Annotated in this window: 78 protein-coding genes and 3 tRNA genes; 73 read left to right on the top strand and 8 right to left on the bottom strand. The window is 33.4% G+C overall.

Annotated features, from left to right (window positions below; translation table 11 throughout):
- Positions 1-4: 4 nt before the first annotated feature.
- From DW114_RS02715 to rseP, 4 genes are read left to right on the top strand one after another with little or no spacing between them, the layout of a single operon-like run.
- Entirely contained in the window at positions 5-709 is a 705-nt protein-coding gene (locus DW114_RS02715) for an isoprenyl transferase (protein ID WP_117452175.1), read from the top strand.
- Position 710: 1 nt separating this feature from the next.
- On the top strand, positions 711-1,484 hold the full coding sequence (locus DW114_RS02710; RefSeq protein WP_117452173.1) for a phosphatidate cytidylyltransferase: 774 nt from the start codon (positions 711-713) through the stop codon (positions 1,482-1,484).
- On the top strand, positions 1,481-2,641 hold the full coding sequence (gene dxr, locus DW114_RS02705; protein ID WP_117452171.1) for a 1-deoxy-D-xylulose-5-phosphate reductoisomerase: 1,161 nt from the start codon (positions 1,481-1,483) through the stop codon (positions 2,639-2,641). The genes DW114_RS02710 and dxr overlap by 4 nt, the downstream gene beginning before the upstream one ends.
- On the top strand, positions 2,638-3,699 hold the full coding sequence (gene rseP, locus DW114_RS02700; protein WP_117452169.1) for an RIP metalloprotease RseP: 1,062 nt from the start codon (positions 2,638-2,640) through the stop codon (positions 3,697-3,699). The genes dxr and rseP overlap by 4 nt, the downstream gene beginning before the upstream one ends.
- Positions 3,700-3,725: 26 nt before the next feature.
- On the opposite strand, the gene DW114_RS02695 is transcribed toward rseP, so the two are convergent.
- Together DW114_RS02695 and rpsT are read right to left on the bottom strand one after the other, a co-directional pair.
- Complete coding sequence (locus DW114_RS02695; RefSeq protein WP_117452167.1) at positions 3,726-4,811, bottom strand: transglutaminase domain-containing protein; 1,086 nt, start codon at positions 4,809-4,811, stop codon at positions 3,726-3,728.
- A gap of 138 nt (positions 4,812-4,949) precedes the next feature.
- Positions 4,950-5,216 carry a 30S ribosomal protein S20 gene (rpsT, locus tag DW114_RS02690; protein ID WP_117452165.1) on the bottom strand — a complete coding sequence of 89 codons (267 nt, stop codon included), beginning with the start codon at positions 5,214-5,216 and terminating at the stop codon, positions 4,950-4,952.
- 105 nt (positions 5,217-5,321) lie between these two features.
- Here rpsT and gpr point away from each other — a divergent pair, with 105 nt between their 5' ends.
- The 8 genes from gpr to DW114_RS02650 all read left to right on the top strand — a co-directional run bounded on the left by gpr (position 5,322) and on the right by DW114_RS02650 (position 12,602).
- On the top strand, positions 5,322-6,197 hold the full coding sequence (gene gpr, locus DW114_RS02685) for a GPR endopeptidase (protein WP_117452163.1): 876 nt from the start codon (positions 5,322-5,324) through the stop codon (positions 6,195-6,197).
- Positions 6,198-6,280: 83 nt separating this feature from the next.
- Entirely contained in the window at positions 6,281-7,144 is an 864-nt protein-coding gene (spoIIP, locus tag DW114_RS02680; protein WP_117452161.1) for a stage II sporulation protein P, read from the top strand.
- Complete coding sequence (locus DW114_RS02675) at positions 7,144-7,440, top strand: hypothetical protein (protein ID WP_117452159.1); 297 nt, start codon at positions 7,144-7,146, stop codon at positions 7,438-7,440. Before spoIIP ends, DW114_RS02675 begins: the two co-directional genes overlap by 1 nt.
- 34 nt (positions 7,441-7,474) lie before the next feature.
- Positions 7,475-8,416, top strand: coding sequence for a methionyl-tRNA formyltransferase (gene fmt, locus DW114_RS02670; RefSeq protein WP_207732775.1), 942 nt, complete (start codon positions 7,475-7,477; stop codon positions 8,414-8,416).
- 213 nt (positions 8,417-8,629) lie between these two features.
- A complete protein-coding gene (lepA, locus tag DW114_RS02665; RefSeq protein ID WP_117452157.1) occupies positions 8,630-10,435 on the top strand; it encodes a translation elongation factor 4 in 1,806 nt (601 codons plus the stop codon).
- 144 nt (positions 10,436-10,579) lie between these two features.
- A complete protein-coding gene (locus tag DW114_RS02660; protein ID WP_158552164.1) occupies positions 10,580-11,287 on the top strand; it encodes a sporulation initiation factor Spo0A C-terminal domain-containing protein in 708 nt (235 codons plus the stop codon).
- An 8-nt stretch (positions 11,288-11,295) separates the two neighbouring features.
- Positions 11,296-12,396 (top strand): radical SAM family heme chaperone HemW, encoded by a 1,101-nt coding sequence (hemW, locus tag DW114_RS02655; RefSeq protein ID WP_117452152.1) that lies wholly within the window; start codon positions 11,296-11,298, stop codon positions 12,394-12,396.
- A 119-nt stretch (positions 12,397-12,515) separates the two neighbouring features.
- Positions 12,516-12,602, top strand: a tRNA-Leu gene (locus DW114_RS02650).
- A 74-nt stretch (positions 12,603-12,676) separates the two neighbouring features.
- On the opposite strand, the gene DW114_RS02645 is transcribed toward DW114_RS02650, so the two are convergent.
- The 4 genes from DW114_RS02645 to DW114_RS02630 all read right to left on the bottom strand — a co-directional run bounded on the left by DW114_RS02645 (position 12,677) and on the right by DW114_RS02630 (position 15,259).
- Positions 12,677-13,828 carry a site-specific integrase gene (locus DW114_RS02645; RefSeq protein ID WP_117452150.1) on the bottom strand — a complete coding sequence of 384 codons (1,152 nt, stop codon included), beginning with the start codon at positions 13,826-13,828 and terminating at the stop codon, positions 12,677-12,679.
- Positions 13,829-13,976: 148 nt separating this feature from the next.
- On the bottom strand, positions 13,977-14,438 hold the full coding sequence (locus tag DW114_RS02640; protein ID WP_117452148.1) for a hypothetical protein: 462 nt from the start codon (positions 14,436-14,438) through the stop codon (positions 13,977-13,979).
- Positions 14,439-14,493: 55 nt separating this feature from the next.
- Positions 14,494-14,820 (bottom strand): hypothetical protein, encoded by a 327-nt coding sequence (locus DW114_RS02635; RefSeq protein WP_117452146.1) that lies wholly within the window; start codon positions 14,818-14,820, stop codon positions 14,494-14,496.
- A 1-nt stretch (position 14,821) separates the two neighbouring features.
- A complete protein-coding gene (locus tag DW114_RS02630) occupies positions 14,822-15,259 on the bottom strand; it encodes a helix-turn-helix domain-containing protein (protein WP_117452144.1) in 438 nt (145 codons plus the stop codon).
- Positions 15,260-15,420: 161 nt separating this feature from the next.
- Between DW114_RS02630 and DW114_RS02625 the strand changes: the two genes are divergently transcribed.
- From DW114_RS02625 to DW114_RS02615, 3 genes are all read left to right on the top strand, one after another.
- Positions 15,421-15,651, top strand: a complete 231-nt coding sequence (locus DW114_RS02625) for a DUF739 family protein (RefSeq protein WP_117452142.1) — start codon at positions 15,421-15,423, stop codon at positions 15,649-15,651.
- Between the two features lie 19 nt (positions 15,652-15,670).
- A complete protein-coding gene (locus DW114_RS02620; protein WP_117452140.1) occupies positions 15,671-15,853 on the top strand; it encodes a helix-turn-helix domain-containing protein in 183 nt (60 codons plus the stop codon).
- Between the two features lie 437 nt (positions 15,854-16,290).
- Complete coding sequence (locus tag DW114_RS02615) at positions 16,291-16,608, top strand: hypothetical protein (protein WP_117452138.1); 318 nt, start codon at positions 16,291-16,293, stop codon at positions 16,606-16,608.
- On the opposite strand, the gene DW114_RS02610 is transcribed toward DW114_RS02615, so the two are convergent.
- Positions 16,605-16,829, bottom strand: coding sequence for a hypothetical protein (locus tag DW114_RS02610; RefSeq protein ID WP_117452136.1), 225 nt, complete (start codon positions 16,827-16,829; stop codon positions 16,605-16,607). The two genes, DW114_RS02615 and DW114_RS02610, sit on opposite strands and share 4 nt — an antisense overlap.
- 75 nt (positions 16,830-16,904) lie before the next feature.
- On the opposite strand from DW114_RS02610, the gene DW114_RS02605 reads away from it, so the two are divergent.
- The 35 genes from DW114_RS02605 to DW114_RS02440 all read left to right on the top strand — a co-directional run bounded on the left by DW114_RS02605 (position 16,905) and on the right by DW114_RS02440 (position 33,282).
- Entirely contained in the window at positions 16,905-17,693 is a 789-nt protein-coding gene (locus tag DW114_RS02605; protein WP_117452134.1) for a phage antirepressor KilAC domain-containing protein, read from the top strand.
- Positions 17,686-17,976, top strand: coding sequence for a hypothetical protein (locus DW114_RS02600; RefSeq protein ID WP_117452132.1), 291 nt, complete (start codon positions 17,686-17,688; stop codon positions 17,974-17,976). The genes DW114_RS02605 and DW114_RS02600 overlap by 8 nt, the downstream gene beginning before the upstream one ends.
- Positions 17,977-18,027: 51 nt before the next feature.
- Positions 18,028-18,300: a hypothetical protein gene (locus DW114_RS02595; protein WP_117452130.1), complete on the top strand. Its 273-nt coding sequence runs from the start codon at positions 18,028-18,030 to the stop codon at positions 18,298-18,300.
- Between the two features lie 4 nt (positions 18,301-18,304).
- Positions 18,305-18,553, top strand: a complete 249-nt coding sequence (locus tag DW114_RS02590; protein ID WP_117452128.1) for a hypothetical protein — start codon at positions 18,305-18,307, stop codon at positions 18,551-18,553.
- A 117-nt stretch (positions 18,554-18,670) separates the two neighbouring features.
- A complete protein-coding gene (locus tag DW114_RS22150) occupies positions 18,671-18,835 on the top strand; it encodes a 3D domain-containing protein (protein WP_256437705.1) in 165 nt (54 codons plus the stop codon).
- A 25-nt stretch (positions 18,836-18,860) separates the two neighbouring features.
- Positions 18,861-19,376 (top strand): hypothetical protein, encoded by a 516-nt coding sequence (locus DW114_RS02580; protein ID WP_117452124.1) that lies wholly within the window; start codon positions 18,861-18,863, stop codon positions 19,374-19,376.
- Positions 19,369-19,614: a hypothetical protein gene (locus tag DW114_RS02575; RefSeq protein ID WP_117452122.1), complete on the top strand. Its 246-nt coding sequence runs from the start codon at positions 19,369-19,371 to the stop codon at positions 19,612-19,614. Before DW114_RS02580 ends, DW114_RS02575 begins: the two co-directional genes overlap by 8 nt.
- Complete coding sequence (locus DW114_RS02570) at positions 19,614-20,297, top strand: YqaJ viral recombinase family protein (protein ID WP_117452120.1); 684 nt, start codon at positions 19,614-19,616, stop codon at positions 20,295-20,297. The genes DW114_RS02575 and DW114_RS02570 overlap by 1 nt, the downstream gene beginning before the upstream one ends.
- Positions 20,298-20,306: 9 nt before the next feature.
- Positions 20,307-21,161: a DUF1351 domain-containing protein gene (locus DW114_RS02565; protein WP_117452118.1), complete on the top strand. Its 855-nt coding sequence runs from the start codon at positions 20,307-20,309 to the stop codon at positions 21,159-21,161.
- Entirely contained in the window at positions 21,161-21,724 is a 564-nt protein-coding gene (locus DW114_RS02560) for a hypothetical protein (RefSeq protein WP_117452116.1), read from the top strand. Before DW114_RS02565 ends, DW114_RS02560 begins: the two co-directional genes overlap by 1 nt.
- Positions 21,711-22,619, top strand: coding sequence for a recombinase RecT (locus DW114_RS02555; RefSeq protein ID WP_117452114.1), 909 nt, complete (start codon positions 21,711-21,713; stop codon positions 22,617-22,619). The genes DW114_RS02560 and DW114_RS02555 overlap by 14 nt, the downstream gene beginning before the upstream one ends.
- A gap of 9 nt (positions 22,620-22,628) precedes the next feature.
- Entirely contained in the window at positions 22,629-23,120 is a 492-nt protein-coding gene (locus tag DW114_RS02550) for a hypothetical protein (protein WP_117452112.1), read from the top strand.
- Positions 23,107-23,511 carry a hypothetical protein gene (locus tag DW114_RS02545; RefSeq protein ID WP_117452110.1) on the top strand — a complete coding sequence of 135 codons (405 nt, stop codon included), beginning with the start codon at positions 23,107-23,109 and terminating at the stop codon, positions 23,509-23,511. Before DW114_RS02550 ends, DW114_RS02545 begins: the two co-directional genes overlap by 14 nt.
- Before the next feature lie 14 nt (positions 23,512-23,525).
- Positions 23,526-24,278: a hypothetical protein gene (locus DW114_RS02540; protein WP_117452108.1), complete on the top strand. Its 753-nt coding sequence runs from the start codon at positions 23,526-23,528 to the stop codon at positions 24,276-24,278.
- Positions 24,275-24,697: a RusA family crossover junction endodeoxyribonuclease gene (locus DW114_RS02535; protein ID WP_187426206.1), complete on the top strand. Its 423-nt coding sequence runs from the start codon at positions 24,275-24,277 to the stop codon at positions 24,695-24,697. The genes DW114_RS02540 and DW114_RS02535 overlap by 4 nt, the downstream gene beginning before the upstream one ends.
- Complete coding sequence (locus tag DW114_RS02530) at positions 24,690-25,175, top strand: hypothetical protein (protein ID WP_117452106.1); 486 nt, start codon at positions 24,690-24,692, stop codon at positions 25,173-25,175. Before DW114_RS02535 ends, DW114_RS02530 begins: the two co-directional genes overlap by 8 nt.
- Position 25,176: 1 nt before the next feature.
- Entirely contained in the window at positions 25,177-25,410 is a 234-nt protein-coding gene (locus DW114_RS02525; protein ID WP_117452104.1) for a hypothetical protein, read from the top strand.
- Positions 25,411-25,413: 3 nt separating this feature from the next.
- Positions 25,414-26,199, top strand: coding sequence for a phage replication initiation protein (locus DW114_RS02520; protein ID WP_117452102.1), 786 nt, complete (start codon positions 25,414-25,416; stop codon positions 26,197-26,199).
- The gene (locus DW114_RS02515; RefSeq protein WP_117452100.1) at positions 26,196-26,738 is read left to right on the top strand and encodes a replicative helicase loader/inhibitor; all 543 of its coding nucleotides are present in this window, start codon (positions 26,196-26,198) and stop codon (positions 26,736-26,738) included. The genes DW114_RS02520 and DW114_RS02515 overlap by 4 nt, the downstream gene beginning before the upstream one ends.
- Positions 26,739-26,854: 116 nt before the next feature.
- The gene (locus DW114_RS02510) at positions 26,855-27,040 is read left to right on the top strand and encodes a hypothetical protein (RefSeq protein WP_117452098.1); all 186 of its coding nucleotides are present in this window, start codon (positions 26,855-26,857) and stop codon (positions 27,038-27,040) included.
- Positions 27,037-27,927 carry a hypothetical protein gene (locus DW114_RS21575; protein ID WP_117452096.1) on the top strand — a complete coding sequence of 297 codons (891 nt, stop codon included), beginning with the start codon at positions 27,037-27,039 and terminating at the stop codon, positions 27,925-27,927. The genes DW114_RS02510 and DW114_RS21575 overlap by 4 nt, the downstream gene beginning before the upstream one ends.
- Before the next feature lie 25 nt (positions 27,928-27,952).
- Positions 27,953-28,117 carry a hypothetical protein gene (locus DW114_RS21220; RefSeq protein WP_158552165.1) on the top strand — a complete coding sequence of 55 codons (165 nt, stop codon included), beginning with the start codon at positions 27,953-27,955 and terminating at the stop codon, positions 28,115-28,117.
- 2 nt (positions 28,118-28,119) lie between these two features.
- Entirely contained in the window at positions 28,120-28,464 is a 345-nt protein-coding gene (locus DW114_RS02500) for a hypothetical protein (RefSeq protein ID WP_117452094.1), read from the top strand.
- 11 nt (positions 28,465-28,475) lie between these two features.
- Positions 28,476-28,694 (top strand): hypothetical protein, encoded by a 219-nt coding sequence (locus DW114_RS02495; protein WP_117452092.1) that lies wholly within the window; start codon positions 28,476-28,478, stop codon positions 28,692-28,694.
- A complete protein-coding gene (locus DW114_RS02490) occupies positions 28,684-29,286 on the top strand; it encodes an adenylyltransferase/cytidyltransferase family protein (protein ID WP_117452090.1) in 603 nt (200 codons plus the stop codon). Before DW114_RS02495 ends, DW114_RS02490 begins: the two co-directional genes overlap by 11 nt.
- A 3-nt stretch (positions 29,287-29,289) precedes the next feature.
- Positions 29,290-29,592 (top strand): hypothetical protein, encoded by a 303-nt coding sequence (locus DW114_RS02485; RefSeq protein ID WP_117452088.1) that lies wholly within the window; start codon positions 29,290-29,292, stop codon positions 29,590-29,592.
- Positions 29,589-29,990, top strand: a complete 402-nt coding sequence (locus DW114_RS02480) for a single-stranded DNA-binding protein (protein ID WP_117452086.1) — start codon at positions 29,589-29,591, stop codon at positions 29,988-29,990. The genes DW114_RS02485 and DW114_RS02480 overlap by 4 nt, the downstream gene beginning before the upstream one ends.
- A gap of 17 nt (positions 29,991-30,007) precedes the next feature.
- Positions 30,008-30,313, top strand: a complete 306-nt coding sequence (locus DW114_RS02475) for a hypothetical protein (RefSeq protein WP_117452085.1) — start codon at positions 30,008-30,010, stop codon at positions 30,311-30,313.
- Between the two features lie 5 nt (positions 30,314-30,318).
- Positions 30,319-30,663, top strand: a complete 345-nt coding sequence (locus tag DW114_RS02470) for a zinc ribbon domain-containing protein (RefSeq protein ID WP_117452083.1) — start codon at positions 30,319-30,321, stop codon at positions 30,661-30,663.
- Entirely contained in the window at positions 30,656-30,907 is a 252-nt protein-coding gene (locus DW114_RS02465; RefSeq protein ID WP_117452081.1) for a hypothetical protein, read from the top strand. The genes DW114_RS02470 and DW114_RS02465 overlap by 8 nt, the downstream gene beginning before the upstream one ends.
- On the top strand, positions 30,900-31,301 hold the full coding sequence (locus DW114_RS02460) for a hypothetical protein (protein ID WP_117452079.1): 402 nt from the start codon (positions 30,900-30,902) through the stop codon (positions 31,299-31,301). The genes DW114_RS02465 and DW114_RS02460 overlap by 8 nt, the downstream gene beginning before the upstream one ends.
- 37 nt (positions 31,302-31,338) lie before the next feature.
- Complete coding sequence (locus tag DW114_RS02455; RefSeq protein WP_147322607.1) at positions 31,339-31,761, top strand: hypothetical protein; 423 nt, start codon at positions 31,339-31,341, stop codon at positions 31,759-31,761.
- On the top strand, positions 31,758-32,033 hold the full coding sequence (locus DW114_RS02450) for a hypothetical protein (RefSeq protein ID WP_117452075.1): 276 nt from the start codon (positions 31,758-31,760) through the stop codon (positions 32,031-32,033). Before DW114_RS02455 ends, DW114_RS02450 begins: the two co-directional genes overlap by 4 nt.
- Positions 32,002-32,574, top strand: coding sequence for a hypothetical protein (locus tag DW114_RS02445; protein WP_117452073.1), 573 nt, complete (start codon positions 32,002-32,004; stop codon positions 32,572-32,574). Before DW114_RS02450 ends, DW114_RS02445 begins: the two co-directional genes overlap by 32 nt.
- A gap of 81 nt (positions 32,575-32,655) precedes the next feature.
- Entirely contained in the window at positions 32,656-33,282 is a 627-nt protein-coding gene (locus tag DW114_RS02440) for a recombinase family protein (protein ID WP_158552166.1), read from the top strand.
- A 201-nt stretch (positions 33,283-33,483) separates the two neighbouring features.
- On the opposite strand, the gene DW114_RS02435 is transcribed toward DW114_RS02440, so the two are convergent.
- Complete coding sequence (locus DW114_RS02435; protein ID WP_117452069.1) at positions 33,484-33,726, bottom strand: hypothetical protein; 243 nt, start codon at positions 33,724-33,726, stop codon at positions 33,484-33,486.
- Between the two features lie 254 nt (positions 33,727-33,980).
- Between DW114_RS02435 and DW114_RS02430 the strand changes: the two genes are divergently transcribed.
- The 23 genes from DW114_RS02430 to DW114_RS02320 form a co-directional block, all read left to right on the top strand.
- Positions 33,981-34,319, top strand: coding sequence for a hypothetical protein (locus DW114_RS02430; RefSeq protein ID WP_117452067.1), 339 nt, complete (start codon positions 33,981-33,983; stop codon positions 34,317-34,319).
- A gap of 1 nt (position 34,320) precedes the next feature.
- Positions 34,321-34,698: a hypothetical protein gene (locus DW114_RS02425; RefSeq protein WP_117452065.1), complete on the top strand. Its 378-nt coding sequence runs from the start codon at positions 34,321-34,323 to the stop codon at positions 34,696-34,698.
- A 115-nt stretch (positions 34,699-34,813) separates the two neighbouring features.
- Positions 34,814-35,377: a DUF6618 family protein gene (locus tag DW114_RS02420; protein ID WP_117452063.1), complete on the top strand. Its 564-nt coding sequence runs from the start codon at positions 34,814-34,816 to the stop codon at positions 35,375-35,377.
- Positions 35,378-35,792: 415 nt separating this feature from the next.
- Entirely contained in the window at positions 35,793-35,993 is a 201-nt protein-coding gene (locus tag DW114_RS02415; protein WP_117452061.1) for a hypothetical protein, read from the top strand.
- Positions 35,994-36,870: 877 nt separating this feature from the next.
- A tRNA-Trp gene (locus tag DW114_RS02410) sits at positions 36,871-36,944 on the top strand.
- Positions 36,945-37,136: 192 nt separating this feature from the next.
- Positions 37,137-37,210 (top strand) — tRNA-Ile (locus tag DW114_RS02405).
- 58 nt (positions 37,211-37,268) lie between these two features.
- On the top strand, positions 37,269-37,616 hold the full coding sequence (locus tag DW114_RS02400; RefSeq protein ID WP_117452059.1) for a hypothetical protein: 348 nt from the start codon (positions 37,269-37,271) through the stop codon (positions 37,614-37,616).
- Between the two features lie 8 nt (positions 37,617-37,624).
- Positions 37,625-39,370 (top strand): hypothetical protein, encoded by a 1,746-nt coding sequence (locus DW114_RS02395; protein WP_117452057.1) that lies wholly within the window; start codon positions 37,625-37,627, stop codon positions 39,368-39,370.
- Between the two features lie 11 nt (positions 39,371-39,381).
- Positions 39,382-40,971, top strand: coding sequence for a phage portal protein (locus DW114_RS02390; RefSeq protein WP_117452055.1), 1,590 nt, complete (start codon positions 39,382-39,384; stop codon positions 40,969-40,971).
- 119 nt (positions 40,972-41,090) lie between these two features.
- On the top strand, positions 41,091-41,669 hold the full coding sequence (locus tag DW114_RS02385) for a hypothetical protein (protein WP_117452053.1): 579 nt from the start codon (positions 41,091-41,093) through the stop codon (positions 41,667-41,669).
- Positions 41,670-41,686: 17 nt separating this feature from the next.
- Complete coding sequence (locus DW114_RS02380) at positions 41,687-42,700, top strand: major capsid protein (RefSeq protein WP_117452051.1); 1,014 nt, start codon at positions 41,687-41,689, stop codon at positions 42,698-42,700.
- Positions 42,701-42,704: 4 nt separating this feature from the next.
- Entirely contained in the window at positions 42,705-42,992 is a 288-nt protein-coding gene (locus DW114_RS02375) for a hypothetical protein (protein WP_117452049.1), read from the top strand.
- 9 nt (positions 42,993-43,001) lie between these two features.
- Complete coding sequence (locus tag DW114_RS02370; protein WP_117452047.1) at positions 43,002-43,349, top strand: hypothetical protein; 348 nt, start codon at positions 43,002-43,004, stop codon at positions 43,347-43,349.
- Positions 43,346-43,699 (top strand): hypothetical protein, encoded by a 354-nt coding sequence (locus DW114_RS02365; RefSeq protein ID WP_117452045.1) that lies wholly within the window; start codon positions 43,346-43,348, stop codon positions 43,697-43,699. The genes DW114_RS02370 and DW114_RS02365 overlap by 4 nt, the downstream gene beginning before the upstream one ends.
- Positions 43,686-44,207 (top strand): hypothetical protein, encoded by a 522-nt coding sequence (locus DW114_RS02360; RefSeq protein WP_117452043.1) that lies wholly within the window; start codon positions 43,686-43,688, stop codon positions 44,205-44,207. Before DW114_RS02365 ends, DW114_RS02360 begins: the two co-directional genes overlap by 14 nt.
- Positions 44,204-44,623: a hypothetical protein gene (locus DW114_RS02355; RefSeq protein WP_117452042.1), complete on the top strand. Its 420-nt coding sequence runs from the start codon at positions 44,204-44,206 to the stop codon at positions 44,621-44,623. The genes DW114_RS02360 and DW114_RS02355 overlap by 4 nt, the downstream gene beginning before the upstream one ends.
- A gap of 15 nt (positions 44,624-44,638) precedes the next feature.
- Positions 44,639-45,361, top strand: a complete 723-nt coding sequence (locus tag DW114_RS02350) for a hypothetical protein (RefSeq protein WP_117452040.1) — start codon at positions 44,639-44,641, stop codon at positions 45,359-45,361.
- 54 nt (positions 45,362-45,415) lie between these two features.
- Positions 45,416-45,919, top strand: coding sequence for a hypothetical protein (locus DW114_RS02345; protein ID WP_117452038.1), 504 nt, complete (start codon positions 45,416-45,418; stop codon positions 45,917-45,919).
- Positions 45,920-45,972: 53 nt separating this feature from the next.
- Positions 45,973-46,245: a hypothetical protein gene (locus tag DW114_RS02340; protein ID WP_117536365.1), complete on the top strand. Its 273-nt coding sequence runs from the start codon at positions 45,973-45,975 to the stop codon at positions 46,243-46,245.
- A 33-nt stretch (positions 46,246-46,278) separates the two neighbouring features.
- Positions 46,279-50,895 carry a hypothetical protein gene (locus DW114_RS02335; RefSeq protein ID WP_117452034.1) on the top strand — a complete coding sequence of 1,539 codons (4,617 nt, stop codon included), beginning with the start codon at positions 46,279-46,281 and terminating at the stop codon, positions 50,893-50,895.
- Positions 50,892-51,260, top strand: coding sequence for a DUF6711 family protein (locus tag DW114_RS02330; RefSeq protein WP_117452032.1), 369 nt, complete (start codon positions 50,892-50,894; stop codon positions 51,258-51,260). Before DW114_RS02335 ends, DW114_RS02330 begins: the two co-directional genes overlap by 4 nt.
- Before the next feature lie 20 nt (positions 51,261-51,280).
- A complete protein-coding gene (locus tag DW114_RS02325; RefSeq protein WP_117452030.1) occupies positions 51,281-51,709 on the top strand; it encodes a hypothetical protein in 429 nt (142 codons plus the stop codon).
- A 20-nt stretch (positions 51,710-51,729) separates the two neighbouring features.
- Positions 51,730-56,018: hypothetical protein (locus DW114_RS02320; RefSeq protein WP_117452027.1), on the top strand; the 4,289-nt coding region annotated here is incomplete at its 3' end.

Raw genomic sequence — 56,018 nt, 5'->3', positions numbered from 1 at the left:
TGTTATGGAAGAAAGAATTATCCCGCAGCATATCGCCATCATCATGGATGGAAATGGAAGATGGGCAAAGAAAAGAGGACTGCCAAGAACTGCAGGGCATAAGCAGGGGGCAGAAACAATACGTAAGATTGCGATTGCTTGTAACGATTTAGGTGTAAAGGCACTTACATGTTATGCATTTTCTACTGAGAACTGGAAACGTCCAGAGGATGAAGTAGATTATTTATGTAAATTACCAAAGATGTTTTTTAATCGTTATATTAAAGATTTAAAAGCCAAAAATATTCGTGTAACATTTATAGGCGAACTGGAGCGTTTTCCAAAAGAAACACAGAAAGTTATTTTGGATGCGGTGGAACAAACAAGTATGAATACAGGATTAAATCTGTGTATCGCTATTAACTATGGCTCACGTCGTGAAATTACATTAGCAGCAAGAAAATTTGCACAAGATGTAATCGATGGCAAAGCTGATATTCATATCGATGAAGAAGCGTTTGGCACGTATATGATGAGTGAAGGCATGCCAGAGCTAGATTTAATGATTCGTACAAGTGGGGAACTTAGAATCAGTAACTTCTTATTATGGCAGCTTGCTTATGCAGAATTGATTTTTACACCTGTTGCATGGCCTGATTTTGATGAAGGGGAACTGAATAAGGCAATTGATGAATTTAATCATCGACAAAGAAGATTTGGAGGGCTGTAGTATGAAAACCAGAATTTTGACAGCACTGCTGATTCTGGCATGTGTCATTCCTCCTTTGCTGTTAGGTGGTATCTGGATCAATTTATTGATTGCATTTATTATCATCGCTGGTGGTTTGGAATTATTAAATCTAACTGAGCATAAAGGCAGCTGGCCTTTTATCATCAAACCATTTGCTATGCTGTGTGTGTTTGTATTATCATATGGCAATCAAAAATTATCGGTTGCATTGTTGGGAATCTTTGTATTGGTATTTTTATCGATTCCAGTGTTTACTGATACATTTCATGCAAAAGATGGGTTTCTTTGTATCAGCTATATCACGTTCTTTTATATGATTGCTAAATCATTCATGCATATTTATGACATGAATCGTATGTATGTATGGCTGATTATTGTCGCAACTTATGTTTGTGATACAGGGGCTTATTTCTGTGGAAGATTCTTAGGAAAGCATAAACTGAATGAACGTATTTCCCCTAAGAAAACATGGGAAGGAGCTATTGGCGGATGGATCTTTGGAGCAGCCTTATCGTTTGCATTTGCCTATTTTCTGATTCCGGATATGAGCATGAATCACATATTACTTGCCAGTGTTGTGATGCCAATTACCGGGCAAATCGGAGATTTAGCTTTCAGTGCAATCAAACGCTGTTTTAAAATCAAAGATTTCAGTGATTTATTGCCAGGTCATGGCGGTGTACTTGACCGTGTAGATTCTCTTGTCTTTAATTTTATATGTTTTGACTTTATATTGGTGGTGTTATCATTATGAAAAAAATAGTATTACTAGGAGCAACTGGCTCCATTGGAACACAGACAATTGATGTTGTGAACCATCATAGAAACGAATTTTCTATCATAGGATTAAGTGCTGGGCATAATATGAAAAAGCTGTCTGAGTTATTAGAAGTATGTCCTGATGTTAAATATGTATGTGTTGCCCGCAAGGCAGATATGGAAGAAATGCAGAAAATGTATCCATCCCTTACGTTCTTCTGCGAAGATAAAGGGCTGGAGGAATTAGCAAGTCTTTCTGATTATGATATCTTTGTGAATGCGATTGTCGGATTTCGTGGTTTATTGCCAACACTTTCTGCGATAAAAAATCAAAAAGTGATCGCTCTTGCGAATAAAGAGTCCTTAGTGGCAGGCGGACCACTTGTAAAAGCGGCATTAAAAAAATACAATGTACCATTATATCCAATTGACAGTGAACATTCTGCGATTTTCCAGTGTTTACAGGGAAGCCATGCAGATGAAGTAGATAAATTAATCATTACCGCTAGCGGTGGCAGTTTTCGTGATAAAACAAGAGAAGAATTAAAAGATGTTACTGTGGCACAAGCGCTGAAACATCCTAATTGGAATATGGGTGGTAGAATCACAATCGATAGTGCAACTATGATGAATAAAGGCTTTGAAGTGATAGAAGCACATTATTTATTTGATGTTCCATACGATGATATTGATGTGCTTGTTCATCGTGAAAGTGTTATCCATTCCATGGTACAGTTTCATGACCATGCAATCATTGCACAATTAGGAACAGCGGATATGCGCTTGCCCATACAGTATGCATTATCATATCCAGATCGTTTAGAAATGCATAATGCAGAAAAATTTGATTTTATGAAATATCCTGCTTTGCATTTTGAGGCAGCCAATACCAAACGTTACCCATTACTTGGATTAGCATTTGAAGTTGGTAGAAAAGGGGGAAATCTTGGCGCAGTTATGAATGGCGCAGATGAAGAAGCTGTCGCATTGTTCTTGCAGGAAAAGATTTCATTCCTTGACATTGAAACATATGTTATTCGTGCAGTAGAAGCTGCTGTATATATTGAACATCCTACATTACAGGATCTGATTGATGCGGATCACTTCGGACGTGCATTCGTAAAAGACACATGGAAAGGAGTGGTCGAATGAGTATAATGACAGTTATTTATTTTGTATTAATTCTAAGTGTCATCATCATTATTCATGAGCTTGGACATTTAATTGCCGCAAAACATTTTGGCGTATATTGTAAAGAGTTTAGTATTGGCATGGGGCCAATGATTTATCAAAAACAGGTTGGAGAAACAGCATGGTCTGTTCGCGCATTACCAATTGGCGGTTATGTAGCGATGGCTGGTGAAACTTTAGAAGATGATGGAGAAGACGAGGAAGATATTCCATTTGAAAGAACCATCAATGGCATCAAGCCATGGAAACAGATTATTGTTATGGCTGCCGGAGCGATTATGAATATTCTTTTGGCCTGGGTAATTTTTGTGGGAATCACAGCTTATCAGGGACAGATTGCAATTCCAGGAAGCCCTGTTATCACTAGCTTTTCAGAAAACAGTCCTGCAGAAAAAGCCGGTTTTAAAGTGAATGATGAAATCATCAAAGTGCAAAACGGTACACATAGTGAAAAAGTAGACGAATTTGATGATGTTGTGGAATTTATTAATTACTTTCAGGGAGAAACTACATTTACTGTACTACGTGATGGTAAAGAAGTAGAAGTCAAGATGACACCAGTGTTAGATGAAGAAGAAAACATCTATAAAATGGGCGTATATCATGATAATTATGATGTAAAAAAGATCAATCTTTTAGAAGCGATTCCTTATGGTACACAAAAAATGGTAGATAGTGTTTCTACAATTCTTAATTCATTAGGAAAACTTATTCAGGGCATTGGATTGAAAAATCTGAGTGGTCCTGTGGGTATCTTTAAGATGACAGATCAGATTACACAAACAGGCTTTTTAACAACCATGGCATTTGTTGGTTTATTATCAGTCAACGTAGGTATCTTTAACTTATTACCAATTCCTATTTTGGATGGTGGCAGAATCTTTATCACATTGATTGAAATGCTGATTGGAAGAAAACTAAGCGAACGTGTACAAAATGTGATCATGACAATTGGATTGGTAGCTATTGTCGCGTTGATGTTATATGCAACATGGAATGATATTACTAGATTATTTTAAAAAAAGACGATGAGAATTCGTCTTTTTTAATATAATTCATATAGTCTGCTTTGTGTTTCTTCAGATTGATAGTTGTGATATTGATCGATATGAATACCGTTTTCATCTGCCAGATTGAAAATCTTGTTATCACGCTTTAATTTATCATCAATATCTTTACATACATCATTTGTACTGCACTGGAAGAATATTGCCGGCTTCTCTTTTTTCTTTTCTTTTTCCAACAACGCTTTGATTTTTGATTCATCATAATTTGTAAAATAAGCATTCTGTTGATAGAAATAAGAATCTTCCACAGCTGTTGTTTCTTCATATTTTTCTTTAGGCTGATACAGCTGCAACATCTGTTCAGAATTCATTGTCATAAAATTATAACGCCAGCGCTGATCAATTTCTTCATCACTAATATCCCCATTGGTCGCATCTAAATAATAGTAATGATCATTTAATTTTATCATATTCCATGCATGCTCCTCATCAGCATAAGTTGTTTTACCCCATAAATAGGTACAGGGGATACCAGCTTTATTTAAAAGATACTGCATGCTTTTCGCATAACCTGCGCAAACACTGGAACGATAAAGAAATACACTTAAGATTGTTTGATTATGCACGCTGTTTTCATTATAAGAGGTTTCATCAATTAAATAATCATATATATACCGTACTTTTTCAAAGTCGTTAGAAAGTTTTGCGACATGATCCATAATTGGCTGTGTGATCTCATCTAACTGTTTCTCATATGCTCGGATTTCCTCATTTGTGAATGTCTTACTGGCATAGATTTCAAAGGTCTGTGCACTTTCTGTATAGGTGACTTCACTGCCATCCTCCCAAAAAAGCTCCGGATGATCGCTTAACACATAATTGTATATTTTAAATAGCGTGTCTTTGTCTTTTGCTTCTATACCATAAGATTCATCACGCTTGCTTATATGATAATAAATCAAATCATATATTTTTGTGTCACTATCATTTAACTGATCACGATAATATGTAAATCCCTGGTATTGACTGGAATAGTTGCTTGCTTCTTCCACATGCCCCTTGGTAGCGGCACTACAGGAGCATAGAAGGAATAGACATAACGCCAGGTTAAGTATTTTCTTCATAACATCCCTCAATTTCTATGTTTAGTATAACAGAAACATCCAAAAAATAACACTGTTAAATGATAATCTAAAAAAAGAAGACCAGTTTTATCTGATCTGAAAGTGAATAAATAAAAAATCGATCTATTGATCGATCATTTATGCAGCAATTTCGTTGATTGCTTTAGCCAGACGTGATTTCTGTCTTGTTGCGTAGTTCTTGTGGTGAATACCTTTCGCAACAGCTTTATCTAATTTACTGCTTGCTACACTGTAAGCAGCTTTTGCAGCTTCAACATCTTTTGCTTCGATAGCAGCTAATACGTTTTTGATTGCTGTTCTTAAAGCAGATTTCTGAGAACTTACAGCCAAGTTTCTTTTGTTATTAGTTAATACACGTTTTTTCTGTGATTGGATCTGTGGCATGATTGCACCTCCTAATTTCAATTGCCAGTAAATTATAACAAAAACATTCAGAAAAAGCAATATAAAGGCGAAAAAAAGACATACTATACGCATGAGGTGAATAATATGATAGAAAAATATACATTAAGAAGTGATTTTGCTGACGAAATCATCACATTGAATACCAAACAAGATGCCTATGAGCATGTTGAAAAACAAAATGAACATATCCGCAGCAATTATATAAAAGTTTTAAAAGAGGATAATGAATTACACAAAGCCATAGGGGAATATGTATCGATAGAGTTTCATGATTTAGATGATCATATCGTAAGAGAAAATGCGATTGAAGCAATCGTGGATAACCTGAAAATTATGGAGCAGCATCTTAAAAGAAAACCAGAAAAAATCCTGATTGTAGGCTTGGGCAATCGTATGATCACAAGTGATGCACTGGGGCCTATGGCCGCAAATGAAGTGTTGGTAACGGCACATTTATACGCAAATGAGAAAAAAGCATATTTAAAAGGAACCCGCAATACTGCAATATTGACACCTGGTGTAATGGGACAGACCGGTTTGGAATCCATGCAGATTGTAAAAAGTGTTGCACAAAGTTATCAACCCGATTTAATTATCGCCATTGATGCTCTTGCTACCAGAAATATAGCACGAATTAATCGGGTTGTACAAATCAATAATACTGGCATACAGCCAGGAAGTGGCGTAGGAAATCATCGGATGGCATTAAATGAGGCGTCTTTACATGTTCCCGTCATCGCCATTGGAGTTGCGACGGTCACCAGTGTTGGCGCAATTTTAAAGGAAGCACTTGATGAGGCGGAAATTGACAAAGAACGTGTTTTTTCTTATTTATACGATCAAAAACGACTGGATCTGGTAGTGACACCAAAATCTATGGATGATGAATTAAAACAATTAGTTTATATCGTATCACAAAGTATCAATCGGTTTATTCACCCTGATTTTATGAATTTATAATTTTAAAATTATCATAAAATATATTACATAAAAGGACATGAAAGTCCTTTTTTTCTCATAAACTTTATTATGGGAGGGATGATATGAAAGCAACCTGGAAAATTTTAATCAAGCTTGTATTGATTGGGTGTATTTTTTATATCACACCATTTTATGATACTTGTATACAAATGCTTGGACAAACCAATATCAAAACATTTGCTTATGAACAAAAAACCATTGATCCATCCATATCCATCAAAGATGAATTAAACGTAATGTCATCACATCAAGTAAAAAAAGCAGAAAAAGATGATGTGATCAAAGTAGAAACAACACAAGAAAATCCTGTTGTTGTGCCCACACCGAAAAGTGAAGAAACAAAGAAACAGAAAACTGTCTATATTTATGATACACATCAAAAAGAAGACTATGCAGATGGCAAAGGCGTAATGGATGCAGCAGCTGATTTAGGCAAACATCTGGAGGAAAAAGGTATAAAGGTCGTATTAGAAACACATAGCTTTCAGAACTATATGGATGCACATGGAATGAATTATAATCAATCCTATCTTGTATCTAATAAATATCTTCAGGATGCACTGGTGAATTATGGCGGTTTTGATTTATGTATAGACTTACACCGTGACAGTGTTCCAAGAAGTGCTGCTGTATTAGAAGCAAATGGAAAGACTTATGCGAAAGCCATGATGGTTGTTGGAAGTCTTGCGACCTATCATGATTCCAGTGCTAAAATATCTTCGACTTTAACTGACATAATGAATAAGAAAGTAAATGGTATTATGAAAGGCGTAATGACAAGGGAGGCGTATTATAATCAACAGGTCGCAAATGGTATTGTCTTAATTGAAGTAGGCGCAGAAGTAAACAGTTTTAAGGAAATCACCAATACCACAAAGGTACTGGCAGATAGTATTTATGATATGTTAATGAAAGGAGAATCATAATGAAACGATTTCTTGCGGATGCTGTTTTAATATTTGTTTTGATAACCATTGGCAATTATGTCAAGGAGCAGGAGCATACACAATCTAGTGTTACAATCGAGCAAAAAGTAAGTGACTTTGAAGATGATATCGCACAAAAGCATACCATCAAACAACAAGTAGAAACAGGTTCTTTAAATGAAATAAAAGAAAACAAAGCAAGTGCGCTTGCGAAAAGCACGAGCGAATTTGTCGTCGATGCCATCCATTCTTCAGTTACTGCAGTTTCTAATATCTTTGATAGTATTTTTGCCTGAGGTTTGCTATAATAACCAATAGAGGTGAGTGAATATGAAAACATGCAGAATATTATTTATGGGAACACCGGATATCGCGGTTTCCATGTTGAATAGAATAATAGCAGATGGCTATGATGTGATTGGCGTTGTAACTCAGCCGGATAAACAGGCAGGAAGAAAAAAAGAACTGAAGATGCCTGAGGTAAAACAACGTGCTATAGAAGCAAACATTCCTGTTTATCAGCCAATCAAAATTAAAGATGCAGTGGATGAATTGATGCAGCTGGATATTGATTTGATTGTCACATGTGCATATGGTCAGTTTATACCATCCAAATTATTAGAATATCCAACATATGGCAGTATCAATGTACATGCTTCCTTATTGCCAAAACTTCGCGGAGGTGCACCTATTCATAAAGCAATCATCAACGGAGATAAGCAGACAGGAATGTCCATCATGCGTATGGTAAAGGCTATGGATGCAGGTCCTGTCATGGCACAATGTGTAGTGGATATTGATGAAATGGATACAACGGGTATCTTGTATGATAAATTAGCAAAAGCAGGTGCGAAACTGCTTAGTGAAAGTATTCCAAAATTAATCGATGGAACTGCAGAATTTGGTGAGCAGGATGAAAGCCAGGCAAGCTTTGCCTACACCATCAGCAAGGAAGAAGAATGGATCGATTTTGATCAAGACGTACAGCGTGTGTATAATCATATCCGTGGATTGATTCCAAATCCTACAGGATATGCTTTACTGGATGGCAAAAAAGTGAAATTCCATAAAGTTAGAATGCGTAAAGATGACAAGGTACATACACCAGGTGAAATTGAAGGCATGATAGAAAATGGCTATGCAATTTCTGCACAGAATGGCTATATTTTAGTAGATGAAATTCAAATGGAAGGAAAAGCCAAAACCGATGCGAAATCCTTCTATAATGGAAGTGGGAAACAGCTGATCCATAAAATTTTTAATGGTAAGTAGAAGACAGAGGATTCTGTCTTTTTCTATATAATATCTATTGAAGATATAAAATTTAAAACTTGGATTTATCCAAAAACAGGGCTGAATTTAAACAAAACAAATTCATGCAGTTTTTATGAATCATTCAATTATCAGATACGAAGATTCCTTTATTTTTTTCTATGCAAGAAATTTAGTTTCTGCTATAATAGTCGGGTATGAGGAGTGATAGCTATGAATCAACAACATATTCGTAACTTTTCCATTATTGCACACATCGATCATGGAAAATCAACGCTGGCAGACCGTATCCTTGAAATAACAGATACAGTGGAACAGCGTGAAATGAAAGAACAGCTATTGGATACCATGGATCTTGAAAGAGAACGTGGGATTACGATAAAATTAAATGCAGTACAGTTAAAATATACTGCAAAAGATGGACAGGACTATATCTTCCATTTGATCGATACACCGGGTCATGTGGACTTTACATATGAAGTATCCCGTTCTTTAGCAGCTTGTGAAGGCGCAGTTTTGGTAGTTGATGCTGCACAGGGAATTGAAGCGCAGACACTTGCAAATGTTTATCTGGCATTAGATAATGACTTGGAAATTATTCCTGTCATCAATAAAATAGATTTACCAAGTGCACAGCCAGATGTTGTGAAAAAAGAAATAGAAGATGTCATTGGCTTGGATGCAAGTGAGGCACCTTTGATTTCAGCGAAAAACGGGTTGAATATACAGGATGTTTTAGAAGCAGTGGTAAAAAATGTACCGGCACCACATGGAAATCCAAAAGCCCCTTTACAGGCACTTGTTTTTGATTCTTTATATGATGCGTATCGTGGTGTTATCGCATTTGTACGTGTAAAAGAAGGCGAAATCCGTGTGGGTGATAAAATTCGTTTTATGGCGACAGATGCTGAATATGAGGTGTTAGAAGTTGGTATCCGTACACCAAAAGAAGTGAAAAAAGATATGCTGGAATGTGGTGAAGTAGGATGGCTTTGTGCTTCTATTAAGTCTATTAAAGATGTACGTGTCGGTGATACGATTACCCATGCACAACGACCAGCAGATGCTCCATTACATGGTTATCGTGAAATGAATCCGATGGTATATTGTGGATTGTATCCTATTGATTCTGCAAAATATAATGATTTAAGAGATGCACTTGAAAAATTACAGCTGAATGATGCCTCTTTACAATTTGAAGCAGAAACATCACAGGCGTTAGGATTTGGCTTTCGCTGTGGATTTTTAGGTTTATTACATATGGATGTCGTACAGGAACGTATTGAACGTGAATATAAAATAGATCTGATTGCGACTGCGCCAAGTGTTGTATACCATGCATACTTAACAGATGGCAGCATGATGGCAATTGATAATCCAAGTATGTTGCCGGATGTTCAAAAAATCGATCATATTGAAGAACCTTTTGTGAAAGCAAGTATCATGACGCCAAACGATTATGTTGGGGCAATTATGGAACTGTGCCAAAGAAAACGTGGTAACTATAAAGATATGATATATATAGATGAAGGACGAATGAATGTCATTTATGAATTGCCATTGGGTGAAATCGTATTTGATTTCTTTGATAAATTAAAATCCTGTACGAAGGGATATGCTTCATTCGATTATGAATTGATTGGATATCAGACCAATAAACTTGCGAAAATGGATATCCTGTTAAATGGAGATATCGTCGATGCATTAAGCAGTATCGTTCATCGTGATTTTGCTTATCCTAGAGGTAGAGCAATTTGTGAAAAATTGAAAACACTGATTCCAAAACAACAATTTGAGATACCTATCCAGGCAGCTATCAATGGGAAAATCGTGGCGCGTGCAGATATAAAATCTTTGCGTAAAAACGTCCTAGCGAAATGTTATGGTGGAGATATTTCACGTAAGAAAAAACTGTTGGAGAAACAAAAAGAAGGTAAGAAACGTATGAAATCCGTAGGTAGCGTAGAAGTACCACAGGAAGCTTTCATGGCGGTTTTATCTATGGATGATGAGAATTAAAAAGTATAATTTTTATGGTATTTTTACAAACTTGTACTTTTTCATGGTATTTTGTAACTTTTAGTTGAAATCCTGTTCTGACATGCTATCATTACAAGTAGCATTTATCAAAAAATGGTTAATATTGAACAGGAGCTGGTCAATTTGATTAAGGTATTTCTATGTGTAAGTGATTTTGATGTCATCAAAAATATGATGGATTATGAAAATGATAACAGTAAAATAAAAATTGTAGGCATATCAACAACGGTAATGGAGCATTTAAAAGGCCTGGAAGAATTAGATGTGGATGTGTTTGTATTACAATATACATTGGATAAAAAGAAATCAAATGATTTATTGGAATATGTATTATTGAATAAACGGGAATGGCGGGTATTGCCACTGTTTCAGGAGCTTGACAGTGAAGTGATCCATTTGCTTTTACAATATGGACTTCAGAATTTTCTGGTTAAGCCATTCAGCTTTCCACAACTGCTAGCGGCAATTGAAAATGAGCAGCTGCAGCAACAGACACTGGCTGCAGCTACTACAGTAGAATCAATGGCTAGTGAAATTATGCTATCCTTAGGTCTGCCAGCTCATTTAGATGGATTTGGATATATTCAAACAAGTGCTGTCTATGTTGCAAAGAATATGGATGTCATGCACTTACATATGAAGAATGTCTATCAGCAAACTGCAAAAGCACATCACTCCACAGCCGCAAGGGTTGAAAAGTGTATACGAACGGCCATTGCTTTTGCTTATCGTAATCAGCCAGAAAAAATTTGTATCAATAACTGTAAACCAACCAATACGCAGATTATTTCCTATATTAGTGAAAAATTAAAATTGTTTGGAAACTCATGAGGTGTGTTATGTGTAAAAGTGCTTATCTACATGTTCCATTCTGTAAAGATATTTGTGCATATTGTGATTTTACTAGATGCCGATATCATGCAGGACTTGCTGAAAAATGGCTAAAGGCCATTGAAAAAGAAATCAAACAGAAATTAAAAGGTGTCACTTTGGATACCTTTTATATTGGTGGGGGAACACCCAGTGCTTTGACATATCATCAATTGTCAAGATTGCTGGTGATGTTAAAACCATATACTAGAACATGTGAAGAATTTACAATGGAAGCGAATGTCGATAGTCTGGATATTGAAAAAATACAATTGTGTAAAGAAAACTATATCAATCGTATATCCTTAGGGGTACAAAGCCTTCAGCCAGAGCTTTTAAAGATGATAAAAAGAAATCATAACAAAGAAGACATCTTAAGATGTATAAAAGAACTGCATTCAATAGGTATAGATAATATATCAATTGATTTGATTTATGGTCTGCCAAATCAAACCATGCAGATGTGGAAGGATGATTTAAAAGATATCGTTGAACATTTTGATATTCAGCATATCTCTTTGTATGCCTTGACGATTGAAGAACACAGTGAATTTGGACGATTACATATAAAAAATATCGATGAAGATATAGAAGCAGATATGTATGAGTATGCTGTTGCATATTTAAAACAAAATGGTTTTGAGCATTATGAAATCAGTAATTTTGCGAAAGCTGGAAAATATTCTAAACATAATATGGCATATTGGGATTATGATGATTTTATTGGTATTGGTATGGGGGCAAGTGGGAAGCAACAACATCAGCGTTATGATAACACGAAAAATATGCAAACATATTTTGAAAAAGGTGCATCCCCAACCATAATACAATTAAATAAATCAGATGAAATGTTTGAAAATATCATGATGTCTTTACGTACAAAAAAAGGGTTGAATATTCATCAGTTTGAAAAACGCTATGAAATATCATTTTTGAAACAATATCATAAAGAATTAAAACCGTTGTTAGATCAACACCTGTTAGAACACAGCGATGGTTATATACATGCGACAGAACAGGGGATGGAAATTTTAAATGAGATCCTTTTAAAGTTTCTTCCAGATGAATGATGCAGGTAGATAAAAAGTGTTTGTAAAACAAATAAAAGAATATTCGTTCAAAAATATAAAAAAAGTTTAAAAAAGGTATTGTAATTTCTGAAAAGATTGGTTATAATATCTAAGCACTTGCCCGAGTGGTGAAACTGGTAGACGCAACGGACTCAAAATCCGTCGGTAGCGATACCGTGCCGGTTCGAGTCCGGCCTCGGGCACCATGTTAAAATAAAAGCCTTGTTTAAAGGCTTTTTTTGTGTTTATTTGAAATTTGGCAAAAATTTGGCAAAGATTTTTATTGTTCAGCGTTTAATTTTATCGATAGCTCATCAAGTTTATTGATCATATTTTGCTGAGCCTCTTGAAATAAGTGACCGTATGTTTCATTTACCATTTCAACAGTATGCCCTAGACGTTTTGCGATTTCAAATGGATTAAACCCCATGTTGATTAATAATGATACATGAGAATGGCGAAAATCGTGTATTCTTATTTGTTTTACTTGAGCTTGTTCACACCATTTGTTTTTTCTAGTTCTAATTGCATTTTCATCTAAATGTTTATCAAAATTGAATACTAATTTATTATCGTCATATCCAATTGTCATTTTATGAATGTTTTTAAGCTGTTCTAAAGCCTTTAAACACATTTCTGGTACCAAAATATTACGATAACTGTTATTCGTCTTAGGAGCGGTTGTTTGGCGCGTGTGTTTGGAATATGATTTGTTTATTCTTATTGATTTGTTTTTTAAATCAATGTCTTTCCAGGTAAGCGCTAAAGTTTCTCCTAAACGTGTTCCGCACCAATACAAAACGTTAAATAATGCAAAATACGGTAATTCATCAACAACATGTATAAATTTTATAAATTCTTCTGGTGTGAAAAAATCCATTTCTTTTTTTATTTCTCCAGCTCTTTTTATGATAGGAAAAGAAATTAATCTATTATCGGTAAAATAATTGTGATTAAATGCATATCTCATAACAGCTTTAAATTGAGTTTGAATAGATTCCAAATAACGGTTAGAATAGTATTCATCATTATTATTTTTCTTTGACAACAAAGACTTTTGAAATTTTTCAATTTGCTGAATTGTTATTTTTTTTATATTTTTATCTCCCCAATAAGGAAGAATCCAACTTTTGATTAGATATTCCATATCGTTGAATGATCTGTCTTTTATCGTTCCTTTTTTTGTTTCTTTATACAGTTCATAAATTTCATTAAACGTTATATTCGTAGTTACTTCATTTTTTGCTTTGAGCAAAAAGTTTCTTTCCCATTCTTTGGCTTCTTCTAATGTTTTGAAACCTCGTTTATGATAATGTTGGGGTGTACCATTGATATCCACATAACTACCTACACATCTATAAGTAACTTTTTTAACAAGCTTATCTTTGTTACGTTTACTTTTTACCATTCTTTCATCTTTAAATATTGACATTGCACTTTACCTCCATTTTTGCTAAAATGTAGGTACAACAAAAAAGAATGTCCGTGGTGGGATTTTCTCCTTGTTGTACTAAGTTGATGTTAGCGCATCAACTCTACTTCAACCCCTTACTGTTAGCGCAGTAGGGGGTGTTTTTTATTTAATCTTTTTCGTTTTCATACCATTTGCACATATTATAAAGAGATTCATAATTTGTATTTAATTTTTCAATTGAATCAATAATCTCGGAACCTGATTTTAAAGCAGATGTTTTATCTACTTCATCACAATCACTTAATGGTTTTTCCGTATCAATATTTATAGCACATTCGCCATACACAGATACAGCTACTAATTTATCATCCATTAATCCAACATTAAATCCTGCATTATCATCAGTGTTAGATGTGTAAATGGACATGTGTTCTTCATCAAAAATGATTTTTAAATCTCCAACAATATTTAATACACCATTTTCATAATTGAACTTATAACCTTTGTCAATAAGTGAATCATATACCTCATTAGGATCACTTATTTTATTTGAATTTGTTTTACTTGAACACCCTCCAATCCCTAAAACTATGAGTGCACATATGAGTGCTGTAAATAACTTTTTCATCCCTTTTTACCTCCAAGTAAGTTATCTATGTAAACATCTTTTTTTGATGCGTTTACTAATATAAATCAAAAGCATATTCTTCACTATAATAATTTCTAAAATCTTTTATAATATCATGAACTTCATTTTCACATTGCTGTCGATCACATTCTGTACATGTGAAATGATTTTGCAATATATGGATGAGCTCATGAATTGTTGTCTTTCTTTGTTGCATGTTTGAAAACCTTGTACTGATAATAATGTGAAATTCTTCTCCGTCGTAATATGTGAATCCTCTATTTTTACAAGTCAAAGTATCAGTAATATACAATTTAATACAATGTTCTTGGCAAATATAAGAGAATTCATCATCGTTGTCTAGCAATACTTGTTCTACCATGTTATTCTAATCCTTTTGATTTCCTAATACCTTGTACCAATATCAGTACAGGTTCCAAATCTTCTGGTGTTAAATCTGCGGCGCTGTCCATTAATATCTGCAAAGAATCATTATTGCTTACAGATTTAAATGTCTGCCATAAATCTTCTCTACCTTTTGAACATAGATATTCTTCAATTTCATTATCAGGACCAAAAGGGGATTTGGTTGACATTAGTTTGTTCCTTGTCATTTCATCACTAATACCCATTAACCAAGTTTCACTAACGTCTAAAGCATCTGCTATTTTAGAAATATTGTCTTGTTTTGCTTTATATTTTCCACTTAAATATTGGCTTATTGTAGACTTTCCAATTTTTGTTTTATTTACTAAATCTTGCTGAGACATATTTTTCATCGATAAAGCAAGTCTTAGACGATCTGCAAATTCATTTTCCATTTCTATATATCCTCCTATGAATTCATATTATACCTAGGTTCGTAAAATGTCAACTCATAAAATTATAAAATTCGCAAATAGGAACAAAAAGTATTGACATGATGTATTTTAGGGTGTATTATGTCGTTGTTCGCAAATAGGAACTGAAAGGAGATGATTAATTGAATTATGTTTATGATTACTCTCGATTCAGGGGAGATATAAAGGCAAAGTTCAAAACTGAATGTAATTTTTCACGTGCAATGGGATTTACTTCTCAAAATTCTTTAAGTGACAGGTTTAATGGTAAAGTTGCATGGAGACAAGATGAAATGAAAAAAGCATGTGAATTACTTGAACAGCCACTTGAAATGGTAAAAACTTATTTTTTTACCTATGTAGTTCGTAAATAGGAACTGAAGGAAAACCACCATGAATCTAAAAAGATTTAGAGCGTCATTAAGGCTTAATCAAAAGCAAATGGCGGAAAAAATTGGAGTATCGGCTTCGTATTATTATAAAGTCGAAAGTGGAATGCGATATCCAAGTTTCTGTTTTCTTCAAAAACTAAAAATCGCATTTCCAAAAGCGAATGTTGATGAATTGTTCTTTTAAAAAAATCTCATCGGTACCGTTAATACCAATGAGATCATACGCAAATACATAACCTTGCATTTCATTATGCAAAACACAAGGCTAAGGCTATGCTTGTTTACTCTTACTGTATTGCACCGTTTGAACGGATAGTGGCATAATCACTATTTCTTAGGACAGTACATCACTTAAGTGGTCATAGCACCACGGTAAAACAAAAAATGCCCTTTAGTCGATGTATCAAGAGAATCTGTAAAAATTTGAAGCGTGCGTTTTTTATGGCTAGACTTCTCTGTCTATTTGCGTTTATTTATAGCAATTTCTCTATTGCTCCTCTCGTTAAGAGAACAGGGCAAAATCAAAAGTTTGGTTAACATAACCACACTCCAATCTTGCCATTAGGCAATTAGATTTTAACACAATTCGGAAATTCATTCAATGAAGAAAGGAGTTAAGGAATGGAAGATAACAAAGAAAAGGCTCCAAGTGATGTGGAAGATCACAAGGAACCAGATGAAGCGATTAAGGTAACTATCCATATCAAATGTGAAGATACAGAAACAATCAAAGAAATTTATTTATCTTCATCAGAAATTAAGAAATCACAAGTAGCCAATGCATACGTAAATGAAATTAAAAAAATCTCTAACACAGAGGTTGACAGTGCATTAGAGAAATTTTCTAAATTACATGACAATCAAATTTGTACAAAATGTGGTAATGCAAATCATCGAGCAAATGCATTATATTGTCACAAATGTGGTAAAAAACTCTAAAATGGAAGATCGTTTTCTTTTACATATTTTTTCACTAAAAATGAACTTTTACTTCCACATCTATCGCAATATGCGAAATTATCAGGTAGAGCGTTTTCGACTTTACTGTTTGTACATTCTTGGTTTGTGCAAAGATTTGGCTCATCAAGTTTACATCCACAAGAGTAACAATATTGGGCGCCTTCTCTATGCTTTTCGATAGAACAATTATAACACTTCATAACAACACCCCCTTTCTAATACTAAATTTTACCAATTTAGATAAGAGAGGTCAAACACAACAGAAAGGAGAAAACATGAACGAACTACAGATTATCGAATACTCAAATCAAAGAGTATTGACAACACAACAGTTAGCTGAGGTTTATGAAACATCAGTTGACAATATCAAAATGAATTTCAAAAATCACAAAGATAGATTTATTGAAGGTAAACATTATTATCTATTAAAAGGAGATAACTTGAAAGCATTTAAGAACAGAGTAAATGATATTTACCTTGTTGGAAAGAATGCAAATCAACTTATTCTTTGGACTGAAAAAGGTGCTGATCGTCATTGTAAAATCTTGGACACCGATAAAGCGTGGGAACAATTTGATAACTTAGAAGATACATATTTCAAGGTCAAAGAAATGTTCGATATACCAAAATCATTGCCAGAAGCACTTAGAAAACTAGCAGATGAAGTTGAATTGACCGCAAAACTACAGTTAGAAAACAAAATCAAAGACCAACAAATCGGAGAATTACAACCTAAAGCTGATTATTGTGATTTGATTTTAAAAAGTAAAAGTCTTTGTACTATCAACGCAATTGCAAAAGATTACGGGATGAGCGCAGTAACAATGAACAAAAAGCTTCATGAACTTGGTGTCCAGTACAAGCAAGGCGGTATTTGGCTTTTATATCACAAATATCAATCTAAAGGATATACGCAGTCAGAAACTATCGAGTTTAATCACACAGACGGTAGGCCAGATACAAGGATGCATACCAAGTGGACACAAAAAGGCAGATTGTTCTTATATGAGTTATTAAAGGCGCACGATATTTTACCAATGATTGAGCGTGACGAAAATGGATAAATATTTGAATATCGAACGTGAGCAAATCATTATGAAAATTTATCTTAGCCAAACAGACATCAGAAATTTTATGAGATGTGGATGGAAAAAAGCAAAGATTATGTTTGATAAGGCTTGGAAGATGTGCGAAGTAGACGGAAAAATAAATGTTGATGGAAAAATTTATTACAAATATCTACTTGATATTCTGAAAATTCAAGAATCTGAAATACACCGAATGGCCAAAATCGAAAGACAAATAAAAATGTCGCTCCCATCCGACCAAGGCGAAGCGACAAAGTGACTTTGAAAAGAAGTCAAACAAATTGTAAACCAAGGAAAGGAGTTTTGCAAGATGCCTGATGATGAAAAAATAATCATATATGACTATATTTATGATGCTGTGAAAAAAGCTGTTAATGTTAATGCTCAAATGCACGATAGTTGCCATAAAATATCAGAATTAATTAACGTAGAATTACCATGCCTAATTAACCGTATTTTATTAACTGCTAAATATGGATGTAATTGTAACGAAGAAACTATGAATGCAATCAGAGACAATTTAAAAAAAATATCCAACGACATGATAGATATGGCGTTAGATAAAGATATGAAAAAGGAGTGATTAAATGAACAGCTACACGAAAGAACCAGATTTAAAATTACCACTTATCATAGCTTGCACTTTAGCCGCCAGTTTAATGCTTACATGCGCCATGCTACTTATCACAAACAAATGGCAAGGCGATATCGTGCAAAGTAATACGCAAGAATTACACGCAACACAGACAGAATTAAGCAGTGCTAGAAAAGATATTGCTCTATTATCAGAACAAGTGTCAAAGTTAAAAAATGAAGTCTCAAAACTGCCAAAATGAATATCTTGTGGGGATTTTAAAATCACGTATTACTGGATCGGCGAAGATGAATACAATGACACTATTGCAAGTCCATGTGACGGGAAGCATAAGGCGATTGCAGGACATACAATTGCTGTGGATACCAATATCATACCCTATGGCACACGAGTGATGATAAATAACCACATTTATACCGCAGAGGATTGCGGTGGAGCAGTGAAAGGAAACGTTATAGACATCTACACCACCACGCCTAAAGATGTCACATATAACACAGAAGTATTTGTATTAATGAAGTAGAAAGGTACAACAGGAGGAAAACAGAATGGAAATAGAAGTGTTTTGGAAGAAGTTCATGAATCAGGAAGTGTTTGTACACACACCAACACAGGAACAATTTGATATGTTCAAAAAATTATGTAATGAAAGAGAAATTGCAACTGAATTTAAGGAACTTGATATCGGTATTAAATTTAAGCATTGCAAAGAAAAGACTGTTTTAATATTTAATAGAGTTGGTAATGATCCATTTAAATTCGTAGTTTTTTATTTATTAGGTTATGAAGAGTTTGTGCAATTTGCTAATATTGATAACTTAGATAATGAAGATTCACTAAAGGTTGTTGAGTTTATTGATGTATTTAGTTCCAATTACAATGCTAAAATCGTTTGCACAAATCCAAAAGCATCGAAAGTGTTTGAAAAAGGCAAGGTTTATGATGTAGTGAATGGATTTATCTATCACAAAGGTAAACTAATCATGCAGCCACGTGTTTTTGAAAATTTTGAAGAATTGCATGACCATGCAATCGCAGATTTTGTGGAGTTAATTGATGAATAACGAAGTTTTAGATAACCTTGATTTCCAACAAGAAAAACAAGCAGAAATGCTACAGGATGTAGATAGATGTGCAATCTGTGGAATGCAATTTAAATCAAATGACATGGTATACAAAAGACATGACGGAGAATTGGTACATGAGCGATGTATGTTAGATTTTATCAGTGATAATGCATTGGAATATTCGGAATACACCGAATATCTTAGAGATAAGCAAAGTATAGAGGAAATATTCTAATGAATTTATATGAAAACACTGATAAATACATCTGTCATAAGTACAAAGACCGTGACGAATGGAAGTCAATGAGAATCAAGGGGGTAGGGGGTAGTGATGCAAGTACATTAGTTGGCATGAACCCTTGGAAAACAAATTCCACCCTTTGGAAAGAAAAGAAAGGCATTTTAATACCTGAAGATATATCTGATAAGCCTTATGTAAAATACGGAACTATCGCAGAGCAATATTTAAGAGAATTATTTGCTTTAGACTACCCACAGTATGAAGTGCAATATGTTGATAATGTCACGTTACAGTCCATTGAATATCCATGGATGTTATACAGTCCTGATGGTTTGCTTTATGACAAAGAAACAGGACAACGAGGCATTTTAGAAATCAAGACAACAAATATCTTGCAGTCAATGCAAAGGGAAAAATGGAAAGACCGTATCCCAGATAATTATTACTGTCAAGTGCTTCATGGATTGAATGTAACTGGGTTTGATTTTGTCATATTAAAAGCACAACTTAAAACCGAATGGCAAGATGGTACTGTGAAGTTAGACACAAGACATTACAAAATAACAAGAGAAGAAATATTAGATGATCTAAACTGGCTTCTCACAAATGAAAAAGAACAATGGGAAAAATATTACATTGGTAATAACGAGCCGCCTACATTGTTACCAGAAATATAGGAGGAAAACATGGAAGAACATAAAGAAGAACAAAAATTTGAACTAACCTTACGCATGTCTGAAAATGGAATTGTATGTAATGCACAAGCACTTAAAGACATGTTGCCATCTAAATTAAAGCCTTATAACTACATCGTTACAGCTGAAAACTATGATACTGCTAAGGCAGATAGAGCTAAATTAAATAATCTGTGTAAGGTTTTAAAAAATGCTAGAGACAAGTTTGAAAACACTGATTTGCAAGATTGGAAAACATTTAAAGCAACCATTATGGATATGGAAAAGATGATTACACAAATGGCTGATAATCTAGACAACGGTGTGAAAGATATTGATGATAAAGCACAAGTAGAAAAAATGGATGAAGTAAGAGAATCTTATAACATTGTCGCACAGTCAATGCCTTTGCAAATTCCGTTTGAAAAACTGTATAGCAGAAAGACGTATGATGCTAAGAAATGGACAGTTAAAAAAATCTTAGAAGATTTACAAATTAGAATAGATAAGATTGTACAGGAATGGAAATTAATGGGTGCATATTTGCCTGATGATCCAGCTGACCTAGAACAAGTAAAACAGGTATATATTGACACATTGGATGTTGCTATCGCTAAATCTAAAGCAGACGATCTAAGAGCCATTAGACATAAAATTGCATCACAACAAGCAGAAACTCATGAAGAACCAAAACAAGCACCAGAAACGCCACAAATACCTAACAGTGAACCAAATCTAATGAATGTAGATAAAAAACAGAGAGTAGTTGCGGAGTTTACAGCAACAAGACCATTTTATGATGAAATGAATGTGCTTGTTAAAAAACACAAAGTGGCAGTGAAAGTCATTGAAAGAGAGGATCTATAATGGAAATTAATAATTGCGAAGATTATGTTTTGAGTGAATTACATTTTGCAAAAGAAAAGATTAAGGAATATGAACTGATTATTGAAAATCAAAAAGAAGAACTTAATCGAGTTGTTGGTGAAAAGGAAAGTTCAACTACTGTCAACATCGATAGAAGTAGTGGCATTTTTTATTCCTATATAGTTAGCGAGTATTACAACATGGAAGAATTATTAAAGTTGTATTTTGATGATGATTTCACACTCGATGAAGCTAGAACATTATTAAACGATAGTTCAAAGTTAAAAGAATTAATGCAAACAAAACGTAATTCATGGAGCAATGAAAATAAATTACGTGAAGAAAACTATCAAATATTATTAACCTATGCTGGACGAGAATATGTTGTTTGTATTAGTGAAGAAGATTGTTCTATGCACTTACTTAACGATGAGAGATATTATCACGAAGATAAAAAATCATTAGCAGAAACAAACATGATTGCAAAATTTAAAGAAAACCTTAAGAAATACATCGAAAGTGAAGAAAAGAAATTGGAGGAAAAGAAAGATGGCAGTAAATAACAGTTTATCTAAACAACCAACAAAACAAAAATTTAGTGTTGTATTACAGTCTGATGCAATTCAGAAGTTAATCAACAACACACTTGGCGATCAGAGAAAAGCACAAAAGTTTATTACAGCTATTTCAAGTGCTGTAGCTACTAATCCAGCATTACAGGAATGTGATAGTTTCTCTATTATTAATGCCGCTCTATTGGGAGAAACTTTACGTTTATCTCCAAGTCCACAATTAGGACATTATTACATGGTTCCTTTCAACGATAAAAAGAAAGGCAAAGTAGCAACTTTTGAACTTGGATACAAAGGATATATTCAGCTTGCTATTCGTTCAGGTCAATACAAGACAATTAATGTAATTGATGTTAAAGAAGGTGAATTAAAACACTATGACAGATTATCAGAAACAATTGAATTAGATTTTATTGATGATGAAGATATACGTGAAGAAACACCAACTATTGGATACTGTGCAATGTTTGAAACAATCAATGGTTATCGTAAAACAATTTATTGGACTTACAAAAAGATGTTGTTGCATGCTGACAAGTATTCTATGGCGTTTAGTAAGGACAAATACGAAGCATTGAAAGCAGGTAAAATACCTCAATCTGATATGTGGAAATACTCTTCTTTCTGGTACAAAGACTTTGACGGAATGGCTTTTAAAACAATGCTTAGACAATTGATTTCCAAGTGGGCACCTATGTCTATCGAATCTGTTGAATTGGAAACTGCATTGGCAAATGACATGGCATATAAAGATAAAAACGGTGACGTTTCTTATGTTGAGGAAGATACAGCAGTTAATTATGCAAACGTTGTTGATGACATTGAAGTAACAGAAACGCATGAGCAAAAGGTTGATGATCAAGAACCACAACAGGATTTACTGTAGGAGGAAAATATGAAACTTAAAGAAGCTATGGACAAGTACGGAGAATACGAGGTAAAAGAAGATGAATTGAAGAAAGTTTTACAAGAACCAAAACCTAAAACGGGATGGGATTTGGAAAATGAAGATGTGTATTGGTATATTGATACAAATGGGCATATTATTGAAACCAATTGGTGTGGTATTCTATGTGAAATGGAAACAAGAAAAATAGGTAATATTTTTCTCACTAAGCAAGAAGCTAAATTTGAACGTGAACGCAGAAAAATTGAAACTATTATGCTGAAATATGGTAGAAGAACATTTAAACACTATCGTCACAATTATTGTATATACAGAGGCGCATCAGAAGATAAGATTAATATAACTCTTTGGGAAAATGATAATTATGCTAGTATTTTCTTCGATACCAAGAAATTAGCACAAAAAGCCATTAATGAAATCGGCGAAGAAAGACTGAAAAAATATTATTTTAGAACGGAGGAAGAAAATGAGAAAGGTTAAAAAAAATATACTTGAAATGAACGATGGAGAGATATTTGAAAAAGCTGAATATGAGCATAACAAAATCATGGCAAATATCAATGATCCATCAACTGATGATAAACCTCGTGAGTTAATTGTAAAAATCAAATATGTACCTAATAGAGCGCAAAAAAAGGTAGACATCATACCATTTGTATCTTCTAAGTTAGGTAAAATTGTGCCTATTGGTAAAACAATGTCAATTACACAAATGATTTTACAAGACACTGGAGAAAAAGTAGATGTTTTACAAGAAATCACAGGCGAAGCTGATGGACAAATCAATATCATGGGAGATATTACTGAACCAGAAGTAGTCTTATATGGTATGGATGCAGACAGAGTATTAGCTAAATTAAATGATAAATAAAGGAGAAAAATAAAATGGAAAGAAATGAAAATGCAACAGTTGAGTTTGTAGAAAAGATTAGTGAATTAGTAAAAGCAGAAAATGAACCATTTCATGTTGAAAATGTGTTAGGCAAAACATTTGTTAATAAAAGATGGTATGAAGTAGAAAAAAACAAGCCAGAAATTATGAAGCTTCATTCTCTTAAAAGTTTGGTGGACTTTGTTAAAACTACAGTAGAAAATAATAATTGTAATTTAACTCTACCGCTAGTGATCGAAGCATCTTATACAACTATGTTAGTACATACATCATTAGCTGATGATTCATCAAGAGTAACAATAGCTACTGTAGAGCCAATTAAACCAGATATTAATTTTGGAAGGTTTATTGATATTCATAATTTTATTATTCAATTACAAACATGTTTTGCAGATACTGAAAATAAAAAAATGTTATTAGATACAATTAAATATATTTCTACAGAAGCAAAAGTAGAAACAGTAGATAATGGTATTTCAAATACAGTTACAGCCACAACAGGAGTATCTTTGAAAAAAGAAATTAGTATTCCACCGATTGTAAAACTAGTAGGATACAGAACATACAGAGAAATTGAGCAACCAGAAACTATGTACTTATTGCGTGCTGAAGATGGAGGCAAATTAGCTTTATTTGAAGCTGATGGAGGAGAATGGCAATGTGTTGCTCAAAAAAGAGTTTCTGAATATTTATATAGCGAGTTAAGTGAGCAAATTGATTCAGGGAAAGTAGTTATAATGGGATGATGAAATTTACTGTATTAGGCATTCCAGTAGCAAAAGGCAGACCTAAATTTGCCAAAAGAGGAAACTTTGTAACGTCATATACACCACAAGATACTGTTAATTATGAAAATTTAGTTAGATTATCATATCAACAATCTTGTAATGAACTAAGAGTATTACAGGGAGAAGTGTCAATGAAAATTGACGCTTTCTTCCCAATACCAAAATCTACAAGTAAAAAGAAACATCAGTTGATGGCAATTGGTGCTATACAGCATACAAAAAAACCGGATGCAGACAATGTAGCAAAAGCTATATGTGATGCATTAAACAAAATTGCATATGTTGATGATAGCCAAATTGTATCGTTAGAGGTTAATAAATATTACAGTGATGTTCCTAGAGCAGAAATCACGATCACGGAGGTAAAACATGAGTGAAGCTATATTTGTATCAAAAAACGGAAAATCAAGAATGCAAATTTCAGATGATGAATTTACAATCATTTTTGATGATGATTCATCAATATCATTCCCATTCAATTCGAGTTATGAATTTGTCAATTGGCTTGATGAACAAAATGAATTAATAAATAATTTGTTGAATGAAAATCATGAATTTACAAGCAAATTAAATACTAACAACAAGCAAATGAAAATATTAGAAGAAAATATGAATTTTGAGAAAAATAACGCAAAAGAATTATTACATCAGATTGCTGAAATAAATGTAGATTTTCGTAAAAATAGAGAAGAGTATAATGAACTAAAGAATGATTATAGAGAATCTAAACTAAAAGTGTATAAAAAAGAACAAGAAGTAGAAAGATTGGAAGCTGATTTACACAGTGAGATTAAAAAGTTGATGGATATGTCATTTATTCAACGTTTAAAATTTGCTTTTACAGGAGAATTATAAAATGGAAGCAGATGAATTACAATTTGCTTTATGGCTAATTGAAGATGCAATTGTGAAAAGGCGAGAGCTAGAAGAATATCAAAAAGACCTTGATAATTGCAGAAAATATACATATCACACATGGGAAGAATTTTATGCTAAATGGGATAAAGTACCCACTAAAACTGCTGTATTAGATGATATCAAAATGGCTCGCAGATTATTAAATGTAGCACGAAAAGAAATGGATGGTTAGCATATGGCGGAACGCAGAATGTTTACAAAAAAAATAACGGAAAGCGATGCGTTTTTAGACATGCCAAAATCTACTCAATGTTTGTATTTCCACTTAAATATGAATGCTGATGATGATGGCTTTATCAACAATCCTAAGAAGATACAACGCATGATCGGATGTGGCGATGATGATATGAGATTGCTAATTACAAAAAGTTTTATCATCCCTTTTGAGAGTGGTGTTGTAGTTATAAAACACTGGCTCATGCATAATTTGATACGTAAAGATAGGTATACCGAAACAGATTACGTTGAAGAGAAAAATATGTTAAAAGTTAAGAAAAGTAGTGCATATACGCTCAAAGAGTTAAGCGAAGAAAAGCCTTTAGAATTAGGCTTTGAAGAACATGACAACCAAATGGCAACCATATGTCAACCAAATGACAACCAAATGGCAACCGTTGGTATCCCTAGGATAGGTAAGGATAGGATAGGTAAGGTTAGTATAGTAAAAGAAAAAGATAAAAAAGAAAAGACGTTCGCTTCGCTCATTGCTTGCTATTCTGATAATCCAGAACTTACCGAAGCCTTAACAAATTTTGTTGAAATGCGAAAGAAGATGAAAGGCTATACAGTACATGCATTAGAACTTGGACTTAAACAATTGGATAATCTTGCTTTGGATGATAAAACAAAAACAGATATCGTTAATCAATCAGTTGAAAGAGGATGGAGAGGTCTATTCCCTTTGAAAAATAAAAATAGCAGTAAAGATGATTTTTTGACAAGAGAGGATGAACCGTTTTGACAAAAGAAGAGACAAGGGATGTATTGAGAGTTATTCGTGCATCATATCCACATTCATTCAACAAGATGAGCGTGGATGATAAAAAAGATTTACTAGCTGTATGGTCTGATATGTTTGTCAATGACGATCCTATGCTTGTCATGACAGCAGTTAAATCATACATACGTTCTAATCCCAGTCAGTTTGCACCGTCTGTAGGACAGATTGTTGATTTAATGAGTAAGTTATCAAACCCAAACACTATTGATGCTGATACAGCATGGAACATTGTATATAAAGCATTGAGTAACAGCGGATATCAAGCAAAAGAAGAATTTGCTAAGTTACCGCCAGAAGTACAAGCGGGTGTTGGAAGTCCAGATCAATTAAGAACTTGGGCATTAATGGATGTAAGTGAAGTACAAACAGTTGTTATGTCAATGTTTAAGAAAGGTTATTCAACTAGAATTAAAGAAAAACGTGAATTTGATAAATTACCAGATAATGCAAAAAATCTAATCAGCGGATTAACAGATTCTAAAAAATTAACAAATGGTTAAATAAAAGCGTTTTAAGACGAGTAATTAATTACATGAATATACACTCGTGTTTTGCTAAAACTCGTCTTAGAACGTACAAAAAGTGGCATAGATTGTAAAATTAAGGAAGTGAGAAGATGAAGAACAATAAAAAGCCAGATTATGCAGTTTATGACAAAGATGATAATTTGCAAATAGTTGGAGATTCTAAAGCATGTGCTAAATTTCTTGGAATTACTTTAGGCAGTTTTCGTAGTAGGGTATGTAGAAATAAAAGTGGAAAATGGAATGGTAAAAAGAAAGGAATCGTTGTGAGAATATGAAAGTAAGATTACTTGCTAATGATTCAAAAATACCAAATATAGCCATCATGAAGATATCATCATATCATAAATCACTTGGAGATGATGTTAATTGGTATGACCCAATGTTTGATATGTACGATACTGATATCTTTTATGAGAGCAAAATATTTACATTTAGTCCTGATTTTAATTATTACCCTGTAGGTGCAAAGATATTTCGGGGGGGGACAGGAATAGATGTTAAATCGCAACTACCAACTGAAATAGAAAGTATAACAGAACTTGATTATAGTTTATACCATGATTGTGATTACTCAATACAATTTTTGAGTAGAGGGTGTATAAGAAAATGTCCATTTTGCGTTGTGCCAATTAAAGAAGGAATTATACATCAAGTTAAACCATTAGAATTAAATCCAAATGGTAAATGGGTAATGTTATTGGACAATAATTTATTTGCTTGTCCACAGTGGAGAGAAAACATTGAAATATTAAGGTCATATAATCAACCAATATCTTTTACTCAAGGTTTAGATTTAAGAATTATGACAGAAGAAATGGCTAAAGCATTATCAACTGTAAAAATAAAGCAAGTATATGTTGCATGGGATAATTATGAAGATAAAGATATCGTACTTCATGGCTTGGATATTTTACTTAAATATATTAAACCGTATAAAATAACTTGCTATTGCTTGGTTGGATTTAAACAGCCTTATGTTATTAACGAAGATTTAGAAAGAGTTCTAACTTTAAAAGATTTAGGAGTAAATCCATTTGCGATGGGATACATTGATTTTAACAATCCTCAGTACAAAAAAAGTAAAGAGATTAAAGACTTTTGTAGATGGGTAAATATGAAAGCAACATTTAAATCAGTATCTTGGGATGAATATAAAAAATAATAAAATATTAGAAAGAGATTAAAACATGAAAAAATATAGAGTTAAATATGATTTTAATGAAGAAATTGAAATTGAGGCAGATACAGAAAAAGAAGCAGAAAAAATGGCTTGGGAAATGTTGAGAGAAACAATTCATGAATGTGGATTTGGTGTAGATGTAGAAGAAATCGAAGATGAAGAAGAGGAATAAAAATGGAATATAAAATGGATGAGCAAATATTGCAGAGTGCAATAGATACATACGGTAGCCGATCACAACATGATATGTTGCTGGAGGAAATATCAGAATTACAAAAAGAAATTTGCAAGTATTATCGCAATGTAAATAATGAACCACAAATTATGGAAGAAATGGCAGATGTATTAATCATGATTGAGCAAGTTAGAATGATGCACAAAATTAAAAATGAAGATATACAAAAAGTCATTGATTTTAAATTAGCTAGGTTGAATGGAAGAGTAAATGAAGAAATCGAAAAACGCCATAAAACGTACTGTGATTTAGAACGTGGATATGGCTGTGTGTTTGATGAGTGAGGATAATATTAATGAAATGTAAAGAATGCAAATATTGCCATTATGGTGGAACAGGATTAGCTGGCGGGTATAAATGTAGACACCCAAAACTAGAAGAATGTGCAGAAAAATATGAAAAGAAAACTAATAAAAGAATGACAAAAGCTTGTTGGTATATTGGATTTAAATTGATAAAAACATCATTAAGATATTGCCCTTATAAAATGGAGGAGAACGAAAATGAAGTATAAACATAAAATTGGACTGTTTTTGGCAAGGATGCAACCATTGCATATTGCTCACTTGGATATAATCGAAAAGGCACTTAAAGAGTGCGAAAAGGTGTATGTGTGCTTGGGCAGTGCTAACAAGGTAGATATGCTACGTAATCCGTTTACTATTGATTTTCGTAAGCAGATATTACTAGAAGCGTTGATTGAAAGAGTAGGGGTAGCGGCTACCAGGGTGGATGTGTTTGAAATACCAGACTGGTCATATGAAAATGACACAAATGAAACGATTGAGTGGGGTAGATATTTTTACTACAATGTTGTTTCTCGTATCCAGTCCAAGCGTTTTGCGATTTACTACAATGACGATCCCGCAATTATCAATGGGTGGTTTGACAGTGAAGTAAAAGATTATATCACACTTGAGTTGTTGGATAGATCACAACATTACAATGGGTTATCAGCAACAAAGATAAGAGATGCAATAATTAAAAATAATATGGAGTATGTATGTAAATATTGCCCTACAGCTGTTGTTAAACGCATGGATATTATTAGACCATATTACATCGAGGTTAGTCAAAATCCAAAGCCGGATTTTGCAATGGAGTAAAGTATGATAACACGTATTGTATGGGGATTGGTAACAGGGACAAAGACATCATTAGACGGATTGATTCTAAGATTGGCAAAATATTATGATGACGAAAATTGGCATTTAATAGGCAGTAAACAAAAAGATGAAGAAAAAGTTATTAAATTTTTTCATGATACTATCTGCCATGATATGCCAATGGAAGAATTTAAAGAAATGTGGGATAACGAAGAAATTGAAACTCCGGGAGGAGGTACAGCGATTATCAATCAAAGAAATGTGGAAGTAGTAGAAGTTGTATATGAGGAGAGTGAAGATAAGTGATTAATCGAGCAGTATTAATTGGACGTCTTGCAAAAGATCCAGTCTTAAGAAAAACACAATCAGGTGCAAGCGTAACATCATTTACCGTTGCATGTGATCGTAGAAGTAAACAAGAAGGTCAGCCAACAGCTGATTTCATAAATTGTGTGGCTTGGAATAAAGTTGCTGATAATGTTGCTGGATATATGCATAAAGGCTCTCAAATTGGAGTGGAAGGCAGAATCCAAACACGCAGTTATGATGGAAAAGACGGTAAAAAAGTGTTTATCACTGAAGTTTTAGTTGAGAGTGTACAGTTCTTGGATACTAAATCAAATACACAACAAACTGAAACAAATTGGAACCAACAGGAACAAAGTGATGAACTTGTAATAGATCCTGATGATTTGCCATTTTAAAAGGAGAAATTAAAAAAATGAAGAAAAAAATATTAGCATTAGGTGTATTAGCTACACTTTTGTGTGGATGTGGAAGCAATGGTAAAGTAACACAATATGGTGGAACAAAAGACATTAATATTCCAGATGGATATAAATTTATTAATTACAACATTCAAGATGATGAAATGATTTGGTGTACATATAGACCAATGCATGCGGATGAAAAACCAGAAGTTTACATAGTACAACAAGATAAATCAGGTATTCAATTTACAGGAGATGGAAAATTTATTATCCATGAATGCAAAGACGGTGTTCGTGCTGAATTACCTAAGGAGTAACACATATGAATAAATATCAAGAAGCATTAGATAATTTAAAAGAACCAACAGATGCTTGGTCTAGCTCACAGTTGCAAATGGCTGAAAATTTTGAAGAACCGATAGTTTATGAACATCAAGAAGATATTGACACATTACAAGAATTAGTAGATTTATTTGAAGAAAAATTTGTTTTATGCCCAAAAGGTTGGAAAGGACATAGATACACGAGATATTATTGTCCAAATTGTAAAAAACCAGTTAAAAATGATGATTCACATTGTCATAATTGTGGGCAAAATATTAAGTTCCCAAAAATCGAAGTTACAAACAATAAAGCATATTTAGATTGGAGTGATGAAGATGAATAATGAACAATATGATTTTGCAAAATTGCAATCTAAATTAGATTACTACAAACACGAATACTACAGCGAATGTGATAGAAGTGAAAAACTAGAACGAGCACTTGATAAGGCGTGTGAAAGAATAGCTATTATGTGTCTTACATATACCGATTGCGACGATCCTATTTGCCCATTACAAGAAGACAATTGTCAAAGAGATTGTAAATCTAAAGAAGCTTGGAAAGAGTGGTGTTTGATAGATGAGTGATAATCTGCAAGGCTTTGAACAATATTGCGAACCAGATATGGACTGGCTGCTTAAAGATTATCTATCAAAGGCATATGGTAATTTAGCAGAGGTTAATCGTTTGCTTAGTATCAAATGTACATCTGCAAAAAATCAAATTATTAGATTGATACAAGCATATGGTAAATTGTGCTTTCAAGCAGGTATGCGCTGTCAAAAGAACAGAGAAAGTAAGATTGTAACTGAATGCAACGAAGCACGATACAAAGCAGAGAAGAAAATGCGACAAGGTGTTTATATCACTCGTGAAATGATTGACCTGTGTATAAATGCTGGAATCAAGTCTGATGATCTAGCAAAGACACTAGGTGTTAGTGCTGATAAGATGAGAGCATTTGTAAGGGAGTGTGGATAGTATGGTGGATGATCAAGATATCAAATGCATGAGCAACGTGCTGGAATTGTATTATCATAATTTACACAAGGCGGATGAAATATGGCAAAAGAAAGATGAAAAAGAAGAAAAATTAAAAAATCTGCTTGGTGCAAAAGGAATTTCTTATGGAAGTATAGGTAATGGTTGCTCATGCTCATTTCCTTGTAACAGCAACGAAAAAAACTTGATATTACAGATTGTAGGATATCAGAAAGAAGCAGAGGAATATGAAAGAAATGCTTTGATTTACGATGTAGTAAATAATATAAATTACAGATTACAGCATATTTCGGACAGAAATAAAGATGTGATTTATTATGTGTTTCAGGAAAAACAATCACAAGAATTTATCATGAAAGAATTTAATTTAAAAAACAAAAATTACATATACAAATTAATAAACAAAGCAATTAAAGCGATGTTGGAGGTAAAAATATGAGTAATTTAGATTTTTATGATTTATGTTTACGTTTTATATTTGCGACACTGTCATTAGTTATAATTATGACTTTATTTAAGTCTTATCAGCATTTTAAAGCAATGAAAGAATTAGAGTTGCAAAAAGCATCAATAGAAACCAATGAAAAAGCATTAGAGCAAATGGAAAGAATTAACAGTTTAGTTGAATTAGCAGACAATAACCCAATTATGAAATCAATTTTAGAAGGGATATTAGGAAATGGGCAAAACAGTAACAGATTGGATAAATGATAAATGCTTTATTGTTGATGATTTAATCAATCAATTAGCAAATAATAAAAAGAAGCCTGATTTTATGTATCCGACGATTTGTCAGTATCTAGCAACTGGAAACAGTTATGAAGATATACATACTAGGTTGTTTGAGAACCCAGAAGAAGTTATGGTTTGTTTGGAAAGATACCAAGAAGTAATATCTAAAATCAATTTGATTACTGTTTTTATCCCATCCATTGAAAATTTCTGTATGTTCATGGGTTGGACTGCACAAGTATACAAACAGATGTTAAATGATTCTCCAGAGGACATTAAAGCGGTGATGCAAATGGTAGATGATTTTATCATTGAAAGTCAAATGGCGGCAGGCCAGCTAGGATATAGCAAAGCATCACTTACTAAGTTTAGAAGTCAAATTGCAGGTAATCATGGTCAGAATTTTGTTACACAGAAAGAAGAGAATGATAACAATAAATCAGCTGGTAAAACAAAAAGTCCTGAAGAACTACAACGTGAGCTTGAAAACATGGGATTTAAGATGATTAATCAAAAATAAATGCTAAAATGGTTGATAAAATAAGTATCGTGGTGTATCATAATGGTGTAGATAATAATGATACATCAAGGAGTGATAAATATGTATTATGGATATGTTAGAGTTTCAACAGACAAGCAAGAATTTGATAGACAGTATAAAGCTATAAACGATTGGTGCAATGAAAATAATGTGGTATTGGATAAACAGTTTGAAGATAAGATAACAGGTAAGACTTGGAATCGTAAAGGTTATAATGAATTGAAAGAATTTGTTAAATCAGGAGATACAGTCATTATCAAAGAACTTGATCGCTTAGGAAGGGATTGGGATGGCATAAAAGAAGAATGGAAATGGTTTAGTGACAATGATATTAATGTTATTGTTATTGATATGCCATTACTTGCTAAATCAATTTATGATGGCGATGGTAAGGTAGACCTTAACATGAAATTTATCAAATCAATTGTTTTAGAAACTCTTTGTTATGTGTCAGAAACAGAACGTGTGAAAATCAGTAAGAGAACATCAGAAGCATTACAAGCAAAAAAAGCACAAGGTATTAAGCTAGGGAAACCAATCAACACAGAAAAAGAGTATGATATTAAATCTTTGTATTTAAAAGGCAAAAGTAAATCAGAAATTGCTTTTATACTTGACACCAGCAGGGCACAAGTCAATAGAGTAATTAAAAGATTGCAAGATCGTGGAGAGTTACAAACAGATTAACACCAACACATACCCCATCATAATAAAAACCGCTACAGAAAATTGTAACGGTTTTTTTGTACCCAAAAGTCGCAAACAGTTTGCAACCCGCACATACCCCCTTAGATAAATTGCATGATTTTATAGCTATCACATAATCTTAGAGGTGTTAGATTTACTGGGCATGATGAAAGCCACACGTATATGCACGTGCGTGAACTATTAAGACTTTTTATCTGGAATATCTGAAATATCAAATGTGATCACAGGTTTACCGGTGGTCTTATCGATGAATGCTAGATCTGTACCGGTAAGGTATGCTAATTTGATTAATTCATCCGCTTTAAATGTATTTTTATTTAGTTTTCTGTACATTGCGGGTGGTAATACGTTCAGAATTTCGCAAAATTTAAGTACATTACTATTAGTTAGTTCAAGAAGTGCTTTCACTTTATTTCCAATCATATATATACCTCCAATCGTTTATATTATAACATGCTGTATGATGATAACACAATGGTTATGTTAAATAACACTAAAAATATTAAAAATAACAAAAATGTATAATAAAAGTGTTGACAAACATAACAAAAGTGTTATTATATGGGTGTAGCAAGGGAGCGAGCAACCCACCACGGACGATAAAACGCACCTTGCTACATCGTAAATAAATACTGATCAGTTAATAAATGCCAAGATGAGGCAAGGAGGAAAAGAACATGAATAAAGCAAGAATCGTTAAATCTGAAAATAGTGAATATCCATACAACGTACAAATATTAACTAGCGTTGATGGTAAAAATTGGAATTATTGCGGAAATGGGAAGTTTTGTAAAACATTAGATGAAGCGGAACAGCTAGTTATTAAATTTAATGGCGGTATTACTAGAGAAGAATTTGAAAATAATACATCATGGAAAATGTCTTATGAAGAATTTGTAAAATGTGATTGTACAATTTGTGATAACAAGGAATGTATACATAGACAAGCATTTAGACGTGTGCCACGAATTGATGGTGGCTTGGGTTTATGCCCAAATTTGAAAGGTGGTAAGTAATATGTCAAAAATGGAATATGAACAAATGAAACACGAATTACTACAATTAAAAGAATATGGTTATGAAATATACGCAAGTGATAATAGAGAATATGACTGGTTTTTTGTTGTAACACCTAAACAAAATCTATTGTATATCAAAAAAGGCTATTTATTCGGGTTTAATGTTTATTTGGAATATATCCCGTCTATTAAATATGGCTCTTGTTGTACATGTAATGATAATGATGAAGATGTGAGAAACATAGACTTGCAAACAATTCAAAAACTAGAAAAAAAAGGGTTAGACTTTGCGCATGAATTAGGTGCTCAACTCTATAAAAACATAGAACAAGCAAAAAAACATATTTGGAAGTTTGAAGAATTTAAGAAATTATAGGAGTAAAAAAACATGATCCCAACACAAAACATCATATTTATTTACGTGATGTACAGAATAACCAGAACAATGTTAGAAGTAGCCTTTGAAAAGGCAGAAAAGAGGAGAATTGAAGATGAAAGAAAATGATTTAACGTACGTTTATGAAGCAACAGCAAGAGAAGAGTTATCAATCGATTACGAAGGCTCTAATTATCTCGTAATCTATGGCACCCACATAAATGGTGGATGGTTTGCAATCATTAATCATGGCGTAAGTGGCAATTTAGCAGGATTTGACGATGTGCATTACAACGAAGAGCAAATAGGCATGGCGCTGAATAATTATGAAGTAGGGAATAAAATAGCAATTGTGATCGCGGCGTTCGATGAAATGAATAAAGAAATAGAAATGAAAAATGAGAAATTAAGTGAGGATGAAAAAATGAAAAGAATAGAAGAAATCAGACAGAATTTAGATAGTTATTTATATGAAGTATATTCATTTGATGAATATTATGCAATCATAGATAGTTATGAAATCATTCAATTTTATAACGATGATAACGAACATTTAGGTTGTATCGTAACGGATGATATGGCAAGCTGTATATTTGATATATTGCACGGAGCCGACCCAATCAATGATGGATGGGAAGACGGTACAGGTCAAACGCTGACATTAGATGGGTGGCATTAAAACGTAGTTTATTAAATCTACATAGTATATTTATTATTATTGTTATTGATGTTATAGTATATTTATAAATACTATGTAGTATTGGATATATAGTACCATGTAAAGGAGGTATAAATCGAGTGTTTATAATTAGATTGATCAGCAGTATATTAGGTGGCATAGTAGGATTGTTCACTGGATTGTTAAAGCACAGATGATGGATATAAATAGATATTAGCCAGATTGATTATTAAAATTGATCTGGCTTTTATTATGTTTTTATAAATATTGATTCATTCTTATTCTTTTTGTATTTCATGGTTTTGATTGATATGAGCAATGTTAAATATATCTTTGAGTTTATACATGTGATTGTGGTATGTGGTCTTATACGCAATGTTTATAGGTGCTATGATGATATAGTAGTGGTATGGAGATGATGTTATATGTTGATTACATTATATTTGTGTATGATATGATGATACAAGTTGCTTTTATGTGTGCATGTATAGTGGTAGGTGGTATGATAGGTCATACGGTCATTATAGGCGTTGTTTGTATCTATGTATATATTTGTATTAGGTCATTAAATACGGTGCCTTGTATGGTGGCATATGGTCGTGGTATGTGGCTATGACGTAGTATATATCATATGTTTATTATAACTACTATGTATATTAATCATTAATGTTATTGTTATGTTATGTGTTATATAATATACTCTAGTATTGGATATATACAGAGGATGAGAGTTTGAGAGTTGAGGAAATGGATGGAGTAAGAACAGTTCACATCACAATATGTACGTACAAATAAATATAATAAGGTCATTATCACATAATTAAACGTGGTTATTATGGTACAATTTATTAACATAGTTTAGTTATTGTATCATATACGAACGTTTAAGATACATTGATACAGCTTATATTATAGATACAAGCATACCCCACCCCTATTTCAAATCAATGCATGGGGGCTTACTTACCCCACCATTCCACACGAAAAAAATTTCAATTCCATGTATATTTCAGCATTTTGAAACCATTAAATCTCTGATTTTAACCATAAAACGGTAGATATCAATAGATATATCGCACCAAAAAAAGTAAAAAGTATACTTTTAATCTTGACAAAAGTGTGCTATAATACGCGTGTAAGATGGAAGTGGCTAAAAAGGTCGCTTCCATTTTTACGTAAAGAGCATCCGCGTGCTCGTGTTTGGTATCTGGTACGTTCCTGCTAGGTATTGAATTTTCAACTAGGTAGCAACACCTAAAAGATTGCAAAACGTTAGCGGTAGGAAATTCTACATGAACCTATTTGCTGGGCATCCAATTGGGTGCCTTTTTTAATTTATTTCTATAGGCAGTTCCATAACCGTGTGCAGGGGAACGATCAACTATGGCCATCGCACAAAAAAACGAAAGAAGAGACTGGGTTCTGATGGTTTAAAATCTTCAACAAAGTGTGCTATACGCACAGCAACAGGGAGAGAACCTCCCTTTTTATTTATACCTATGGTGTAATGGTAACATGACAGTCTCCAAAACTGTTGTTCTCGGTTCAAGTCCGAGTGGGTATGCCAAATAAGATATGACATCATAGATTAGATTTCAACTATGGTTTCACTCGCATAATAGAGTGATGTGGCAGGCAAAAGGGTTTTTCATGTTTTTCCTTTCGGTGTATCCTCCAATCTACTTTTACAATCAAAAAAAGTCCTGCAAAATACAAAAAAGCTATACAGTACATATCGCCTTGTCTGTATAGCAAACATCGTGATATAGCTCAATGGCAGAGCGGGTGCCTTATAAGCGCTTGATTCTTGTTCAATTCAAGGTATCACGACCATTAATTGAAATAGCCAGTAAAAATATAAACGCAAAGTGATGAGAAACGAGGTGGAATTATGATTAAAATAGGTACTAAGATAAAATTAAGACCAAATATGTTGTACAAGGACGATCCTGAAAAAAGTGAGAATGTCGGATATGGCGAAAATGAATTTGGCAAGTATCAGCAGTTACAAATTTTAGATTTAAACAAATCGGCGGATGGAAAGAATAAAACTGGATTTATATACGTTCGCATTTTTTCAGAACTCCCAATGTTGCCTGATGATGAAGTAGTTGTGAAAGATATTTTGTTTATTCAGCGAAAACGTAATATCGTTGTTGTTGGAATAAAAATTGAAGAAAACACCCCTTATAGTATTCCTGAACCAGAACCTAATGAAGATGCAACATTTGACTTTTAGGTAAGATGATGCAAGATGTATCAAAATTAGTATATGAATACAAAATGGTGTTTCTTCGCACCAATTTTTCAAATGTAAGACTGATGTATAATGTCGCATCTAATCTTTATGATGCAATGATCTTGCAATATGAATATTGTGAATCCATTAATAACGTTAAACAACAGCATAGGATATGTGAATTAGCTGATACTGTAATAATGCCAAAACTTAGAGAGGCAATATTAAAGACCAAGAGTGAATCGTTAGCAAATGATTTACATGCATTGCATAAATTATACTTTGCTTTATCATCAAGGCGTATACTTAAAAATTTTGCTTTGTACATAGAGCAATACAAAAATAAAAAAGTATGGGATAAAACAATGGAAACCGTTGAAACCATGTTTTATTATGCTGATATATTTGCTGTTTCAGATAAATTAAACATGATGCGTGCTTCTCTTATGCCTTCAATGGGAAAGTCATATTTTGGAAATCTATTTGTTGCTCAAAGTTGCGGTAATAACCCGAACATACAGATATTACGTATCACATATGCAGATGATCTATGTATTACTACAACTAATCAGACGAGAGCAATCATCAATTCAAAAGCGTTCAGAGAAATATTCCCAAGGTATCAGAAATACCAAGGAGATAATATTTTTAGAAGTGCTACAAAATATCATTTTTGTATGGCTGACAGTGAAGATGAATATAATCTGTTTGCTGTTACAAGGGAAGGGCAATCAACTGGAAAACGTGCTCATATCTTGATGATAGATGATTTGCTAAAAGATGATTCAGAGAGTTATAACAAGACGTTACATAAGAAAATGGTTGACCGTTATGAATCCACATGGAGTTCTCGTGCTGATGGAGATAACTTAAAAGTCATGTTACTTGGAACGATGTGGGCGGACACAGATTTACTAAATGTTATGTATGATCGTGCATTGGAAGATGATGAACTTGTACCTAGTGATAAATATAAATACACTGAACTTACAAAAACTGGAACAGCAGTTTTTATTGGTATACCTGCACTTGATGAAAATGATGAATCTACATGTCCTAAACGATATTCGTCATTAGCATTGAAAAAGAAACGTTCTCATATGAGTAGATTTCTTTGGATGTGTGTGTATCAGCAAGATCCTATATCTCCTGAAGGACTGGAATTCGACTGGGCAAATTTACAACAATGGGATACGTTTCCAGAGGTTACAAAAGAAGTTGTTAGATATGCTAGTTTGGATCCCGCAAGAAAAGGAAAGAACTATGTGTCAATGCCTATCTTATACAAGTATGATGATTTGTATTATGTAAAGGATTGGCTTTATAAAAAGAAGTCAATGGATGAATTGTATGACGATATCGCAGATAAGATAGTTGAACACCAACTTAGTTATCTGGTAATCGAGAACAATACAGATACATCACTTAAGTATGTAATAGAAGAAAAGTTGAAGCAGCGGAGATATTTCGGCTGTACGATTATAGAAAAGTTCTCTAGTCAAAACAAAGAACAGCGTATCAAAGATAACCAGGGTTATATTCGCAATAATATTGTTTATCCAAAGAAAGGCTTGTATTCCAGTAATACTGATATAGGCAAGGCTATGGATGATCTTACTGCATTTAGCTTTGAATATCCTAACAAATTTGATGATTCTCCTGATAGTGTCGGATTGTTTGTTATGGAATTTGTAAAAGAAAGTGGAAAGCCAGCGCGGGTACAAACATTTAATCGTTATACACTTGGAATATAGGAGGTGATGAAATGGAAGAACAAGTAACTAAATCTAAGAACATAGTGGATTGTGATGGCATTTTACCAGAAGCACCATTAACAACATCTACAAGAAAAGTTATACCATCTACTAGATATCGTTTTGGCAGAAAAGTAATCAGGATTCCAGTTTTAGAATCTTCATTAAATGAAGTTACACTTATTAAGTGGCTACCTGATATTTTGAGAATACATGCTGAAAATGCATCTGATTGTAGACATTTTGAAAAGGTATATCGTGGAGAATCACATATTTGGGAAAAAGAACGTCCTTTCAATTCAGGAAGTAAAATGAATACTATCATAAATGAAAACCATGCTTTTTATCAGATAGAATTTAAGAAAGGGTATATGTATGGAAACCCAGTTAAATATTCTTGTGCAGATGATGGAACTGATTCAGATAGCATTACATATCTAAATCGGTATTTAAAGTTATGTGGTAAAGCATTTAAAGACATTGAGTTGGGAGAAACAATATTCAAGTGTGGGAATGCTTATCGAATGTCATTGCCAAAAGTATATGCTGGTAATACAAATTATGAGAAACAAACACCTTTTGAAATGTTCAATCTTGATAATGAAACAACTTTTGTTGTTTATTCAAGTGATTATACAAAAAAGAAACTGATGGCAGGTATTATAACTACAATAGACAGTCCAAATCCTAATGAAACGGAATTTGAAATAATAATCTATACAAGGGATTTCATTTATAAATTTAGATGTTATTCTTTATGTCCTGCTTGGGATGGAATAAATTTCAAAAGTAAAAAGCCTAATTATTTAGGTAAAATACCAATCGTAGAATTTTATACTAACAGTGCTCGTATGGGTGTGATAGATATAAATGAAACGATTTTTGATGCAATCAATAATATGAGCAGTGATTCAATCGACAGCATAAACGATTTTGTTAATAGTATATTGGTTATTTACAATATGACAATCAATAAAGACGATAAGCAGAATATCGATGAAACTGGATCATTGCAGTTGATAACAACAGATCCTAGTAAACCAGCTGAGGCGAAATACTTAGTGAATCAGTTACAGCAATCTGATGTTATGGCAAGATATGAAACAGCAATTAAATGGTGTTATAACATAGTTGGTGTACCTCAACCTACTCAAAAGAGTACATCTGGTGGAGACACTGGAGAAGCAAGAGAATTAGGCGGTGGATGGGAAAATGCTAACATTGTAGCAAATCAAAACGAGGAACCATTAAAAGATGGCGATATGCGAATGTTTGAGATTCAGTTAGCCATTTGTCGCATGACACCTAAATGTCCTGTGAAAGACTTGTATGAAACTGATATCGAAATTAATTTTAATCGTACAAGAAGCAATAACCTAATCACAAAAACACAGGCATTACAGACATTGAATGAAATGGATATGCCTGAGGAAGTTGCATTAAATATTGTTGGTATTACATCTAATAGTCATGAAGTTGCTAGAGATTGGGTTGCTAATAAAGAAAAGAAGAAAAAAGAAAGTTTAGAAACAATGAAACAACAGGCTGATATAAATAAAAAAACAGAGCCAAATAAAAATAGTAAAACAGCTACCACATGATGGTGGCTTTTTTTATGTCAGAGAAGACAATAAAACGCAAATAGACAGAGAAGTCTAGCCATAAAAAACGCAACATGGGGCAGAGAAGCCTACTTAACAAACGCAAGGAGGAATTTTTTATGAAAGATTTAAACAAAAAACTTAGATTTCCATTAGACATTCAATGTTTTGCGGAATCGGGAGATGGCGGAGATGATGGTGCAGGAGCTGGTGGAAATGATCCACAAGAACCACAAATGGTACCTAAAACGCAATTTGATAGGTTGTCAACAGAATTAGCCAATTTGAAAAAAACATTAAAAGCAAAACAGACAGATGAAGAAAAATTTGCACAAGAACAGGAAGAAAAAAATCAGAAAATTAAAGAATTAGAAGATTTTCAGCGCAAGTCTGTTTTATCAACAAATCTACTAAAAGGCGGAGTTGGAGAAAAAGATGTTGATTCAATTGCCGATGCTTTTTTAGAAGGAGACAGTGAAAAAATTGCAAAAGCATTTAACACAGCTTTGAAAAACATCATTAAAGCAAAAGATGATGAAATCGCACAGCTTAAGTTAAATGGCATTGATAAACCATCAGGCGGTGGAAACGGTGGAACAGAAGTAAATGCTGAATCTTTTGCAAAAATGACTTTAGATGAAAGAATCGCATTAAAACTAAAAGACCCTGAATTGTACAAACAACTATCAGGAAGATAAGAAAGGATGATTAGAATATGCCTCGTTTAGGAATAGTAAACAATTTTGCATTTGATGCTGAAGCATTTGCTGATTACATGCAAGAACAATCTTGCTTAAATAACAGAATCTTAGCTTCAGGAATCATGGTCGAAGACCCAATTATTGAAAAAGCAGTAGGGAAAAGTGGAAATGTAGGAACAGTACCATTTTTTCTACCTGTAGATGGAGAACCAGATGCTTTAAACGATGATGGAAAAACAGACAACAAGCCAACTGCATTAAAAGGTAGCAAACAGACATACATGGCAATGGCTAGAATGAAATCTTGGTATGAAGAAACATATACAAGATATTTAACAGGAGAATCACCATTACATAATCTTGCGAATAACTTAGTTATTCCATATTGGACAAATCAGTGGGAAGCAGAATTAATGGCAATCACAAAAGGTATCATGGGATTGGATGCAATGGCTAGTCATAAAACTGATTTATCTGTTACAACTGGATCAATTACAGATGCTAACAAGATTGATCTAACAACACACTTAGATTTAGGTCAAAAAGCATTAGGTGACAAACGTACACAATTTAGTCTTGCAGTTATGCATTCACAAGTTGCCACAAATTACAAGAAAAAAGAATTGATTGAAAACAAGAAAATGTTTTCTCCAATTTTGAATGCTGATATCGAAGTACCTATGATGGGAAGTATGATCGTGTTGGAGACTGATACAAATACAGTTGATACATCTGTGGAAGGTTTCCCAGTATATCATACATATATGTTTGGACGTGGCGTATTTTTGACTTGTCCAAAACAAGTTCATCGTGCGTATGGAACTAAATACGATGATGAAGAAAAAGGTGGCGTTGAAAAACTCTATACAAAACAGGCAAAAGTAATCCACCCTAATGGTTTCTCAATCAAGATTGATAATATCGCAGAGGAATCACCTACACGCGCAGAATTAGCAAACCCTGCAAACTGGGAATTAAAATTCAACCACAAGAATATTGCAATCGCTGAAATCATTTCAAACGGATAAGCATATGGCATATTTATTATCTAAAGATGGAAAGCCTTATTATACAACAGGTTGTAAGGCTTTTCCTTGTTCTGTATCTGCTAATCGTGTAGAGGTAGATTTTAAAAATCCTGTAGATAAAGTGGATGCAAATGGATGTATTTATACAGAAAGTGAAATTCGTAAGCGATTGAATATTAAGATGATTGATTCATGGGATGCTGAAAATGAAAAAGTGGTTAAGGTATCTAACAAAACAGTTTCTTCCATTATTGTGGAAGAACCAGAACCAATAGAAGAAAAAAAGAAATAAGGTGATGGCATGGAATTTGATGTTAAAACTGAATTTCCAGATTTACTAAAACGATTGTCAGATAAATATGCAGAATATGAATACTTGCTAGAAGATGATTTTATAGAAGTAATCGAATTTTCTGTTTATCATTATCTGAGACTGTCTAATGACCCTACCATAACATCATTTAATTCCATGGCAAGATCATGGATAAAACGAGCATGTATTGAAGCATTAGACAGAATAACTAAATTAGGTGTTACTGGTGGCATAAAACAATACTCAGAAAACGGTTATCAATTTACATTAGATGGTGTTGAAATATCTACAGCATTAGCTAGTGAAATCATACCAAGAGTAGGATATCCAAGATGAATAAAAAAATATGGATAGCTCCTTTTGTCAAAAAAGAAAAGGATATTGATGGAAATATCATAAGTATTTATGATAAACCATACTGTATTTATGCTACTATCAATACTCTTAGCGGAAGTGCTGAAATTGATGTTTTCGGAGATCGTATAAAACGTATGTGTAAAACGATGGTTCCATACCGTATGATTAACAAAATCAAAGAAAATGATGTTGCGTATCTTTTCGATACATCTCCAGAAGGAGAAGAAATCTATGGAGAAAATGCGAATTATCGTGTTGATGCAGTGTTGCCACAAAATATCAAAGCTAAAGTATATTTTGAAAAGATGATAGATGATGGCAAAAAATAAATACATGATGAAAGTATCTTTATCTGTTAATGGTGTTAATAAGCTATTGAAATTTTCTAAAGTGTTACAAAAGGATATGCCAACTTTGGAAAAACGTTTTGTAGAAAAATCACTTGCTTTTATACAAGAAAGAGCAAATGAATACATCAAAGCAACTACTGGAAATAGTGATTGGTATGTGTTGACACATCAATTAGAAAATAGCTGGGTTGTTGATTTAACAAAAAAGACACTTAGAAATATTTGTCCTTATTCTGCGTTTGTAGAATATGGAACAGGTGTTGTAGGGGCTGGAACACACCCGGAGAGTGGAGATTACCAGTATGATGAAAATGGTCATGGAGATTCAGGATGGTTTTTCTTTGATAATGAAGGAACTTTACATTGGACTAGAGGTATGGAAGCACATGCTTATCTTTATAATGCAGTAAGTGATTACTATTATAAGGGAGAAGCAGAACGTATATTAGATGAATTGATAAATGAAATGTTGAGGAAAGCTGTATGATTGTACATAAAACATATGATAGTGTGTTAAAAGCATTAAATGATTATTTGTTAGCTAATAGTGAATATGATCCTGAGATATCAACTACACCAGATGGCGATGTTTATCCGAAAGTGATCGTAGAAGAACTTGAAAACAGTACACTAAAAAAAGACAACATGAATATCGTATCTTTATCATTGGTAGGGATAAAGATTGATATATATGCCATGCCTATGAAAAAAGGAACAAAAATGCTTGCTGGTAGAACAATAGCAAGAGAATTATGTGACCTATGTAGTGTGGTATGCGAAGATATGTATGGATTGAAACGTACAACTTGCAAGCCAACACCAAACATAGACGATAAGATTTACAGATTGACAATGATTTATAACAATGTACAAAGTGACACAGGGCGGTCACTTTTTTTGTAAAGGAGAGATGATAAAATGTCAGATGTTTTTAAAATGCCAGAAAAACGTGCTGTACGTGGCGCTGGCGGTGGTATTTATGCAATGGATACAGCTGATGGGTTATATTGTGTACTTGCACCAACCGTTAAATTGATTTTCCCAAAGAAATCAACATCAGAAATCGAAATAAAGGTGGTTAACGATACAGATATTTCAAAAATTGAAGGAACAACCACTGTAGAAGCACCAGAAACAGAATTGTATTTACACAGAGATGTTATTGATATCTTAGAAAAGAAAGCTGGAAAGCTATTACATTTGATGTCAGTTGCACCTGATTTCACAGGATACAAATATGAAGGAACAATCAGCTATACACCAAATGATGTAGAAACAGATGGTGCATTCCAAGGAACACTTAAAATTACAGCACGCTCAACGCCTGAATATGTACGTGACTGCTTTCCAATGTTGAAACCAACAGTTAAATTTGGTGCGATTGAATCTAATGTTGAATTAGAAACAATGACAGGCACAATGATCGTAAATATTCCTTTATTGACAGATGGTATGACTGCAACTGTTAAATCTACAGATGAAGCTACAGCAACAGCAACACTATCAGATGATAAATTGACGATTACAGGTAAGAAAGCAGGTTCTTGTATCATTGATATTACAGGAACTAAGGAAGGATATGCTTCTTGGAATACAACTATTCATGTGATAGTACCTAAAACAACTACACCAAGCGCGTAATTATCACGCTCTTAAATGAGCGTGATTTTCTCATATAAAAAAGGAGGTAATGAAATGGATTTATTTAGTTATAACTATGGTGGAAAGAAATTATCCTTTAGAATGTCTAATGCCGCCATGATGGAAATTGAACAATTACAAAAACAGAATCTAAAAACAATCAATCCAGATTTGTTTAAAATTGCAATCGAAGTATCAGAAAAAGAACCAAAAGAAGAATTAGAAAAAGAAAATGAACAATCTAATGATAGTAGTGTAGATATACTAAAACAAATGGTAGAAATATTGCCATATGTTGATGATTTTGAAAGATTGGACAAGTTTATCACACCACATGATTTGATGTACATTTTACTGCATAACAACCCTGAATACAGAGAGTTAACAAAAGATGAATGGAGCAATATCGTTTGGGATATGGAAGAAAATCTTGGATTTGAAGAAGTAAGTGCAAAATTTGAAGAGGTGTATGAAAAAGTTTTTACACTGATGGCGAAGATGAAATCGCCCAAGAAACCCAAATCCAAAAGAACATCGAAAGCAAGTATGCAGGCTTAACATTTGAGGAATATTTTTACGAATATCTATTACCTCAAGCAATTGAATCAGGCATGACACCTGAGCAAGCATTATATGAAGATGTAGAATTAATGCACATCTATTTTAAGGCATATAACAATAAAATAGAGAAAATGGCATGGTATGGAGGATTGTATGACAGACTTGCGCTTGTAGATGTAGTAAGTAAAGTTATGTCAAAAGATTCTAGCAAAACATTCGATTATCCTAATTTACCTTTGTCTATGTCTGATGAAAAAGAAAATGTTAAGACAGAACAAGATAAAGAAATAGAATTTAGACAGGTAATGCTATCAGTTTATTGATAGCTTTTTTATATGAGAAAGCGAGGTGGAATAATGGCAGATTATGACACTGAGGTTGGGGTGCAACTCGACACACAATTTGAGAAAGCGATTGAACAAGCAAACAGACTTGTGGCTGTATTAGAAAGACTGCAAGACACTACCAAAAACGTTGTGAATACGATAAGGCAAATGAGTACGTTGACAAACAGTCTTAAAACTCTTTCTGCGATTGATTTTAGCAACATGGACAATCAAATAGACAAAACTGTTTCGACAGTCCAGAAGCTAGAAAACAAGCTGAAAAACTTACAAATACCAAGCCTTACTGGTATTGCTAATTCATTGAGACAGCTTAACAATATAAATATCAGATTCAATGTCAGTGATATAGAAAAATTAAAAGAGATACCATCAATCATGAAATCTATTGAGGCATTAGATGCCAATAAGATTGGTCGTATCTTTAGTACTTTAGATACTCAGATTTCTCCTTTTATTGCCAAATTAAAAGAAGCATCGAGTGAGCTTAAAAATTTAGCTACTGTTACACAGGCATTAGATAAATTTCATACTGATATCGGAAAAGCAAAACAAAAAGTAAATGATCTGGGAAATGAAGCGGATAAGACAAAATCTAAAATTAGTCAGATGTTTACTGTAGGCAATATAATTTACTTCTATAATATGTCAAAACAGGTGTTTAAATCTATTGGAGATATTATAGGAAAATCTATAGATTTCACAGAAACAGAAAACTATTTTTCTCGTGCTATGGGAAATATGCGCGATGAAGCAATGAAATTTCAAAATCAAATGTCAGAAATGTTTGGTATGGCTGTACCAGATATGATGCAAATGCAAGCAACATTTAAAAACATGCTTGGTTCTTTAGGTGGATTGACAGATGAAATGTCATATATGTTATCTGAAAGAGTTTCTAAAATGGCATTAGATTTCAGTTCTTTATACAACACTTCAATAGAACAGGCATCTACAAAATTTCAAGCGGCGTTGAGTAAACAGGTAAGACCTATACGTAGTGTATCTGGATATGATATCACTCAGAATGTATTACAAGCTACAATGGATGAGATTGGACTAAATGATCGTAAAATATCTCAAATGAATGAGATTGAGAAACGATTGCTTATCATCTTGACATTACAGCAACAAATGGCACGTTCTGCCGCCATGGGAGACTTTGCGAGAACGATAGAACAACCAGCTAACCAGTTACGTGTATTGCAACAGCAATTGCAAGAAGTTGGAAGATGGATTGGTGCGGTATTCTACAGTACGATTGCAAAAGTATTACCATATATAAATGGATTTGTAATGGCAATAAAAGAATTGATAAAGACATTCGCATTATTCCTTGGATATGAAATGCCTGATTCTAGTGGTCAGACCGGAACGATATTAGATGATATAGATAACAGCTTTGGCGATATATCAGATGATATTGATGATGTAAATGATGGATTGGATGATACAAATAAGAAGTTAAAAGAATGGCAGAATTTTAAAGCACCATTTGATGTGTTCAATGTAATTCCAACACAATCATCTACATCTGGAAGTGGTTCAGATGGCGCTAGTGGAAGCGCTGGTGGAATGACGGTAGACCCACGATTATTAAAAGCACTTGAAGATTATGATTATTTATTCGGCAACATTCGTATGAAAGCTATGGATATTCGTGACAATATCATAGAGTGGATAGATAAGCTGAATAAAGGAATCAATGAAAACATATTTGAGCCATTAGGAAACAGCTGGAATAAATATGGTGCTGGAATTATGAGCAACATTGATGAAATGCTAGAAAATAGTAAGTATTTATGGTCTAGCTTTTTTGATGTGGTAGGAGAAAAATGGAAACCATTCTTTCAACAGGCATCCGATTTATTCTTTGGATTATTAGATACAGGAACACTTGTTTTAACATCCATACAAAAATTCTTTATATCTGTTTGGGATAATGGTGGTAAATTTTTATTTGAAAGTATATGGAATTTAGCTACTGCATTTTTGAAACTTGCATCAAGTTTCAATGATAATTTCTTAAAACCAGTTATAAGAGGACTAAAAAATACACTTGTTCCAGTTTTCGGAAGTGCTTTTGGAGTAATCAGTGGAATCATTGGTGTGGCAATTGAATTATTAGCTAAAATCGTCGATTGGGTAGCTGATTGTACGCCTTTAGTTGTAGCGTTAGGTAGTGCTTTAACTGGTATGTTCTTGACGATAAAAATTGGAAAAATACTTGATATGGCATCAGCTTTAGGTGGAGCACATAGTATATTACGCTCTTTTGGTGCATTAGCGTTAGAGCACAGTGGAACATTAAGGAAATTATGGGCAGTCTTTTCAGATTCTAACAAATCAGTTGGAGGAGCATCAAAAATACTTGATAGTTTTAACACCTTATTGGCGGCAACTAAATTTGGAGAAAAATATGGTGATATGATTTTTAAAGTTGCATTAAAAGCAGAATCACTAGGTACAGAATTTTTAGGTGCAACATCATCAGCAAAAAACTTAGCTGGCATGCTTCTTACTAAACTAAGTTCTGCTTTAACTTGGTTAGCAACAAATCCAATTGTAGCTGTCATTGCAGGTATTGGTTTATTGGTAGGTGCTTTTGTAGCTTTTGGAAATCAAGAAAAAGATACAAGTATTGACATAGAGGATTGTTCTGAAGATATTCAAGATCAAATGAAAAAAGTTGATGAGTTGGCTGAATCAATGGATAACGCTAAGAAAAGTTTTGAAGATTCTATGAATTCTGCTAAAGCCAATTCAGAAAGTTTAGAACAGGCAATATCTCGATTAAAAGAATTGAGTGGGAAAACTGGTGTTATTGATACATCAGATTTAGCAGAGGCTGAAACATTAGTTAAAAAGATTAATGATGTCCTAGGAGATGTATTTGAGATATCAAGCGATAACAGACTTGTACAAAAGCAAACTAACGATGAATTAAAACAGTCTGTGCAATATTCAAAGCAAAAGGCTGAGGAAGAAGCTAAATACCAGTATAGAATAGAATTAAACAAGCAAATACTTGAAGGTAATAATGATTTATCTAAATTAGGAGTAGAATTAGAAAGAAAACGCAATGAATTAGCAGAAAAAGAATCAAATCCTTGGTGGAATAGAACAAGGGGAGATAATAAAGAAATAAAGCAATTAAAAACTGATATTGAAGGACTTGAACAGAAATCAGAAGAAGCTAAAGAATCTATTGATGGAGCAAGAAAAGCTATTCGTGATTTAGATGATGATAGTAGAAAAACATCATCCTCAGTTACAGAACTTTCTACGACAGTAGCTGATTTTTATAGCGAATTCGATATATCAGATAAAAGTGCTATGCAATTTGAAAATCTAACGAATTCTATTATAGATAACATCAATAAAATGCGTAGTGCTACAGATGAAGAATCAGCTGATTTAAAGAAAAAGAATGAAGAAAAAATTTCAGAATATGTTAAATTAGCTGAAAATTGTAATCTTACATATGATCAAATGATTAAGATTATTGAAGAAAAGGGTGCTAATTTAAATGACGAAGAAAAACGTCAATTAAAAGAATCTCTTGACAATCAGAAAGAAAAACAGGAAAAAGAATTAAAGCAATTCAAACAGAACAAAGACGATGTTCTAAAAGAACTGAAAAAATCTAACAAATATATGTCTCAAGAGACAGAACAAGGATACAATAGCTTGTTTGACAGTTTGTATAAACATAATGGAAAAGTATCTAAAGAATACTCAAAACAATATGAATATATGCTTGACATATTAAGACATCATAAAGTCGATGTTACATCTGAAACAGGAGATATGTACGGACAATTGTTTTCTTTGTTAGTAAACAGTAATGGAGATATTAGCAGAGAGCAATTAGAACATTATGCTGATTTGTTGACTATGGCTATTGAATCTGGGGATGAAGAAGGTTCTTCTTTTATTTCTAAATTAAAAGAATCTATTTCATCTGATGATATATCGCCAGAAGTAATGGAACAGTGGTTAATTGGACAAGGAATTATGGATGATCCATTAGAAACTAGTGTTAAAGTAAATGGTGCATGGGATGTTGCTACAGGTGCTAGAAATATTTTAGATAAAATTATCAATCCAGCACTTAAAACAACAGCAAAAGTAACAAATTCCACGAAAGAAAGTAACCGTGTAAGAGATGAATTTTTAGGTAAGTTAAAAGATTTATCTGCATCTGCATGGATTAGTAATACGTATGATGCATGGGATTCATTTAGAAGATACTTTGCTAATAATCCAATTAATGCTGTTGCTGATTTAACAATAGGACTAACCAGTGCTATAGGAAGTTGGTTCAGTGGAGGTTATGCTACAGGAGGTTTTCCACCAGTAGGTCAATTGTTTATCGCTCGTGAATCAGCACCAGAAATGGTTGGTACATTGGGTGGCAGACCAGCTGTAGCAAACAACGATCAGATAACTGATGGTATTTATCGTGCTGTATTACAAGCTCAACGTGATGCTGGTAATAATCACAACGATAGTGGAGATTTATATATCACTATCCAAAATCAAGACGGTACAAAAACTGAAAAAGTTATTAAAGATTACAAAAAGAATCAGATATTTAGTGGTGGAAAAGGAGGCATACCAGTATGAAAGTAAAAGACCCAGTACTTTATATTGGTGGTATCTTAGTCAAACCACCATCAGAAATGACTGTATCAAAAAACAAGCTATGGAAACAGGGAAGTGGAAGGTCAAGGACTGGAAACATGTGTGGAAGTATCCAATGTAGAAAATATAAATTGGAGATCACATGGACAAACTTATCAGAAGATGAGGCTATGCAATTAAGCAATCTTTTGGATCCTGATTTCATAACTGTAAAATTCATTGACCCAAAAACAAAGTCATTCAAAACATGTACGATGTATGGTGGAGATGAAGTGTATACAGTACAAAACTATTGCATAGATGAGGCAGTCTATAAAGGACTGCCTATTTCTTTGGTTGAAAAGTAATATTTAGGAGGACAAACAAAATGAAAATGAAATTATACCAGGTAATTAATAAATACAACGAATTATATAATGTAAGTAATGTAAGAAACAACAAGGTTTTATACAACATCAGTAAAAACAAGAAAATATTGATGGATGAAATTGAAACATACAACAAACAAGCTGATGAAATATCAGATAAGTATGTTGAAAAAGACGAAAACGGTAACAACAAAACTGTCATTAAAGTTGATGAATTCAACGGTAACAAAGAAAGAATACTTAAATTTAAATTTAAAGAAGATGGAAAAACTACATATGAAAAAGAATATTTAGATGAAATGAATGAATTACGAGATGTAGAAGTAGATTTACCAATTAGAACAATTAAATTTGATGATTTAGAAAAAGATGAAGGTAAATTAACACCAATGGAAATGGATGCAATCTTCTTTATGATAGAAGAATAAAAGAAAGTGAGGTGGTGTGAATGTATAGCACCTCAGATAAATATAAGGAAGTTATACAGAAAGATATCATTTGGGATGTTGAAAAATTAGTCATTGACGTAGAAGAATATACTGATTTTATCAAACTACATCGTAAGGCTGGTATCGTATCAGATGACCATGTTAACTTTGGAAACTGTATTTCTTCCTTTCTTGATGTTGAGATACCAGAAATCAGTAATGCTACTAAATTCATCGGTCGTAAAGTATATTATTATGTTGGTCTACATCTTGAAAATTATGATAATGATGAAGCTGAAAATATTGAATGGATACCTATGGGCGTATTTAATATCGTTGAGCCTGATGTTAATGATCAAGTCTTATCTTTTACAGCATATGACAACATGTACTATACACAACAGGGATTTTTTAGCGATTTAAAAGGTAGTCAAAAAGTATCTACAGTATTAAACGAACAGTGTAAAAAAATAGGTATTACTTATGCTGGTGGAGATAGTGGAGAATCAATCAATGTGGATTTACTGCAAGGATTGGAATTAAGGGATGCGTTAGGATATATCGCATCATATTGCGGTAAGAATGCCATTATGAACAGGCAAGGAAATCTACAGTTAAAATGGTTTGAAGAGGTTGATGTCACGATACCACCAGATAGATGTAGTGATACATTTAATGTTGCTCCCAAGGATACAACGATAGGCAGGCTTGTTTGTGCTGTATCTAAAGAACAAACGTTTACTCATGGGAGTGAAGTAGCAAGCGCGATATCTTTCTCAAACCCACTTATGACAGAAACACAAAGTAAAGTGTTGTTTGATAAAGTCAATGGATTTACTTATAGAGCAATAAATTTTAATGCTATCATAGGTAGACCGGAAATAGATGTAGGAGATATCATAAAGGTTCAGGATCTAGATGGTACTATATATCATGTTCCGGTTTTTATTATGGAAAATGATGGCTTTAATCAGACAATACAAGCAAATGCTAAAACAGAGGAACAAGAAAAATTTGAGTTCCAAGGTTCTGTTTCAAAGGCTATCGAAAACACATATTCTGAGATTGTATCTGCAAAAAAAGTGATGGCTGATACTGTTATCGCATTTGATGGTAAATTTCAGACATTGGATACTGATATTTTGAACGTAAACAAGAAAATCAAAGCGTATGAAGGACAGTTTGAAATAATTGATAGTGATATAGCTAAATTAAAACAAGCTGATATTGATAATCTTACAGCTGTTAATGGTAGGATAGATAGTCTGGTAACAACAGACCTTACATCAGTGAATGCAAAGATTAATAATCTTGAAGTAGACATAGAAAATGTAAACACATTACTTGCCGGTAGTGTTACATCAGGTAGCACTCAGACGATCGTTTTAAATGCTCAAAATACAACGATTGCTAATGCGCTTATCAAGAGCGCTATGATTGAAAGTCTATCATTTGACAAAATCACTGGTATTGATGTTAATACCACAAAATTAACTGTACATTCAAACGATGGGAAATCAACTTGGAAAGACAACACAATCCAAATCAGTGATGCAAATAGAGTACGTGTGCAAGTAGGCAAAGATGCATCAGGCGACTACAACATGTATGTTTGGGATAAGTCTGGTAATTTGATGTTTGATGCAACAGGCATTACATCAAAAGGTATACAACGACCTATCATCGTAAATGATATGGTATCTGATAACGCTAATATATCAGGAGATAAGATTAACATTACAAGTGTTATACAAAAAATCAATGAAAATTCCACATTGATTGAATCTCATCATATCTTGTATGACGGTAAATCACTTGATGTAGCATTTGGTACAATGGAGACATCCATATCAACTGTAACATCCAACGTTAACACTGTGACAAAGACTGTGACAGATAATAAGACAAAGTGGGATACTGCTAGTACCAATGCGACTAATGCTTTAAATACTGCTAATACCGTTACTAAGACAGTAAGCGACAATAAGGCAAATTGGGATAAGGCACCAACTGCATTAACTAACGCAAACAATGCCCAAAACACCGCTAACAATGCTCAATCTGTAGCCAATAGCAAAGCTAAAGTATTTAACGCCCAACCTGTACCACCATATCAAGTTGGAGATTTGTGGGTACAAGGTACAAGTGGCGTTATTATGCGATGCAAGACAGCTAGAGCGAGTGGAAGTTACACAGCAAGCGACTGGGAAAAGGCTGATAAGTATACCGATGACACTAAGGCAAACGCTGTAGACACTAAAGTTACTACGGTCACGGAAACCGTTAAATCTCATAGCACTCAGTTAACTGCACAAGACGGTAAAATATCAACGTTAATCAGTGATAATACACAGGTTAAAAAAGATATCACAGCTGTACAAGGTGATATTACTATTGCAAAAGGTAACATCACAACTTTGCAGACAAACTACAGTACTTTAGACCAGTCGGTCAAAGGATTATCTAGTACTGTTGGAGAGCATACGTCAAAACTTACTACTGTCACTAACACAGTTAACAACAATAAAGCTAATTGGGATAAAGCCCCTACAGCATTAGACAACGCAAATAAGGCACAGTCAACTGCCAATACAGCAAATACTAATGCAAATAATGCCCTTAAAGGTATTCAAAACTTACGCAGTTCAGGACTTGGGATTAAGGTTAATTATTCAACCTTTACACAAGCAAATGACGCTGAGATTTACTTCCATGGTTTTGATACGTATGGTAATCCAACAGATACTGACGGTTGGGTTATGTACAACGGTGCTAAAGTTACTATACCAAAAGGCATGTGGGTAAATCCTAATTCTGCTATTCCATTTAACACATTATGTTACCTTGTATTAGATCAATCTCACAAAGGTATTGTTAGTTGTTGGTATGATACATCAGCAAAAATCTGGAAATACCAATATTGTGATGGTGCACCTGCCAATACTGGACAATCAGGTACAGAAAACTTTAATGATCAGAATATCGTCTTAGGATATTATGTTAACTCAGGAAGTGCAGAAGCAAAATTTACAAGTGCTGGATTGTTTGATCCTGTTAAATCTTATCGTGACATAGTAATAAGCCCAGAGGCTACAACATCTATCAATACTGTCAACACTCGTATCACAACTGAGATTAAGACAGTGAGTGATAAGTATGCAAGTTTACAGCAAGACGTTAATGGATTTAAGACCACAGTATCTAGCACATACAGTACTAAGACTGAGGTTAGTAAGGTAAAAAGTGATGCTGCTACCGATGCAACCAACAAAGCTAATCAAGCAAAAACAGATGCTATCAATAGTGCTAATGCTAATACTACAACATTGTTAAAATCTTATAGTACAACGAGTGCTATGAATAGTGCTATTACTCAAGAATCCAACAAGATTACTACAGCAGTAGCCAGTACATATACAACCAAGGCTGATTTTAACAACTTGTCTATTGGTGGCAGGAACTTATTACGAAAAAGTGCTATCACATCAGCAAATTTAAGTTTGTGGAATAAAAGCAATGCAACAGTCACATTAGTTACCGAAGATGGTTTTAATTGTTTCAAAATAGTGTCTACAGGTAATGAAGGGATTAAAGGAAGTGGCGGTGTTGTTACAGGAAACATTTTAATTCCTAACGTAAGATATACTTATAGCTTTTGGTGTAAATCAAGTATAGACAAAACTGTAGGTCATAATAGCATAATGCATTTCCAAACGATTAACGGTTCAGTTGTTCATAACAATGCTAATCTACAATTAAAAGTTACATCAATAAAAGCCAATACATGGACTAAATTGGCAATTAGTTTTAATGTGACAAAGCAATGTTATTTTGTTCCGTTTATTTGGTATTTAGGAAGTGCAACATATTTTGTTCGTGACATTATGGTTGAAGAAGGTTCTCGTGACGGAGCTTGGACACCAGCACCAGAAGATATAGACGCATCTATTGCTACTGTTGATGGAAAGTTTAAAAATTATAGCACTACTACTCAGATGAACTCGGCAATTACAACCAAAGCAAATGAGATAACATCTACTGTATCTAAGACCTATGCGACTCAAGCGACGGTCAATACAATTAACGGAGATGTATCAGCATTAAAAACGTGGAAAACAAGTGCTGAAACTAAGATAACCGATACTGCAATTGTTAACACAGTTAGAAACTCAACCAACTACAAGAATGATCTTACTGGTAAGGTTGGTAAAACAGAAATCATTTCTTGTATCAACCAAACAGCGGAAACAATTAAAATAGATGCAAGTAAAATAGAACTTACAGGTAAAGTGACAATTAGTATGTTGGA

Source organism: Absiella sp. AM09-50 (assembly GCF_003433845.1).
GTDB lineage: Bacteria > Bacillota_I > Bacilli_A > Erysipelotrichales > Erysipelotrichaceae > Hoskinsella > Hoskinsella hominis.
This window is presented reverse-complemented; position numbering and strand designations above follow the sequence as displayed.

Coding starts and splice junctions, on each gene's coding strand:
- rpsT (WP_117452165.1), bottom strand. CDS start 5,216: ATGCCACAGATCCAATCACAGAAAAAACGTGTATTAACTAATAACAAA.
- hemW (WP_117452152.1), top strand. CDS start 11,296: ATGTGTAAAAGTGCTTATCTACATGTTCCATTCTGTAAAGATATTTGT.
- DW114_RS02435 (WP_117452069.1), bottom strand. CDS start 33,726: ATGATTGGAAATAAAGTGAAAGCACTTCTTGAACTAACTAATAGTAAT.
- DW114_RS02635 (WP_117452146.1), bottom strand. CDS start 14,820: ATGGTAGAACAAGTATTGCTAGACAACGATGATGAATTCTCTTATATT.
- DW114_RS02340 (WP_117536365.1), top strand. CDS start 45,973: ATGACACCTGAGCAAGCATTATATGAAGATGTAGAATTAATGCACATC.
- DW114_RS02575 (WP_117452122.1), top strand. CDS start 19,369: ATGAATAACGAAGTTTTAGATAACCTTGATTTCCAACAAGAAAAACAA.
- spoIIP (WP_117452161.1), top strand. CDS start 6,281: ATGAAAGCAACCTGGAAAATTTTAATCAAGCTTGTATTGATTGGGTGT.
- DW114_RS21220 (WP_158552165.1), top strand. CDS start 27,953: ATGAAAAAATATAGAGTTAAATATGATTTTAATGAAGAAATTGAAATT.
- DW114_RS02590 (WP_117452128.1), top strand. CDS start 18,305: ATGAACAGCTACACGAAAGAACCAGATTTAAAATTACCACTTATCATA.
- DW114_RS02545 (WP_117452110.1), top strand. CDS start 23,107: ATGAGAAAGGTTAAAAAAAATATACTTGAAATGAACGATGGAGAGATA.
- DW114_RS02430 (WP_117452067.1), top strand. CDS start 33,981: ATGAATAAAGCAAGAATCGTTAAATCTGAAAATAGTGAATATCCATAC.
- DW114_RS02350 (WP_117452040.1), top strand. CDS start 44,639: ATGTCAGATGTTTTTAAAATGCCAGAAAAACGTGCTGTACGTGGCGCT.
- DW114_RS02445 (WP_117452073.1), top strand. CDS start 32,002: ATGGGCAAAACAGTAACAGATTGGATAAATGATAAATGCTTTATTGTT.
- dxr (WP_117452171.1), top strand. CDS start 1,481: ATGAAAAAAATAGTATTACTAGGAGCAACTGGCTCCATTGGAACACAG.
- DW114_RS02390 (WP_117452055.1), top strand. CDS start 39,382: ATGGAAGAACAAGTAACTAAATCTAAGAACATAGTGGATTGTGATGGC.
- DW114_RS02495 (WP_117452092.1), top strand. CDS start 28,476: ATGAAATGTAAAGAATGCAAATATTGCCATTATGGTGGAACAGGATTA.
- DW114_RS02535 (WP_187426206.1), top strand. CDS start 24,275: ATGATGAAATTTACTGTATTAGGCATTCCAGTAGCAAAAGGCAGACCT.
- DW114_RS02420 (WP_117452063.1), top strand. CDS start 34,814: ATGAAAGAAAATGATTTAACGTACGTTTATGAAGCAACAGCAAGAGAA.
- DW114_RS02645 (WP_117452150.1), bottom strand. CDS start 13,828: ATGTCAATATTTAAAGATGAAAGAATGGTAAAAAGTAAACGTAACAAA.
- DW114_RS02520 (WP_117452102.1), top strand. CDS start 25,414: ATGGCGGAACGCAGAATGTTTACAAAAAAAATAACGGAAAGCGATGCG.
- DW114_RS02675 (WP_117452159.1), top strand. CDS start 7,144: ATGAAACGATTTCTTGCGGATGCTGTTTTAATATTTGTTTTGATAACC.
- DW114_RS02490 (WP_117452090.1), top strand. CDS start 28,684: ATGAAGTATAAACATAAAATTGGACTGTTTTTGGCAAGGATGCAACCA.
- DW114_RS02600 (WP_117452132.1), top strand. CDS start 17,686: ATGGATAAATATTTGAATATCGAACGTGAGCAAATCATTATGAAAATT.
- DW114_RS02385 (WP_117452053.1), top strand. CDS start 41,091: ATGAAAGATTTAAACAAAAAACTTAGATTTCCATTAGACATTCAATGT.
- DW114_RS02510 (WP_117452098.1), top strand. CDS start 26,855: ATGAAGAACAATAAAAAGCCAGATTATGCAGTTTATGACAAAGATGAT.
- DW114_RS02530 (WP_117452106.1), top strand. CDS start 24,690: ATGAGTGAAGCTATATTTGTATCAAAAAACGGAAAATCAAGAATGCAA.
- gpr (WP_117452163.1), top strand. CDS start 5,322: ATGATAGAAAAATATACATTAAGAAGTGATTTTGCTGACGAAATCATC.
- DW114_RS02415 (WP_117452061.1), top strand. CDS start 35,793: ATGATGTTATATGTTGATTACATTATATTTGTGTATGATATGATGATA.
- DW114_RS02330 (WP_117452032.1), top strand. CDS start 50,892: ATGAAAGTAAAAGACCCAGTACTTTATATTGGTGGTATCTTAGTCAAA.
- DW114_RS02550 (WP_117452112.1), top strand. CDS start 22,629: ATGAAACTTAAAGAAGCTATGGACAAGTACGGAGAATACGAGGTAAAA.
- DW114_RS02695 (WP_117452167.1), bottom strand. CDS start 4,811: ATGAAGAAAATACTTAACCTGGCGTTATGTCTATTCCTTCTATGCTCC.
- DW114_RS02365 (WP_117452045.1), top strand. CDS start 43,346: ATGAATAAAAAAATATGGATAGCTCCTTTTGTCAAAAAAGAAAAGGAT.
- DW114_RS02345 (WP_117452038.1), top strand. CDS start 45,416: ATGGATTTATTTAGTTATAACTATGGTGGAAAGAAATTATCCTTTAGA.
- DW114_RS02565 (WP_117452118.1), top strand. CDS start 20,307: ATGGAAGAACATAAAGAAGAACAAAAATTTGAACTAACCTTACGCATG.
- DW114_RS02380 (WP_117452051.1), top strand. CDS start 41,687: ATGCCTCGTTTAGGAATAGTAAACAATTTTGCATTTGATGCTGAAGCA.
- DW114_RS02400 (WP_117452059.1), top strand. CDS start 37,269: ATGATTAAAATAGGTACTAAGATAAAATTAAGACCAAATATGTTGTAC.
- DW114_RS02580 (WP_117452124.1), top strand. CDS start 18,861: ATGGAAATAGAAGTGTTTTGGAAGAAGTTCATGAATCAGGAAGTGTTT.
- DW114_RS02440 (WP_158552166.1), top strand. CDS start 32,656: ATGTATTATGGATATGTTAGAGTTTCAACAGACAAGCAAGAATTTGAT.
- DW114_RS02605 (WP_117452134.1), top strand. CDS start 16,905: ATGAACGAACTACAGATTATCGAATACTCAAATCAAAGAGTATTGACA.
- DW114_RS02335 (WP_117452034.1), top strand. CDS start 46,279: ATGGCAGATTATGACACTGAGGTTGGGGTGCAACTCGACACACAATTT.
- DW114_RS02540 (WP_117452108.1), top strand. CDS start 23,526: ATGGAAAGAAATGAAAATGCAACAGTTGAGTTTGTAGAAAAGATTAGT.
- DW114_RS02615 (WP_117452138.1), top strand. CDS start 16,291: ATGGAAGATAACAAAGAAAAGGCTCCAAGTGATGTGGAAGATCACAAG.
- DW114_RS02610 (WP_117452136.1), bottom strand. CDS start 16,829: ATGAAGTGTTATAATTGTTCTATCGAAAAGCATAGAGAAGGCGCCCAA.
- DW114_RS02475 (WP_117452085.1), top strand. CDS start 30,008: ATGAAGAAAAAAATATTAGCATTAGGTGTATTAGCTACACTTTTGTGT.
- DW114_RS02360 (WP_117452043.1), top strand. CDS start 43,686: ATGGCAAAAAATAAATACATGATGAAAGTATCTTTATCTGTTAATGGT.
- DW114_RS02425 (WP_117452065.1), top strand. CDS start 34,321: ATGTCAAAAATGGAATATGAACAAATGAAACACGAATTACTACAATTA.
- DW114_RS02560 (WP_117452116.1), top strand. CDS start 21,161: ATGGAAATTAATAATTGCGAAGATTATGTTTTGAGTGAATTACATTTT.
- rseP (WP_117452169.1), top strand. CDS start 2,638: ATGAGTATAATGACAGTTATTTATTTTGTATTAATTCTAAGTGTCATC.
- DW114_RS02355 (WP_117452042.1), top strand. CDS start 44,204: ATGATTGTACATAAAACATATGATAGTGTGTTAAAAGCATTAAATGAT.
- lepA (WP_117452157.1), top strand. CDS start 8,630: ATGAATCAACAACATATTCGTAACTTTTCCATTATTGCACACATCGAT.
- DW114_RS02450 (WP_117452075.1), top strand. CDS start 31,758: ATGAGTAATTTAGATTTTTATGATTTATGTTTACGTTTTATATTTGCG.
- DW114_RS02485 (WP_117452088.1), top strand. CDS start 29,290: ATGATAACACGTATTGTATGGGGATTGGTAACAGGGACAAAGACATCA.
- DW114_RS02395 (WP_117452057.1), top strand. CDS start 37,625: ATGCAAGATGTATCAAAATTAGTATATGAATACAAAATGGTGTTTCTT.
- DW114_RS02375 (WP_117452049.1), top strand. CDS start 42,705: ATGGCATATTTATTATCTAAAGATGGAAAGCCTTATTATACAACAGGT.
- DW114_RS02620 (WP_117452140.1), top strand. CDS start 15,671: ATGAATCTAAAAAGATTTAGAGCGTCATTAAGGCTTAATCAAAAGCAA.
- DW114_RS02465 (WP_117452081.1), top strand. CDS start 30,656: ATGAATAATGAACAATATGATTTTGCAAAATTGCAATCTAAATTAGAT.
- DW114_RS02370 (WP_117452047.1), top strand. CDS start 43,002: ATGGAATTTGATGTTAAAACTGAATTTCCAGATTTACTAAAACGATTG.
- DW114_RS02710 (WP_117452173.1), top strand. CDS start 711: ATGAAAACCAGAATTTTGACAGCACTGCTGATTCTGGCATGTGTCATT.
- DW114_RS02325 (WP_117452030.1), top strand. CDS start 51,281: ATGAAAATGAAATTATACCAGGTAATTAATAAATACAACGAATTATAT.
- DW114_RS21575 (WP_117452096.1), top strand. CDS start 27,037: ATGAAAGTAAGATTACTTGCTAATGATTCAAAAATACCAAATATAGCC.
- DW114_RS02525 (WP_117452104.1), top strand. CDS start 25,177: ATGGAAGCAGATGAATTACAATTTGCTTTATGGCTAATTGAAGATGCA.
- DW114_RS02640 (WP_117452148.1), bottom strand. CDS start 14,438: ATGAAAAAGTTATTTACAGCACTCATATGTGCACTCATAGTTTTAGGG.
- DW114_RS02595 (WP_117452130.1), top strand. CDS start 18,028: ATGCCTGATGATGAAAAAATAATCATATATGACTATATTTATGATGCT.
- fmt (WP_207732775.1), top strand. CDS start 7,475: ATGAAAACATGCAGAATATTATTTATGGGAACACCGGATATCGCGGTT.
- DW114_RS02715 (WP_117452175.1), top strand. CDS start 5: ATGGAAGAAAGAATTATCCCGCAGCATATCGCCATCATCATGGATGGA.
- DW114_RS02570 (WP_117452120.1), top strand. CDS start 19,614: ATGAATTTATATGAAAACACTGATAAATACATCTGTCATAAGTACAAA.
- DW114_RS02470 (WP_117452083.1), top strand. CDS start 30,319: ATGAATAAATATCAAGAAGCATTAGATAATTTAAAAGAACCAACAGAT.
- DW114_RS02555 (WP_117452114.1), top strand. CDS start 21,711: ATGGCAGTAAATAACAGTTTATCTAAACAACCAACAAAACAAAAATTT.
- DW114_RS02500 (WP_117452094.1), top strand. CDS start 28,120: ATGGAATATAAAATGGATGAGCAAATATTGCAGAGTGCAATAGATACA.
- DW114_RS02460 (WP_117452079.1), top strand. CDS start 30,900: ATGAGTGATAATCTGCAAGGCTTTGAACAATATTGCGAACCAGATATG.
- DW114_RS02630 (WP_117452144.1), bottom strand. CDS start 15,259: ATGGAAAATGAATTTGCAGATCGTCTAAGACTTGCTTTATCGATGAAA.